A 56,263-nucleotide genomic window follows, 5' to 3' on the forward strand; every position below is an offset into this window, starting at 1 on the left:
GCGTCATTGTCGAAAATATAGGTCTCGAGCAGGACGCTGCGCTCGGCCCCGTCGATCGCCGCGCGCATGGCGGGATAGGCCTCGTCGCCGCTTTCCAGCACATCGATCGCGTTTCCCGGGTTGAGCGCGCGCCGCGCCACCCTGTCGCCCAGCGTCCTGAGGCCGGTGAAGCGCTGTCCATAGCGCTCGATGATCAACGCCTCCTCGGCCGCGACATCGCGCTCATGCTTGGCCGACACCAGGCCATCGGCAAGCGGGCGCTGCGCGCTGATCGTGGCGCGGCGGATGCGGTTGATGCCGGCGACGGCATAGATCAGCACGCCGAGGATCGGCGACAGCACCATGACACCGACCCAGCCGGTGGCGGCGCGAACGTCCTCCTTGGTCATGACGGCATGGGCAATGCCGATGGTCGCCATCACCACGGAGATGATTGCCAGTATTTGGGGCCAGTGAATCGCCAGGGTCTCGAACATTGCCAGGACTATCCAGCGAGCGCCCGCGGAAGGCAATGCAGCTGGCCATGTCCGCCTTCACCGATTGGACGCACGGCTATTTGAGCAGGCCAGTCAGCACGTTGAAAGCGGCGTCGATATCGGCGCGGACGGCGGTCTTGACCGCCTCGCCATCGCGATCACGCAGCGCCGCGAACATCTCCTTATGGTGCTCGTTGGCGGTCGAATAGTTTCCGGAATCGTGCAGCATGTTGAAATAGGGGCTGATCTGCAGCCACAGGTTCTCGATGATGTTGAGGATGTTCTCGGAGCCTGCGGCCCGGTAGATGGAGAAATGAAAGGCGTAGTTGGCGCGCAGGTAGGATTTGACATCTCCCGCCGCATTGGCCTGTTCGAGGACTTCCAGATGCCGGGCGAGCCGCGTGATCCCCTGCTCGTCCATGTGTTCGGCCGCCCACGCGGCGGCGATCGCCTCGATCTCGAAGCGGACATTCCTGAGGTCGACGAGGCGGGCGCGGCTGAGCGCCGGAATTCCGATGGAACGGCCTGAAACGACCATCAAGGCGTTGGCCGCGGTCAGCCGCCGCAATGCCTCCCTCACCGGCATCGGGCTGACGCCGAAGGCGTCGGCGAGGCTTTGCACCGTCACCATCTCGCCAGGCACGATGCTGCCGTCGAGGATCAATTCGGTGACATGGCGATAGACCCTGTCCTGCAGGGTCTCCCTAGACAGCGGCGTTATCTCGACACCAGGCTTCCTGAACGCCGCTCCGGCCATCTCCCGATCAACCTTCCCGCGCAAAAGGCTGCGCATGCTCCCGAAATGCAAGGTTCCGGTCGCGGCGTCAAGCGTCGCGCCATTCTATAGGATATTTCATCATTGATCTTTGATCAAATCATGATACGGTCACCAATATCGGATGACAGGGGCCGCGTCTCGTGCCCCTAGGAGGCATTCGGTCGTTCGTATCGGGAGGAATTCACATGAGAATCGGATTGAAGATCCGGCGGCTCGCGCTGCTGGCCGGCATGGCCGTTTGCGCCCTTGGCGTGTCGGCCGCCGAGGCCGCCGAAAAGCACAAGATATTTCTCAGCATGAGCTATATCGGCAATGACTGGCAGGCCGAGGCGGCGAACATGGTCAAGGCCATGGCCGCGCACAAGAGCCTGGCCGACAAGGTCGACCTGCAGGTCCAGGTCGCCGGGCCGAACGCCCAGCGCCAGATCCAGCAGATCAACGCCATGGTGCAGAGCGGCGCCGAGGCGATCGTCGTCTATCCGATCTCGCCGACCGCGCTCAACCAGGTCGTGAAAAATGCCTGCGACAAGGGTGTGAAGGTCTTTGCCTACGACGCCGAGATCACCGAACCCTGCGCCTACAATGTCCATATCGATCAGCTGGAGGCGGGCCGGGTGACCGCCGAATGGCTGGTCAAGAAGCTCAATGGCAAGGGTAACATCATCGCCATCACCGGTGTTCCAGGCACGTCCGTCGACGATCAGCGGACAAAGGCCGCCAAGGAAGTCTTCGCCAAATATCCCGACATCAAGATCGTCGGCGAGGCTGTCGGAATGTGGAGCCAGGCGGTCGCCCGCACCGAGCTTTCGAAGATCCTGGCCACCCGCAACTGGAACGACATAAACGGGCTGTGGATGCAGGTTGGCTGCTTCACCGCCAACTCCATGCAGTTGGAAGCCGGCAAGAAGGCCAGCGAACTCCTGCCATGCGCCGGTGAAGGCTCCAATGGCGGCCGCATCCAGATGCTGCCGGAGGGCACCGAGGTGGAAGGTGCTGCTCCACCCTACGCACCGGCAGGCGCGCAACGCATTTCCTATGCCTCGCCGCCCTATTCGGGTGCGCTGGCCCTGAAGCTCGCCGTCGAGGCGATCGAAGGCAAGGACGTGCCTAAGACGACGATTCTGCCGCTGCCGGTCGTCACCAATGAGACGATCAAGCTGTGCGACGAAGGCACATGGGCGGAAATGAAGGCAGGCTGCAACGCCTTCAAGCCGTCGCTGGTCTCAAATCCCGGCTGGTTTGCTTCGATCTTCTCCGACCAGACACCCGAGGTCGGCCTCAACGCCGCCCTTGTCGGTCAGCCGGAGAACTGAGCCTCCCAAGGCCAATGGTGACGATGCGCGGATTATCTCCCGTGCATCGTCGATCCGCGCCGGTGGATGGCGCCCAAAAGCCCGGCGATCGAGGACATGACAGAACAGTTCGAACTTCCCGCGATCGAGATCGACGGCATCGGCAAGGCCTTTGGGCCGACGGTCGCGCTGGACGGCGTATCGTTCGCCATCGCGCCCGGCAGCGTCCACGCATTGCTGGGTGAGAACGGAGCCGGCAAGTCGACGCTGGTGAAACTGTTGTCGGGCCTTGTGCGGCCGAGCGAAGGCCATGTCCGCGTCTTCGGCAAGGAGATCAGCTACGGCGCACCGCGCGCGGCACATGCGCTGGGCGTGCAGACGGCGTTCCAGGAGATGACCCTGGTGCGCGATCTCTCGGTCCTCGACAACATGCTGTTGCCATACGCTCCCATCGGCGTCTCCGGCCTGATACGTCGCAAAGCGGCACGCAATGCAGTGCGCCGTCATATCGACGAACTCGGCTTTTCCGTCGATCTCGATGCCGAGGTTGGCGAACTCGAGCTTGCCGTGCGCCAGAAGATCGAGATCGCGCGCGCCGTCTATCGCAAGCCGCGCATCCTGCTGCTCGACGAGCCGACCTCGACGCTCGCCGGCCGCGACGTCGACTGGCTGGGCGACATCATCGCCAGGCTGAAGGCGGCAGGCACCACCATCGTCTTCATCACCCATCGCATGCGCGAAGTCAGGGCCTTTTGCGACACGCTGACGATTCTGAGAAACGGCCGCCACATCGTCACCGCGCCGGTCGCCGAGGTCTCGGATGCAGACGTGATCGAAAAGATCATCGGCCGCAGCATCGAGCAGACTTTTCCGCCCAAGCCCGACGGCGCCCAGGCGTTTGGGCCTCCGGTTCTGGGCGTGCGTGACCTCAAGGTCGGGCGCAAGCTCGACGGCGCGAATTTCGATCTGCGCCGAGGCGAGATCCTCGGCATTGCCGGATTGCAGGGGATGGGTCAGCAAGATCTGTTCCTCGCCTGTTTCGGCATGGCCGAAATCACCCGCGGCGACATTCTCGTCGATGGCCGCAAAGTCTGGCTCGGCTCCCCGGCCGACGCGCTTCGGCCCAACATGGCGATCGGCCTGGTGCCGGAAGACCGCAAGTCCGAGGGCCTGTTCCTGAAACTGTCGGGCAGCCAGAACGCCACGCTGCCCGTCGTGTCGCGCTTCACGCGGTTTGGCCTCGTCGACACCAAGGCCGAGACGGGCTCCGTGGAAGAGGCATTCGCCGCCGTCGAAGTCGACCGCCGCGCGCTGTGGACGCGGGCCGGGGCGTTCTCGGGCGGCAACCAGCAAAAGATCGCCATCGCCAAATGGCTGGTGGCGCAAAGCCGCATCCTGCTTCTGTTCGATCCGACGCGCGGCATCGATGTCGGCACCAAGCATGAGCTTTATGTGATGATGCGAAATTACGTCGCCGCCGGCGGCTCGATCCTGTTGCACTCGACCGAGATTCCCGAGCTGGTCCATCAATGCGACCGGGTGCTGGTCCTCTATGACGGGCACATCGCCGCGGAACTGGAGGGTGACGCCATAACCGAGCCCGCCATCATGCGGCCGGCGCTCGGGCATGCCGGGGATGTCGCCGCATGATCAGCGTCTCATCCCCCGCATCAGTCGGCTTCGGCCTGCGCCGCGCGCTGGCGCGCAATCGCGGCGCGCTGATCGCCGCGTCCGTGCTGGCGATCCTGCTTTTCGTCGTCGACTGGATCAGCGCCGGGCCGCTGACCTATTTCGACGTGTCGTTCCTGTCGAGCGGCGGCGCGACCTCGGCGCTCGCGGCCATCGGCCAGACCATCGTGATCCTGTCGGGCGGCTTCGACCTGTCCGCCGGCGCGGTGATATCGCTGGTCAATGCCGTGCTGGCATCGAGCATGGATCCGATGGCGCCGGGCGCCAGCATCGTCCTGTGGACGGCGGTCGGCATCGGTGTCGGCATGGCGGTGGGCGCCTTCAATGGCTTCTTCATCGCCGTGCTGCGCATGCAGCCCATCGTGGTGACGCTGTCCACCATGTTCATCCTGCAAGGCGTGACGCTGCTGGTGATGGACAAGCCCGGCGGCTTCGTATCGCCCGATCTCGGCAGCTTCTATCTGGGCGACGCGATCGCCGGCTGGCTGCCAATGCCGCTGGTGGTGATCGGCGTCGTCCTGCTTGCCTGGTTCTGGCTGAAGGGAACCCGTTTCGGCACCGCGCTCTATGCCGTCGGCAGCGACGCCGATTCCGCGGCCGCGGTCGGCATCAATATCGTGCTGGTGCGCTTTGCCGTCTATGTGATCGCCGGCGGCTGCTACGGCCTTGCCGGTGTGTTCATCAGCGCTCAGACCGGCAGCGGCGATCCGCTGGTCGGCAATCCGCTGCTTTTGTCGATGTTCGCCGCGGTCGTCGTCGGCGGCACGCGCCTTGGCGGCGGGCAGGGCGGCCCGGTGGGCAGCGTCTTCGGCGCCTTCATACTGATGATGGTGGTGAACATCCTTTTGGTGCTCAACGTATCGGCCTATTATGCGACCATCGCCGAAGGCACCATTCTGGTGCTGGCTGCCTTGGCCGGTTCCCTTTCCCACACGTCGGTGCTTGCCGTGCAGCTTCGCGCGGCGCGCGCCCGGCTTGCCGCCTGGCGCGCCGGCATATTGCCCTCGCAGCTCGAGCGCGTGGACCGGCGGCTCAGGGTCAGCGGACCCTTGCATGGCAAGCGGGACGCGGCCCTGCCGCCTCCCGCCCTCTATCGCCGCAACGCCGAGGTCCTGCGCTATGCGCTGCCCGCCTATGTCTGCCTGCTTGTCATCGTCATCGTCACCCAGATCTGGCTCGGCCGTGCCATCCTCAACCCGGGCTACTGGAATTCCCTGCTGGTGCTGTCGTCCTTCCTCGCCGTGCTGGCGCTGGGGCAGGGAACCGTCATACTGACCGGCGGCCTCGATCTTTCCGTGCCGTGGACGATCGGCATTTCCGGCATCATCCTGGCCGGCATGGTCAACGGCTCGGACGCCGCCCTTGTCTATGCCTTGCCGGTCGTGCTGGTGATGGCCTGCGCCATCGGTTTCGCCAATGGCTCCGGCATCGTCTATCTCGGCATTTCGCCGATCGTCATGACGCTCGCCACAAACGGTATCCTGCAAGGCTTCGCGCTGCTCTATTCGCAGGGAACGCCGGCCGGCTTCTCGTCTCCGATGCTGCGCTGGTTCATGACGGCCAGGCTCGGTTTCGTGACGCCGGTCGTCCTGCTGATGGTCGTCTTCGTCGCCTTGGCGGTGCTCTTGCTTGGACGCACGCCGTTCGGGCGCCGGGTCTACGGCATCGGCAACGGCTTACGCGCGGCACGCCTGTCCGGCATCGGCGTCGAGCGCACGCTGATCCTGGTCTATATGCTGTCGGCGGTCTGCGCGGCCCTTGTCGGCGTCATGCTGACCGGCTTTTCCGGTCAGGCGAGCCTTGGCATGGGCGACGACTACCTCTTGCCGTCGATCGCCGTCGTCGTGGTCGGCGGCGCGCTGATCACCGGCGGGCGCGGCCACTATCTCGGCATGCTTGGCGGCGTGCTTTTGCTGACGGCGCTGCAAATGCTGCTGGCCGGCACCACGCTGCCCTATGCGACGCGGGCAATTCTCTACGGGCTGGTCGTTCTGGGCGCCGTCATGGCGCTGCGCGAACGGCAGCCTCATTGAAAGGACAGGACGATGAGCACCAAGGCACCTGAAACGGCGGACGAATTCCTGGCCGGCCTCAAAGGACAGCGCGTGCTGGTGACGGCGGGCGCCGGCGGCATCGGCTTCGCCATCGCCGGCACGCTGTCGCGGCTTGGCGCGCGCATCGTCGTCTGCGACGTTTCCGACGAGGCGCTGGCCGCTGCTCCGGGCAAGATCGACCTCGTCGCGGCGGTCAAGGCTGATGTCTCGCGCGAGGACGACGTCGACCGGCTGTTCGAGACGGTCGCCGAGAAGCTCGGTGGGCTCGATGCGCTGATCAACAACGCCGGCATTGCCGGACCGACCGGCGGCGTCGACGAGATCGAGCCAGACGACTGGCGGCGCTGCCTCGATATCTGCCTGACCGGCCAGTTCCTGTGCGCGAGGCGCGCCGTGCCGATGATCAAGGCGGCCGGAGGCGGCTCGATCGTCTCGATGTCGTCGGCCGCCGGCCGCCATGGTTACGCTTTCCGCACGCCGTACTCGGCCGCCAAGTTCGGCGTCATCGGCTTCACGCAGAGTCTAGCCAAGGAGCTCGGGCCGCACGGCATCAGGGTCAACGCCATCCTGCCCGGCATCATCGAGGGCCCCCGCATCGAAGGCGTCATCTCGGCGCGCGCCAAGCAGGTCGGCATCAGCCATGAGGAGATGACCGGGCGCTACCTGCAGAACATCTCGTTGCGCCGCATGACCAGCCCTTATGATGTCGCCTCGATGGTCGCCTTCCTGCTTTCGGACGCGGGGATAAACATCTCCGGCCAGTCGCTCGGCGTCGATGGCAATGTCGAGACACTTTGAGGAGGCGGGTTCATGGCAAGAGTTGCGATAATCGGCAGCGGCTTCATCGGGCGGGCCTGGGCGATCAGTTTCGCGCGCGCCGGCCATGATGTGGCGATGTGGGACCAGTCTTCATCGGCGACCGACGGCGCGCGCGACTACATCGCCGGCGTGCTCGGCGATCTCGCCGCCAACGACCTGCTGCGAGGGCAGTCCGCCGCTGCCGTGCTCGATCGCATCGCTGTTGTCGCCGAACTCGGGCAGGCGTTGGCCGGGGCGGTCCATGTCCAGGAGAACACGCCGGAAAATCTCGAGGTGAAGCGTGAGGTGTTTTCGCTGATCGACTCGGCCGCCGATCCGCAAGCGGTGATCGCCAGTTCCACCTCGGCGCTGTTGCCATCGAAATTCACCGACCATCTCAAGGGACGGCACCGCTGTCTTGTCGTGCATCCGATCAATCCGCCCTATCTCATTCCGGCTGCCGAAGTGGTGCCGGCGCCATGGACATCGGCCGAGACGCTCGAGACAACGCGCGCCTTCCTCATCGAGGCCGGCCATGCGCCGCTGGTGATGAAGCGCGAACTCGACGGCTTCATCATGAACCGCCTGCAAGGCGCGTTGCTGGAGGAAGCGTTCCGGCTGGTCGCCGACGGCTATGCCAGCGTCGAGGATGTCGACATCGGCATCCGCGACGGCCTGGCGCTGCGCTGGTCCTTCATGGGGCCGTTCGAGACCATCGATCTCAACGCGCCCGGTGGCGTGCGCGACTATGTCGATCGCTACCAGGGCATCTACTCAAACATCTTTCCGCAGATGCTGCGCCGGGTCGATTGGGCGGGCGAGGGGATGGCGACCGTCGAGGCCGAGCGCAACAAGCGCTTGCCCAGGGAAAATCTAGGCGAGCGGCAGGTGTGGCGCGACCGCCGGCTGATGGCGCTGGCGGCGCACAAGAAGAAATCGGATCAGGAGTTCGGACAATGAAAGAAACCAGCCGCAAGCCCGGCGCAACGGCGGCCAGGGGCAAGGTCATCATCACATGCGCGGTGACGGGAGCGATCCATACGCCGACAATGTCGCCCTATCTGCCGATAACGCCGGATCAGATTGCCTCGGAAGCGATCGCCGCGGCAGAGGCCGGCGCTGCGATCCTGCATTTGCACGCGCGCGATCCGGAAACCGGCAAGCCCGACCAGACGCCGGAGGCCTTCGCCCGCTTCCTGCCGCGCGTCAAGCAAGGCACCAATGCCGCCATCAACATCACCACCGGCGGCAGCCCCTACATGAAGGTCGAGGAGCGCGTGAAGCCGGCAGCCCAGTTCAAGCCCGAGGTCGCCTCGCTCAACATGGGCTCGATCAATTTCGGGCTCTACCATCTCGCCGACAAATACGAGACCTTCAAATTCGACTGGGAAAAGCCGCATCTGGAAGCGACGCGCGATCTCGTCTTCCGCAATTCGTTCAAGGACATCGAGTACATCCTGGCGACCTGCTACGACAACGGCACACGCTTCGAATTCGAATGCTACGACATCGCCCATCTCTACAATCTCGGCCATTTCGCCGATCGCGGGCTGGTTAAGCCGCCCTTCTTCGTCCAGTCGGTGTTCGGCCTGCTCGGCGGCATCGGCACGCATCCGGAGGATGTCGCGCATATGAAGCGCACCGCCGACCGCTTGTTCGGCGACCAGTTCCGCTGGTCGGTGCTTGGCGCCGGCGCCAGCCAGTTGCGCATCGCCGCGCAATCGGCGGCGCTCGGCGGCAACATCCGCGTCGGATTGGAGGACAGCCTGTGGGCCGGCAAGGGCAAGCTTGCCAAGTCGAATGCCGAACAGGTCGTGCTGGCGCGCAAGATCATCGAAGGGCTTGGCATGGAAGTGGCGACGCCCGACGAGGCGCGCGAAATCCTGTCCTTGAAGGGCGGCGACAAGGTTGCTTTCTGAGGCGGCCGACCAACCGCCGCTGCACACCAATATATGGGAGGATGGCATGAAGATCGAAGTCGTGGTGGACGTGAAGACGACGCTGGGCGAGGGGCCTTTGTGGGACGTCGAACAGGAGCGCCTCTACTGGATCGACAGCTTCGACGGTCGCGTGTTTCGGGCGACCGCCGACGGGCGCGAAATCCGCTCATGGGACGTGCCGATGAAGATCGGCTCGATCGCGCTGCGCAAGGATGGCAGCGGGGCGGTCGTCTCGCTGCAGCGCGGCTTCCATTTGCTCGATTTCGCCACCGGCGACGTCACGCTGATCCATGACCCGGAACCGGACAGGCCGATGAACCGTCTCAATGACGGCAAGGTCGACCGGCGCGGCCGCTTCTTCGCCGGCTCGATGGATACGATGGAGGAAGGCCCCTCCGGCGGGCTCTACCGGCTCGATCCGGATTTCTCCGTCACCAGGATCGATTCCGGCATCATCTGCTCCAACGGTCCGTGCTGGAGCCCCGACGACCGCACCTTCTATTTCGCCGACACCTGGACCGGCGAGATCTGGGCCTACGACTATGATATCGCCACCGGCGCGGCCACCAATCGCCGTACCTTCGTGCGCGTCGACACCAGCAAGGGTGGGGCCGCCGATGGCTCCACCGTCGATGCGGAGGGCTATCTGTGGAATGCGCTGGTTTATGACGGAAGGCTGGTGCGCTATGCGCCTGATGGCTCAGTCGACCGCATCATCGACATGCCGGTGAAAAAGATCACCAGCGTCATGTTCGGCGGGCCGAAGCTCGACACGCTCTACGTCACCTCGATGGCCAAGCCGCCGCTGCCGCGCTTCCCCGGCGACGGCGTGCTGCGCGGCAGCCTGTTTGCCATCACCGAGCTTGGAATCAAGGGTATCGCCGAACCGCGCTTTGGCGGCTGACCGATAAGCATGGGCTACGGCGCCGACCGTGGCCAACCGTCACGAGCCGCGGCGCGGCATTGCTCTCCCTGTTGGCGGCACGCGGTCGTTCGAAGGGTGAGCAGTCGGCTCGATCAAGCTTCGATAAAATTCCACCTGGCAAAGCCCACCTTGATCCAAGGGAAAGCATAGGGCCGATGTGGTCCGGCATCGCGCTGAGCTGCTTTGGTCCTCCCAGGCTTCCTGTTCTTTGGTACCACATCTATTGTATATCAGAAGGAATGAAATTACCGATGTAACACTTCGATTGAAGGCGAGGGGGGCGCCGAATGATGATTTTCAACTTCAAGGGGCCACCCGCGGGTGATGGCGATATCTCGGCCGAATGCCAGGATCAGTTGCTGCCTCTCGTCAATGAAATCGTCCAGGCCGCGGTGACGGCCGGCTGGAACGAGGACGATGTGCTCCTGGCCGTCGTGGAACTCGCCTGGGATCTGTACGAGCAACGTCGCGGTGAGCTGTAGCGGCGGGCGCCGATCGCCGGCTCCGCGGCCAGACCAAGCTTTAGATTAGCCAAAGCCGCGCCAAGCGCCTCATCGGTGCTTGACGACAATACAGAATCGGGCCACCGGCCATGTCAGGCCCGATTGCGACACTCGCGGATGGCGAAGACCTCACCACGAAGATAAAATGAAACGCTCGGCAGCTCCGTTTGCCGATCATTTTCTTTTCTTTTCTCGAATAAAAATTTTTCTTTGCGCGTGGGAGTTCTTCCCAAGCCAAGGTGTGTGCGCTACGTCTGTCTTCGGGTTGGCTAAGGGGATTTGAAGCAGCGGCGAGACGGCTGAGGCGGCACGAATGAAAAATGCGGACGAGGCTCGGGAAAGCGGCGTTTCCCGGAGTGTCGATCGAGCAGCCCGATACGTCTTGGACATCATTCCCGAAAGTGCTGGCCCCAGAAGGGCCACCGCGCAAGGAAGCGTGATCTATTCCGTCCGCGGGCCCGGCTCGCAGACATTCCTGGCCAAGGAACACTCCGTAGGGATCGTGCTTGCGCCCATACGCAAGTTGAGGGCTTCGCTCGGCAGCGACAAGCTCCAGGAATACGATGCGCCGGTCGGGTGTCTCGTCATCAATCCCGCGGGCGTGGACAGCAATCTCGCCTGGTCCGCGACCAGGGAAAATGCCGTGGTCTCCATCTCTCCCGAAGCGCTGTCGGCCCTGGCGGCTCATGAGTTCGACATCGGCGATCCGGAACTCAGGCCGCCGGCGTTCGGCACGGTCGACGTCTGGGCTCTCACGATCGCCCAGAAGATCACCGCCGAACTGACAGGCGAGCCATCTCCCAATGGGCTCTATCTGGACTCGCTGGTCACGCTGTTCGGCATTCATCTGCTGCGCACCTATACCGGCCGAAACAGGCAGCCGGCATCGCCCAAGGGCGGGCTCTCCACCGACGGCGCCCGGCGCGTGCGGGAATATCTCAATGAGAGTTTCATGCGAAAAATTCTCGTCGCCGAACTCGCGTCGGTGGCGGGCGTTTCCCCCAATCATTTCATCGCCGGATTCACCAGGACGTTTGGAATGCCGCCGCATCGGTACCTGATCAATTTGCGGCTGGACTTCGCGGAAAGACTGCTCGCGGACGGCAGGCTTTCGATCGCCGAAGTTGCCTACCTCGCCGGTTTTTCGGATCAGAGCCATCTGGCCGCGACAATGAAGAAATACAGGGGCAGAACGCCAACCGGAGCCGGCAATGCTTCTCTCAAGCGTTGAAGCCAGACCATGGCAAAGTGGCAACACCTGCCGGCCGGCGATCCAGGACCGGAATTTTCTACAAAGCTTTCGGTGTTTTGCAAAATACGTCCGTCACGACCTATGCCCCAAGCTTTGTCGGTGTCATCGGGAATGTCATGCAGTCCGCGTCGTCCGGACCGATTGATCAAATGAAAGTGGCTGGCGATGCAGGCCCGCATCGGTCAATCGCGAATTGTTTTTCGGGGGAACGGGGAGGGAGGCCTGGGGTTGGACTTCATCTGGGACGTATCAGGGGACCCCAAAATGCCGGGCGATGATGATTTCTCCAGGCCGGTTTCCGGAACCAACTCCGTACGACAGCCGGCGCTCAACGCGAAGGGCGGGCTTTCTCCGCGCGGCGCGCGCAAGGTGCAGGACTTCCTGCACCAGAATTTCACTCGCAAGCTGACGCTTGCAGAGATGGCCGCGGTCTGCGCGCTTTCGCCCTCTCATTTCGTGCGGGCGTTCGCCAGGACATTCGGAGTACCGCCGCATCAATATATTCTCGACCTGCGGCTGGACCTCGCCGAAAGGCTGCTTGCAGACAACCGCATGACGATCGCCGACATCGCTCATATCTGCGGATTTTCAAGCCAAAGCCATTTTACCACCGTCATGAAGAAATACAGGCAGGTGACGCCGCTGCAGGCGCGGATGGGCAAGCTAAACGCCAAGCTTAGGTGAGACTTCGCCCGTTGCATTGTTTGATTACTTTGTTTTGAAGCAGTGACTAAGGTAACGAGCCGTTAACCCCCAGCGATATCCTGCGATCTTTTCTCACGAGACAGCAATTTCGTGAAATACCGCAGGCAGGAATCATGTCTTCCTGTCGTCGACTGGAATTGTCAGACGATTCCATGCCGGCCAGCGGAGAGGGCACCATGACCGACAATCAGATTTCGAACCGGTCGCTTGTCGTGCGGCGTCGCGCGGCGCATTTTGCCGGGCAATGGATCGCGGATGCCGGTGTCAGTTCCCGCTCGGCCCGGCGCCGCTTGATGGCCGTGCTGCGCATGGCTCATTGCGTGCTCGGGATGAAGCGGGACCGGCTGGGGCTTGGGACACTTGGAGCCAGTGGGGCGCTTGGAGCGCTGGTTGCGATCACAGGAGTGATGGCCCCGCAAACGGCGTTCGCCCAGGTCGTGATAGGTAACGGGGTTCTGACCAACGTCGCGAACTGCACGACTCCCTCCGCAGGGGGGCAAAGCACTGCGATCGGATGCGGCAGCACCGCCCCCGGCTCGGCTTCAACCGCCATCGGGGCCGGGGCCCATGTGAGTGGCAATAACGGCGTGGCGTTAGGCACCGGTATCACCGCAACAGGCGATGCTTCGATCGCCATCGGCTACACGATGAATGCCACTGGGCTCAACGCCATAGGCATAGGTGTCTTCGCGAACGCCACTGGCGTCAATGCTCTTGCCGTGGGCGGGAACGCCCGCGCACTCGTGGACGGAGCATCAGCCTTTGGTGTCAACAGCACTGCAAACGGGGCGAACGCCGTCGCTATCGGCTCAACCGCCAGCTCCTCGGGTGGTGCCTCGGTGGCAATTGGATTGTCATCCAACGCCTCATCATCGAACGGCGCTGCCATAGCCATGGGTGTCGGTGCCAAGGCAAATGCCGGAACGGGCGGCGGTTCTCCCGTTGCCATTGGCACGAACGCCAATGCAAGCGGCACCGCTCCTGCCGGCTTCACGTTCGAGGCCGTCGCGCTCGGCACAGCCGCAGCCTCAACGGGGGCATGGTCGGCCGCCGTAGGCTCGAGCTCTTCCGCGACCGGGACAGGGGCCAGCGCATTCGGAACCTCCGCCACAGCCTCGGCGAACCAGTCCACAGCGATCGGAAACGGAGCAGCCGCCTCGGGTGTTGGAACCACGGCCATGGGTTACCTGGCCAAAGCCGTCGGGACGAATGCCGTTTCGATTGGCAACCAGGCCAGCGCCGGGGGGCTGAACTCGCAAGCGCTCGGCAACGTCGCCAATGCTTCGGGCAATTTCGCGCTGGCGCTGGGCAATCAGGCCGTGTCGAGCGGGGTGGGCTCCGTCGCGGCGGGTTCGGGAGCCCAGGCCACGGCCGTCTCGACCACGGCGCTTGGCAATAACGCCGCCGCGACCGCCGCGAACGCGAGCGCGCTGGGCTTGGGCGCCACTGCGAGCGGCGTGGACGGCACGGCGATCGGCAAGCAAGCCAATGCGAGCGCGCAGGACGCCATAGCCCTGGGCACCACCTCAGTTGCAAGTGGTACCGCCAGCACAGCGGTTGGCAACGTCGCCGTTGCCAGCGGCGCAAACGCCTCTTCGTTCGGGTCCGGAGCAACTGCGGCAGGAGACAATTCTCTCGCCGCCGGCGTCAGCGCCAACGCCGGCGGAAGCGCCAGCACCGCTCTGGGCATCGGGACCGTAGCCAGCGCCGACAATTCCACTGCTGTCGGACGTGAATCCCGCGCCACCGGACTCAACAGTACCGCGCTCGGCCGTGGCGCCCAAAGCAGCGCCCTGAACTCCATCTCTCTCGGCGCTGGGACGAGGGCGTCCGGAATAGGCGCCGTCTATGTCGGCTCAAGCACTTTTGCAACGAGCGCCAGTGGAGACAACGCCATCGGCATCGGCACGGACGCGACGGCATCTGACGCCGACGCCCTTGCAATGGGGCGCGACAGCCAGGCGACGGCAGCCAGCGCCATCGCGGTCGGTCTACAGTCCGCTGCGCTCTCCGCCGACTCCGTCGCCATCGGCACGGGCGCGACTGCCGACGGCGGTAAGGCCGTGGCCATCGGCGCTGGCAACACCGCCTATGGCGACGGCGCGGTCGCCATAGGCGATCCCAGCTATGCCAGCGGCACCGGCGCCTTTACCGGCGGCGCCAACAACATCGCCAACAGCGACGGCACTGCGACCGCCACTGCGGCCAATATGGCCAACGGTGCCGTCGCCATCGGCAACAACAACAAGGCGATCGGGCAAGGCTCCGTGGCGCTGGGCAACGGCTCGACGGCGGGCGCCGCCGGCCTTGCTGGCAATGTCGCTCTCGGCAACGGTGCGACGGCGTCGGCCAGTTCCGGCGACGTGGCGCTGGGCTCGGGCTCGGTGACCGCCGCAGCGGTCGCCACGCCGAGCACCGTGGTCAACGGCACCACCTACGCGTTCCAGGGCACCAATCCGACCTCGACGGTCAGCATCGGCGCGGTCGGTGCCGAGCGCACCCTCACCAATCTCGCAGCGGGGCGGATCAGCGCGCTCTCGACCGACGCGGTCAACGGCTCGCAGCTCTTTGCCACCAACCAGGCCGTCGACGCCATCGGCACGACCTTGAACAACATCAACACCGGCGGCGGCATCAAGTATTTCCATGCCAACTCGACCTTGCCGGATTCCCAGGCGCTTGGAACGGATTCCGTCGCCGTCGGCCCGAATGCCGTGGCCACCAATGCCGGGGACGTCGCGATCGGCCTCAATTCGGCATCGGAGGCCACTACCGCCGTAGGCGGCACGACGATCGGCGGCGTCAACTACACCTTCGCCGGCGGCACGCCGGCCGGCGCCTTCTCCGTGGGCTCGGCCGGCGCCGAGCGCCAGATCCAGAATGTCGCGGCCGGGCAGTTGAACGGCGGTTCCACCGACGCCGTCAATGGTTCGCAACTCTTCGCCACGAACCAGCAGGTGACACAGAACACCACTGACATCGCTGGCATCGGCAGCGGCGTGACCAATCTCGGCAACATCGTCAACAACATCGCCGGCGACACCTCGACCGCTTATACCGACGCCAATGGCGTGGGCATCCGCTATGCCCGCACCAACGAGGCCGGACTGGCGCAAACGGACTCCTTCGCGCAGGGCGTCGGCTCGACGGCCGTCGGCTACCAGGCGACCGCGACCGGCGTCAGCGGATTGGCCCTCGGACGCGATACCCAGGCCAGCATCGACGGCAGCGTGGCGCTCGGTTCCGGCTCGGTGTCCGATCGCGCGATCGCTCCCGCTTCCGGCCAGATCGCCGCCGGCCCATCGAACTTCATCCAGTACAACACGTCAGACAAGACGCTGCTCGGCGCTGTTTCGGTCGGTACCGCCACCGCCTACCGGCAGATCACCAATGTCGCCGACGGCACGGAGGACCAGGACGCCGTGACGGTGCGCCAGCTGGCCGGCGCGATCGCCGCGGTCTCCGCCACCTCGACGAAATATTTCCATGCCAATTCGACGGCCGGTGACTCGCTGGCGGTCGGTGCGGAATCGGTCGCGGTCGGCCCGACCACGGTCGTCAACGGCGACAATGGCGTCGGCATCGGCAATGGCGCGATCGTCGACCAGACGGCGCCTGGCGGCACGGCCATCGGCCAGAACGCCCATGTCATGCTGGCCGACGGCATCGCGCTCGGCACCGACTCGACCGCATCGGGCGTCCAGTCGGTGGCGCTCGGCGCCGGCGCCCAAAGCACTTTCGCCAACAGCGTCGCCCTTGGTGCCTCGTCGATCACATCGGTTGGCGCGCAGGCCGGCTACACCGGCTTTGGCCTGACCGCCCCGCAGACCTCCGTCGGTGAAGTGTCGGTCGGCGCCGCGGGCGCCGAACGCAAGCTAACCAATGTCGCGGCGGGTTCGGCCGATACAGACGGCGTCAATGTCTCGCAGCTGCGCGGCGTTTCGCAAAATGTTTCCAACCTGTTCGGCGGCGGCACCACGGTCAATCCCGACGGCTCGATCACCGGTCCGACCTACACCATCCAGGGCAACAATTATTCGACCGTCTATGATGGCTTCACCGCCGTCGACAACGCGCTGACCAACATCAGCAATGGCGGCGGCATCAAGTATTTCCACGCCAATTCGACGCTGGCCGACTCCACCGCCAGTGGTACCGACAGCGTTGCGATCGGACCGGCGAGCGTGGCCAGCGGCACAAACAGCCTCGCCGCCGGCAATGGCTCGACAGCCACAGGGCAAGGCGCCGTCGCGCTCGGTCAGGGTGCGAAGGCCAACAACGCCAGCGATGTGGCGCTCGGTTCGGGTTCGGTGTCGCAGACCGCCGTCGGCACTTCCAGCACCACCATCAACGGCAAGACCTACGCCTTCGCCGGCACGACCCCGGTCGGGACCGTCAGCGTCGGCGACGCCGGATCCGAGCGGACGATCACCAATGTCGCCGCCGGACGCGTTTCCTCCGACAGCACCGACGCGATCAACGGGTCGCAGCTCTACGCCACCAACACGGCGATCGAGGACCTGACCAAGACGATCGGCGGCATCGGCGGCACGGTCCAGAACACCGTGCAATACGACACCGTGAACAATCCGGACGGATCGACGACCAAGACCAACACCATAACGCTGCAGGGCGGCGACCCGAATGCGCCTGTCGTCATCTCCAATGTCGGTCCCGGCGTTACCGGCACCGACGCGGTCAACGTCAACCAGCTGAACCTGAACCTGGCCCAAAGCAAGACCTATACCGACCAGGTGGCGGTGACGACGTTGCAGCAGGCCAACAATTATACCGACCAGAAATTCAGCCAGCTCAATTCCGACATCAGCGGCATCAGGGACGAAGCACGGCAGGCGGCGGCAATCGGACTGGCGGCAGCCTCGCTGCGCTATGACGACCGTCCCGGCAAGCTCAGCGTGGCGGCGGGCGGTGGCTTCTGGCGGGATTCGAGCGCCTTTGCCTTTGGCGCGGGCTACACCAGCGAGGACGGCCGCATCCGCGGCAACGTGTCCGGTACGGCGGCGGGTGGAAATGTCGGTGTCGGCGCCGGCCTGAGCTTCACCTTGAACTGAGGCGGACGGCAGGACTGGAATGAACAGGCGAACCGGCCATGACAGGCTAGACGCGAATCCGGGGAAACCGATTGGCTTTCCCGGATTTGCCGTGGCGGCCATGACCTGCCTGGCGCTTGCCGGCGGGCTGGCGCCGGCTGCCGGGCAGGTGGCATCGCCCTACAGGATCAAGCCCTCCGACGTGGTGGTGCCTCCCGACGTGAAGCTCGGACAATACCAGCGCACCATTCGTCCTTTCGAGAACTGGACGCTGATCTGCGACGAGAACCTCAAGGCCCGCAAGAAGGTCTGCAATGTCTCGCAGGTGATCGAGGACGGGGCCGGCAAGATGGCGTTCAGCTGGTCGCTCGCCGCGACCCAGGACGGCAAGCCCTACATGATCCTGCGCACGGCGCCGAACGCCAGGAGCGATGGGCTGGTGTCGCTGAAGTTCGACGGGCGCGCCGCATCGATCGACGTGCATTTGAATGGCTGCAACGAAATGGTCTGCGTCGGCATGCTGCCGGTGGGCCCCCTGATGCGCCAGGAGATAGCGCGGAAGGCGACGCCGGCGATTTCCTACCCGACCGTCGATGGCCAGACCATTACCGTGACCGCAACGCTCAAGGGGCTGTCCGAGGCCCTTGCGCCAATCAAATAACCGAGGCAGCACCGTGAGCCAGCAAGACCCGTTCATCGCCCCGACGCGTGGCAATCCGACCATCGAGCCGGATCGCAAAAGGATCGTCGAGCCGGATCGGAAGAGGACCGTCGAGCCACCGCGGCGGTGGCCGCGCATCGTCGGATTGTCGCTGTTGGGGCTGGCCCTGATGGGCATCGGCTTTGCCGGCGCGAACTATGCCGCGATCGCCGGTCTGGTCGGCAGCCCGACGGCCGCAAAGGCCGAGGCCGCCGCCGCTCCCGCGCTGCCGGATTCGCCCTTCCTCCAGCACGTCAAGCAGGCCGGCGTGCAGGCCTGCTCGACCGTCTTTCCGGTGCTCGGGCAGCTTTTGACCACCGGCACGAAATACAGCGTCAAATCCCTGTGGAACGACCAGGCCGCGGACAAGCACGCGGTCCAGGCCTTTGTCGGCATGGACTATGCCACGGACCGTTACAGCGGGCCGGCCGCCGGCGTGGTCTTCGCGTCGCCCACCGCTTCGGGCTGCGAGGGCGCGATGGTGCGGGTGGCGCCATTCGCCAGTCCGTGCGCGGACATTCCGTCCGTTCTTCCGCAAGGCAGCAAGATCACCGACCATCTCGGGCAGGTCGAAGTGTACGAGCTTGGCGGCGGCACGGGTGAAGCGCTTCTGCTGCCGACGGGCAACACATGCGTGGTGATTTCCATCGCCTCGGCGGCCAAGTGAGGCGTGCAAGCGAATGGGCGAGGCGCCCGGGAAAGGATTGCGGACCATGAAATCGCGACGTTTGGCAGTCTTGTGCATGGCCTTGCTGTGGAGCGGGCAGGTGGTCTCGGCCGATCTGGTGGAGCCGTCCGAGCCGCCGCAGGAAGAGAAAGGCATCTGGGCGGCGATCGCCTACTCCCAGACCGACACCAAATACGGCTTCTTCTGGGGCGCCGACAAGCGGCAGGAAGCGAAGGACATCGCGCGGAAATATTGCGAGAATGCCGGCGGAAAGGCCTGCAATGTCGTCGCCGTGTTCCGCAATCACCGCCATTGGACGGACGACGACGAGACCGGATTTCCCTACAAGCATTGCGGCGCGCTCGCCGTGGCAGACAAGGTGGAGCACCGGTTCACTCCCTGGGGCGTGAACTCCGCCGAGACCCGCCGCGAAGCGGAAGACCTCGCCCTGCAAGCCTGCGAGGCAGGGGGGATCCAATGCAAGATCCGCGAATGGGTCTGTACGTGAGAATAACGGCGTCTCGAAGCCGACAGTTTGGGGCATTTGCCCGGCACCGAAGAGAAGGCCGCATTCATTGGTTCGTAGACATTTTTCGCTGAAGGCAGCCGTCATCTGCGCGGCTGCCTTCTCCGCTTCGGTTTCGGCTGGTTTCGCGCAACAGCAGCAGGCGGCGTCGCTGCCGAACGGCGCATCGTCGCTCCAGGAAACGTATCAGGACTGGCAACTGGCCTGCGGCATCCAGGACAATGCCCGGGTCTGCACGGTCACGCAGGACCAGACGCAGAAAAACGGCCAGAGACTTTTGGCGGTGGAGCTGCGCGTGGGACAGAAGGGCGGATTGATTGGAACCTTGCTTCTGCCCTTCGGCATCCTGTTCGAGCCCGGCGTGGCGGCACAGATCGACGACCAGCCGCCCGTCGGACCGTTGAAGTTCAGGACCTGCCTGCCGAACGGCTGCGTGGCGCTGTTTCCGATCGACCGGGCGCTGACGCAGAAGCTCAAGGCAGGCACCGAACTCAAGCTCGACGTCACCACCGCGGCCGAGACCGCGCTGAGTTTTCCGGTGTCGCTGAAAGGCCTTGGCGCCGCCCTTGACCGCATGGTCGCGCTCAGCGCGCGTTGAGGAGCAAGACGGCAGCGAGCCGGGCCTTGTCGCGAAGGCACGGCCCTCGGATCAAGACGGCAGGAGTTTCCGCCGAGCGAAGGTCTCGGCGATCGCGAGGACCGCGGCGTGTATCGGCCCCGCGGTGAGACTGGGCATGACCGAAGCGTCAACGACAAAAACATTGTCGAGCGCCTTGAGCCGCAGGTCCGCATCGACGACGGCGTCCGGATCCTTGCCCATCCTGCAAGTGCCACAGGGATGATGGTGGGTGATGACCGCCCGAGCGATGAAGTCGTCCATTTCAGCCACACCGTTCAGCGTGCCTGGCAGGAGTTCGCGCTCTCGCCAGCCGGCGAGTTCGCCTCGGTGCCCGATTGTCCGGGCCGCCTCGAGCGCCTGTCGAAACAGCGCACGGTCCCGGTTGCTTTGCAGGTATGCGGGGTCGATGATCAATCGATCGTCGAGTTCCGGCCCGCTGATGCGCACGCTGCCGCGGCTCGTCGGGTGGGTGATGCCGAACAGCAGCGAGTAGGCCGTGCCGGGGGCTGGCGCTTCGAAGCTTTCGGACACGATCGGCGCGACGCCGCAACCAACGACAATTTCGGGCTGACCGGTACCGGTAAACCCGTCGGCCCGCATATAGGCCATCGACTCCGAGTGCTGGAGGCGCGAGGGAGGAACAGGTTTGCGGGCCGCATAGAGATTTCCGGCACCAAGCAGGTGGTCCTGAAGGTTTCGACCGACCTGCGGCATATCGATCAGGCAGCCGACGCCCGCGGCATCGAGCATGTCGCGCGGACCAATGCCCGAGCGCATCAGCAAGGCCGGACTTTCCAGCGCGCCGGCGCAAAGCACGATTTGATCCGCAAGGATTTCGACCGGACCCTGCTGCCCCACGACTTCGAGGCCGCGGACCTGATTGCCCGCCAGTTTGAGCCGCCGCACGCGGGATCCCGTAAGGATGGTCAGGTTCTTGCGGCTTCGAACGGCCGGCGTGAGCCAGGCGTCGGCCACCGTGACCCGCCGGCCGTCGCGAATGTTCAAGGAGTTCGGGGTGACGCCGATCATCTGTCCGCTGTTGTGGCCCTCAAGGCGCGGCAGGCCGAGCGAAGCGCCGGCCTCGATGAATGCGCGCGCGACCGGACTGACCTCGTCCGTCGGCAAATGGACCGGCATCGGCCCGCCCTTGCCGTAAAGGCCGTTGCCGCCGAGCGGGTGATCCTCGATGGCCCGAAACGCGGGCAGCAATCCGTCCCAGCCCCACCTGTCATCGCCGGTCGCGTCGACCCATGCCTGGAAGTCCCGGGGGTGGCCGCGCATATAGCCCATCGCATGCAGGCAACTCGAGCCGCCCACCAATCGCCCGCGCGCCCAGTGATGCACCCGGCCCGCGGTGCCGGCTTGCGGCTCCGTGCGATAGTCCCAATCGTAGCCACGGCCCTGAAGCGCCGGCCAGGCAGCGGGGTTCCAGATGTCGGGGTCAACAGCCTCTTCGCCTGCCTCGATCAGGAGAACGCGACGGTCTTGGTCCTCACTCAGGCGCGCGGCCAGCAACGCGCCCGCCGAGCCGCCGCCGACGATGACCAAATCGGCATCCCGTTCGCGTTCGAAATTCGCCATGGTCATCATCACTCCATCTGGCGCTTGCGTATTTGGATGGTCGGCAAGTGGGGCGCCGTACGACGTGGGTCCGCGCGTCGACCTGTTCGCGGACAGTCGATCCGCGACATCAAAGGGCTTCGAGTTTCAGGCGGAGCAGCTGTCTTTCGAAAAACTCAAGTCGCGCTGTCCATGGACATCTTCGCTGCCGCTTTCGCCTTCAACAGGTGGTTCTTCGAGGCTTTGCGGGCGGCCTTCTCGTCGCCGGCGGCGATGGATTCGTATATCTCCTTCATCTCCGCCAGGCTGCTTTGTGCCCGGCCGTCCAATGACATGGATCGTCCCCGAAAGAAGCTTATCCTGGCCACCAGGCCGCGATGGACTTCCTCGAGGATCGGATTGCCGCAATTGGCGAGTATGATGGAATAGAAGTCCGCGGCCGTCATGACCTGCGCCAGGCTGTCATTGCTGGACGCCGCCTCTTCGAACGCGGAGAGGGATTTGTCGAGTTCACGCAACTGCTCAGGTGAAATTCGCGACGCGCACCGTCCCGCCGCCTCGACTTCCAACAGCTCTCGAACCTCGTAAATCGCGGTTGCCACCTCCCACGTAAGGGACGGTATCGAGGGCCCTCGGTTGGGTACGATCTCGATCAGCCGCTCGGCCTCGAGACTGCGCAAAGCCTCCCTCAGCGAAGGGCGGCTGATGCCGAGCTGTGTGCATAGCTGGCTTTCGATGAGGCGGCTTCCCGGCTGGAACAGCCCGGAGAAGATGGCGAGCCGTAACTTGTCGACGGTCTCCCGTTGCACTGTCCGTGGCGAAATTCGCAAATTCAAATCTGGAGGCATCTCTAACGTCTCTTGGGTTTGAGTCGCAATCGCCGCAGCAGCATACGTCACGCCGTGGAAAATAGCCAGATTGTCAAATCTGAAGATTGCAAGAATGTCAGACAATCCGCTTGACGCCCCTCCGGCTGTATGATCCTTTTGAACGAGACGGGCAGTGATGGTGAGGGTCATGGACATGGCGGCAGAGATAGCTTGCGACCAATTTGGCTCGCGACGCATCGACACCGGCCGTATCGCCTTGAATGTGCGCGAAAGCGGCAACGGCCCGTTGATGCTGTTCTTCCATGGCATTACCTCCAACTCCGCGGTCTTCACGCCGTTGATGGCCCGGCTCTCGGATCGCTTCACGACCGTGGCCGTCGACCAGAGGGGGCATGGCCTCAGCGACAAGCCGGAAGGCGGCTACGAGGCGAACGACTATGCCGACGACATTGCCAGCCTGATCCGCACGCTCGACCGGGGTCCCGCCATCCTCGTCGGACATTCGCTTGGCGCCAGAAATTCCGTCACGGCCGCCGTGAGACATCCAGACCTGGTGCGGTCGGTCGTTGCAATCGACTTCACGCCCTACATCGAGACCGAGGCATTGGACGCGCTGGAGGCCCGCGTGAACGCGGGAAGCCAGCTTTTCGAGAATCTCGAGGCTATCGAATCCTATCTGGCCGGGCGCTATACGAACATTCCCGCCGCTGCCATCAGAATCCGGGCCGAGAGCGGCTATCACCGGGTCGACGGCGGGTTGCGGCCATTGGCGTCGCCCGTGGCCATGGCTCAGACCGCCAAGGGCCTGCGATCGGACCTGGCGCCCGCCTATCGGGACGTGGCGAAGCCCGTTCTCATCGTTCGGGGCGAGGCGAGCAAATTGGTTTCGGCGGCGGCGCTGGCAAAGACCAGCCGGCTGCGGCCGGATCTGCCCGTGGTCGTCGTCCCCGGCGCCGACCACTACGTCAACGAGGTCTCTCCCGAGATCACGCTGAAAGCCATCACCAATTTCATCGACGCCTGACGGCGCAGCACGCCGTCTTCTCGTACGCAGCATCAGGATAGAAAATGGCCAATGTAAACAAAACCCAGGGCAAGGCGCGCCGCGCGGAGGTCGCCGGCGGCGGCTTTGCCGGCCTGACGGCCGCCATCGCGCTGAGGCAGAACGGTTGGGACGTCAGGCTGCATGAAAAGAGCTCGGAGCTACGGGCATTCGGCGCGGGCATCTATCTCTGGCACAACGGCCTTCGGGTCCTCGAAGGACTGGGCGCGCTGGATGATGTTCTCCAAGGCTCGCACACGCCTCCGACCTACGAAACCTGGATGCACAACAAGTCCGTTTCGAAGGAAACGTTCAACGGGCTTCCCTGGCGCATCATGACCCGCAGCCACCTGCATGATGCGCTGGTCAATCGCGCCCGCGCTCTGGGCGTCGAGATATCGGTCAACTCCGAGGCGGTCGCCGCCGATCCGGAAGGCCGCCTGACCCTTCAGACCGGAGAGGTTCTCGAAGCGGACCTGATCGTCGGCGCCGACGGCGTCGGCTCGAAGGTCCGGGATTCCATCGGCTTCAAGCAGGATCGGTGGGTCTCAAAGGACGGTCTCATCCGGCTGATTGTCTCTCGCAAGAAGAAGGAACTCGGTCACGGCGAGTGGGACAACACCATAGACATGTGGAATTTCTGGCCGCGCGTCCAGCGCATCCTCTACTCGCCCTGCAACGAGAACGAGCTCTATCTCGGCCTCATGGCCCCGGCCGCCGATCCTCGGGGTTCGCAGGTTCCGATCGACCTCGAGGTCTGGGTCGAGATGTTTCCCTTCCTGGAGCCGTGCCTGATCGAGGCGGCGAAGCTGAAAACCGCCAGGTACGACAAATACGAAACCACCAAGCTCGATAGCTGGACGAGAGGCAAGGTCGCCCTCGTGGGGGACGCCGCGCATGCCATGTGCCCGGCTCTTGCGCAGGGCGCCGGCTGCGCGATGGTCAATGCCTTCAGCCTGTCGCAAGATCTGGAGACGGGCTCTTCGGTCGAGGACGCGCTCGTCGCGTGGGAAAAGCGCATTCGCCCGATCACCGATCGCTGCCAGGCCCTGTCCGGCGACTATGCGGCGAACCGCTCGCTCTCGAAGGGAAACATGTTCACGCCGGCAGCATTGGAAGCAGCCCGCTACGACCCGCTGCGCGGCGTCTTTTCATGGCCGCAGTAGTTTTTTTGGCCAGCCGGTCAACGAATTAATCGGCGCGTGCGGAAGTTGCACGCTCCCTTCAGGAGATAAAGATGAATTATTCCAGTGAAGTCGAACGGGATTACGATGTCAGGGGCTGGTACGCCTCGGTCCAGGAAAGCCGGCATGATGGCGGCCAACCCGGCGACACGCTCGTCAAGGTCGCGACAGGCGTCGTCATACGCAACCCTTTCGCTGGAAAGTTCGTCGCCGAATTGTCCGAGCTGACCAATCCGAGTTCAGCCATTGGTCATGCGCTCGGCGAGCGTGCCGTGGCGCTGCTCGGCAACAGGCCGGTCGAAAGCTATGGCAAGGGCGGCATCGCGGGCACATCGGGCGAACAGGAACATGTCGTCGCCTGCATCACCACGGTGTTCGGAGATCCGCTGCGCCAGCAGGTCGGTGGTGGCAAGGCCTGGATTTCGTCGGTCAGCAAGGTCGCCGCCGCCGGTACATCCATCGATATCCCGCTCGCTCACAAGGACGAGCTCTACATCCGGTCCCACTATGACGCCGTCACCTTTTCCGTGCCGGACGGCCCGCGCCCCGACGAGCTTTTGATCTGCGTCGCCGTCGCTTCGGGTCCGCGCGTGCATCAGCGCGTCGGCGGCAAAACCGTCGCCGACCTCAAGGCCGGTGTCTAGTTCGATCGAAATTGGCGAAGGAAATTCCATGCCCCTGAATATCAAGGACCTCAAGATCACATCGGCGGATTTCGAGCCGCTCGGGAAACTGCGCGACGAGCATGCCGGCGACAAAGGCAACGTATTGCCCAGGCTTACGGTCAGCGGCGTGCCGGCGGGCACGAAGGAGCTCGCGGTCATCTGCCACGATCCCGACGCGCCCTTGCCCAACGGCTTCACGCACTGGGTCGTCTATGGCATCGATCCGTCGGCCACCGATCTTTCGGACGCGCAGGAAAAATTTCGCGTCGGCCCCAACGGCGCCGGCGGCATGCAGTATTACGGGCCTCAGCCGCCCGCCGGCCATGGCGAGCATCACTATTATTTCTGGGTCTATGCCCTCGACACCAAGGTCGAAGGGACGCCCACAAGGGAAGAGTTCCTGCAGACATATGCCGGCAACATCATCGAGCAAAACCGGATCGTCGGCCTCTACGAGAACAAGTGAAATCCGCGGCCTCGGCGACCGATAACAAGAACAAAATGGTCGCCAGCGCCGCGCAATGGGAGAATTGGAAATGAAAGACAACAGCCTCGCGCGCCAGACGGTCTTCGAAGAGCTGGTCACGGCGACGAAGATCCTTCTGAACGAAGGCATCATGGATACGTTCGGGCACATCAGTGCCCGCGACCCCGAGGATCCCGAAAGCTTCTTCCTGGCGCAGAAGCTTGCCCCGAGCCTGATAACCGTCGACGACATCCAGCGTTTCAACCTCGACGGCGAAACCTCGGACAACAGGCCGTCCTATCTTGAGCGCTACATCCACAGCGAGATCTACAAGGCGCGACCGGACGTTCAGTGTGTGCTCCACACCCATTCTCCGGCTGTCCTGCCGTACTGCTTCGTCGATACACCGCTTCGGCCGGTCACCCACATGGGCGCTTTCATCGGCGAGTCGGTCCCGGTCTACGAGATCCGCGACAAGCATGGCGACCAGACGGATCTCTTCGGCGGCAGCCACGACGTCTGCGCCGACATCGCCGATAGGCTCGGCAACCAGACCGTGGTCCTCATGGCGCGGCATGGCGTCGTCAATGTCGGCAACTCCGTGCGGGAAGTCGTCTTCCGCGCCTTCTATCTGGAGCAGGAAGCGGCAGCGCTCACGGCCGGCCTGCGGGTCGGCACCGTCAAATATCTGTCGCCGGGCGAGATAAGGACGGCGGGAAAACTCGTCGGTGCCCAGATCGATCGAGGATGGAATCACTGGTCGCAGCGTCTGCGAGAGGCCGGCCTGGCCTAGCGCCGTCCGCGGAATAGTTGGGCCATCCCGGTTCTGGCCGGGATGATCCAGTCCCGGTTTCAACAGTTCCCTGGCGCAGGAGCGCCGGACCAAGGCGATGAAACGCACCATGCCGCATGCTGAAAGTTACGACTATGTCATCGTTGGGGCCGGATCGGCCGGTTGCGTGCTCGCCAACCGGCTGAGCGCCGACCCCCGATGTTCGGTGCTGTTGCTCGAGGCCGGCGGCTGGGATCGCGACCCCATGATCCACATACCGCTTGGCTGGGGCAAGATCCTGACGGAACGCCGCCATGACTGGATGTATTTCTGCGAGCCGGAAGACAATGTCGGCGGACGCCGGGTCGAGTGCGCGCGCGGCAAGGTGATCGGCGGATCGTCGTCGACCAACGCCATGGCCTATGTGCGGGGAAATCGCGGTGACTACGACCGTTGGGCCGCCAGCGGGCTCAGCGACTGGTCTTATGACAAGGTGCTGCCCTATTTCCTCAAGCAGGAAAGCTGGGAAGGCGGCGAGAGCCGATATCGCGGTGGCAATGGTCCGGTCAGCACCCAGTTCTGCCGCTACAAGGACACGCTGATCGACGCCTTCGCACAGGCTAGCGTCCAGGCCGGCTATCCGCAGACCGACGACTATAATGGCGAGCGGCAGGAAGGGTTCGGCCGCCTCCAGATGACGATCTCGAAAGGCCGGCGCAGCTCGACCGCGTCCGCCTATCTGCGGCCGGCCCTGAAGCGGCCCAATTTGACGGTCCTGACCGGAGCGACGGCGACGAAGATCATCCTGGAGGGCACGCGCGCCACCGGGGTGGTCCTGAACCATGGCGGTGGCGAACGGACGGTCGTCGCCCGCAAGGAAGTTCTGCTCTCGGGCGGCGTCATCAACACGCCGCAACTCTTGATGCTGTCCGGCATCGGGGCGCCAGAGGAACTCGCGGCGCAGGGTATCCAGACGCGGGTGGATCTGCCGGCGGTCGGCAAGAACCTGCAGGATCACGTCTCGGTCATCCTCATGTATCGGCGCCGGGCTCCGGGCGGCCCTTTCCTGCGCAACATGCGTGCCGATCGGATCGGGTTCGATTTCGCCAAGACCTACTTCACGGGACGGGGTTTTTCGGGCGACGTGCCCGGCGGCGTCGTTGCTTTCCTGAAAAGCGGCCCGGAGCGGCCGTTGCCGGATGTGCAACTGCTGTTCACGGCGGCTCCGCTGGCAGCGTGGCCTTATTTCGAGCCGTTCAAGGCGCCGTTTCCGGACGGCTTCGCCACGCGGATCGTGGCGACGCAGCCTGAGAGCCGGGGGGCGGTGAAACTGGCCTCGTCCGATCCCCTCGCGGCACCGCTGATCCATCAGAATTTCCTCGCCTCGCCGAAGGACTGGCAGTCGCTTCGCGCCGGCTTCCGGGTGGCGAGGGATCTGGCGGCGCAGCCCTCCATGCAGCCCTTCATCGAGGCGGAGTTCTTTCCCGGTCCCAAATGCCAGAGCGACGAGGAGATCGACGAGCATATCCGCAAGACTTCCATCACCGTGCATCATCCGGCCGGAACCTGCCGGATGGGGGCCGATGCGGCCTCGGTCGTCGACCCGCAATTGCGGCTTCGCGGCGTCGACGGCCTCAGGGTGGTGGACGCGTCCGTCATGCCTGACCTGGTCTGCGGAAACATCAACGCGGCGGTGATCATGATCGCCGAGAAGGCAGCCGACCTCATCGCGGCGTCGAATACAGCAATGGAAAGCAGGGCAGCGTGATGATCCAACGTATCGCCATCATCGGTCTGGGTACGATGGGACCAGGCATGGCCGCAAGGCTCGCCAGGGGCGGCTTGCAGGTCGTCGCCTACGACGTCGCGCCGGCGGCGATCGAGCGCGCTGGAACCATGCTGGGCGTGGCGGAGACCGTTCTCGATTCCCTCGGCATCGCACCGCCTGCTGCCGGTGCCGGAACGGTTCGCTTCACGGATGACATCGCCGACGCGGTGTCGGGCGCCGACCTCGTCATTGAGAACGTGCCTGAAAACATTTCGATCAAGGCCGATGTCTATCGCGCGATCGACAGCCTGATCGCATCGGACACGATCGTCGCGTCCGACACGTCGGGCATCCCGATCACCAAGCTGCAGGCGCACATCTCGCATCCCGAGCGGATGGTGGGCATGCACTGGTCGAACCCACCGCACATCATCCCGATGATCGAGGTGATCGCCGGCGAGAAGACGTCGCCGGAGACCGTGATTGTCATCCGCGACCTGATCCGCTCGATCGGCCTGTTGCCGGTGGTGGTGAAGAAGGACGTTCCGGGCTTCGTCGAAAACCGCGTGCTCTATGCGCTGCTGCGCGAGGCGGTCGACCTCGTCGAGCGCGGTGTCATCGAGCCGGAAGACCTCGACACCTGCGTGTCCTGGGGCATCGGCTACAAGATCGCCGTGATCGGGCCGATGGCGCTGCTCGATATGGCGGGCCTCGACATCTACAAATCCGTCTCGTCCTTCCTCAACGCCGATCTCTCCAAGCGCGACGACGTTGCGCCGATGGTGCTGGAAAAGACCAACGCGTCGAAGCTCGGCATCAAGTCGGGGGAGGGCATGTTCTCCTACACGCCCGAGCAGATAAAGGCGCTGCAAGGTGAGCGGGCGCGCAAACTCGTCGCGGTGCGGCGCATCCTGGAGGGCCGGGAGTAGCCATGCGCATTGAACCCATTCGAGCGGCAGGTGGCCGGCCAGCCCATATCCGCCACGATGACGACCTGATCTCCGCCAAGGGCGTTTCGGTGGTCATGGCCAAGCAACTGGTGCTGCAGAATATCGATCTTGCGATACCGAAGGGGTCGTTCGTCTCCCTCATTGGTCCTTCCGGTTGCGGCAAGAGCACCTTGCTCAAGGTTCTGGCCGGGTTGGTCCATCCGACGAGCGGCGGCGTTTCCATCGCCGGACTTTCGCCGGTCGAGGCGGCGCGCAAGCGCATGATCGGCCTCGTGTTCCAGGACGCCAACCTGCTGCCGTGGAAGAATGCCGTCGACAACGCATCCATGCTGCTCGGCATCGCCGACAAATCGCTGTCGCGCGCGGAGTTGCGGGCGCGCGGACAGGAGATGCTCGAGCTGGTGGGCCTGGGCGACAGCGCTCACAAGCGTCCAAACGAATTGTCGGGCGGCATGCGCCAGCGCGTCGCCATCGCGCGGGCCCTGGCGCTCGACCCGGCGGTGCTGCTGATGGACGAGCCGTTCGGCGCGCTCGACGCCATTACCCGCGACCAGATGGGCCAGTCGCTGCTGGAAATCTGGCAGCGCACCGGCAAGACCATCGTTCTCGTCACGCATTCGATCGACGAGGCCATTCATTTGTCCCGCCACGTGCATGTGCTTGGGATCAAGCCCGGCCGGATCACCGAGAGCCTCGACATTGGCCTGCCCTATCCGCGCGACCTGTCGGTGACGGAAGATCCGGAATTCGTTCGGCTGGTGGTTCAACTGCGCACGATGCTGCGCGCCAGCCATCAACCGGGAGGCGCGTCATGAGCGATCAACCCATCACCAATCTCTCCGAGCCGCGGCTTGCCTCGAACTGGGCCGCCTCAACAAGCAGTTGGCTGCCGGCGGTCATTCTTCTGTTGGCGACCATCGTGGCGTGGGAAGCCGTGGTGCGGATCTTCGCCATCTCCGCCTTCATCATTCCCGCCCCGTCCGAGATCGCGAAATCGCTGGTCGCGCAATGGGGAACGCTGACGCAGGCGACACTGGTGACGGCGGGGGAGATCCTGTTCGGGTTCCTGGTCTCGGTCGTCGTCGGCGTCGCCATCGCGCTGGTCATCGTGCGCTTCGACTGGCTGGGCAGGGCGCTCTATCCGCTGGTGGTGCTGTTCCAGAACGTGCCCAAGGTGGCGCTGGCGCCGATCTTCATTCTCTGGTTCGGCTACGGGCTGGCTCCCAAGATCGGGCTGATCCTGGTCATCGCCTTCTTCCCGGTGACATTGTCGATGCTGGCCGGCATGCAGTCGGTCGATCGCTCGCTGTTGTCTTTGATGAATTCCGTCGGCGCCAGCCAAACGCAGATCCTGTTCAGGATCCGCGTTCCGCATTCGCTGCCGAACCTGATGGCGGGAACCAAGATCGCGGCCACGCTGAGCGTCATCGGCGCCATCGTCGGCGAGTTCGCCGGCGCCTCGGACGGGCTGGGCTACGTCATCCAGTTCGCCTCGACCCAGCTCGACACCGCGCTTGTCTTCGCGGCGCTGCTGCTCGTGTCCGTGCTCGGCATCGCCTTCTACTACGCGGCCGAAATCCTCGAACGCATCGTGGTGCCGTGGGCACCCAAATTCAGCCAGGCCTAGGCCTCTCGATCAACCAACGGCAATAAAAGGGAACAAGAAATGCTGAGACGCTCACTTATCAAGGTAGCCATGCTTGCGGCCTTCGCCGGCGCGCTTGGCTTCTCGAACGCCGCGTTGGCGGCCGACAAGGTCAATGTCCAGCTCGACTGGGTGGTGCGCGGCAACCACGCCATGTTCTTCGTCGGCAAGGAAAAAGGCTTCTTCGCCAAGAACGACATCGACGTCGCCGAAATTCGCAAGGGTTCCGGCTCGCCGGATGCCATGCGGCTGGTGGGCAACGAGAACGCGGATTTCGGCTTCGGCGATCTTCCGACGCTTGCCGTCGCCCGCTCGCAGAGCGTTCCCGTGGTGGCGCTGGCGGCGGTCAACCAGCACTCGCCGCTGGCGATCATGTCGCTCGCCAAGACGGTGAAGCTAACCAAGCCGGAAGATCTCAAGGGCCTCACCATCGGCATTCACCCGGCGGGCTCGACCTACATCTTCTTCAAGGCCTTCCTGGCGGCAAACGGCCTGACCGAAAAAGACATGACGCTGAACAGCGTCTCGCCGCCCTATGAGAGCTATCTGCTTCTGGGCCGGGTCCAGACGGTGGTCGGCTATGTCGACGCCGAGGTTCCCGAACTGGAGGCCAAGGCCGGCGGTCCGGGTTCGCTCAGCATCATGATGGGCGCCGACCATGGCTGGAAGGCCTATGGCTCCGGCCTGTTCACCTCGGAGAAGATGATCAAGGACAAGCCGGACGTCGTCGCCCGCTTCGTCAAGGCTTACAGGGAAGCCTTCGACTATGTCGTCGCCCATCCCGAAGAAGCCGCCGAGATCACGGCAAAGGCCGCGCCAGGCTATGCGGACAAGAAGGATGTGCTGCTGGCGCAGATCAACGCCGATATCGCCTCGACCTTCACCAGCCCCGACACCAAGGAATACGGCCTGGGCTGGATGACGAAGACGCAGTGGGAGGAGACCCTGAAGACGCTCACCGACCAGGGCGTGCTCAAGGCGGCGCTGTCGGCCGACGACGTCTTCACCGACAAGTTCCTGGCGAAGGAATAGGGCACGATGTCCCGGGCGGACCGATCAATGAGCGCCTACCGGCACGCCAGGCCGTCCTGCTCCACGCCGCAGGATACCTCGCGCTTGCCTTTGGCGGCGTCGGTCCGGTCGAGCGCGATCTGCACGCGAGTGGCATATGCGCGGCCCGCCAGGCCGCACCACAGCCGCTCGACAGGCAGGTTCTCGCGCTTGTCGTTGAGAATGGTGAAGGTGCCGGTTTTGGGGTCGAACCAGAGTTCGACACGGGCGCTCTTGCCCGGCTCGATCGTGGCGATCCCTTCCGAATACCAGTGGGCAAAGTCGGCGTTGCAGGACACGCTTTCCGTGCCCGCATTCGAAATCGTCAACGGCACCATGTCGAGCCCCTCGGTGCCCTTGCGGACAATCACCTGGTGCAACTCGACCGCGTTGGCAAGCGATGTGAACGCCAAAATCACGGGAAGGGCATAACGGATTTTCACTTTGCCTGAGCTCCATGGGGTAGTTTTCTCAGGCAGTCTATCTCGCTTCGGCGCAATAACAACAAGAATATTGATTGGAAAATCAAACAGAGAGGGTAACATGTTTAAGATTCTTAAGAGCAGTGTAAGTGCATTTGTATTGTGCGGCGTCTTGATGGGCGGCGCGTTTGCCGGCGAAGTCAAGTCGATTGCCATCCTGACGCCCGAGGAGGGCACGGATTATGGCTGGAACCAGCAGGGCATCGACGCCGCCAAGGCAGCCGGCAAGGCCGCCGGCGTCGAGGTGGTCGTGGCCCAGGGCCTCGGCTATGGCGATGTCCGTCCGACGCTGCGCGAGCTCGCGTCCGACGGCGCCAGCCTGCTGATCGCGCATGCCAGCGGCTACAACACCTCGGCGCCCGAGATCGCCAAGGAACTGAAGGTTCCGGTGGCGATCGTCGACACGCCGAACGGCCTGGAGAAGGGCCTCGTCGCCGACTACACGCTGAGCGGCCATGAGGGCGCTTATCTTGCCGGCCGTCTGGCCGCCAAGGTGTCGCGCTCGAAGTCGGTCGGCATCGTCGTGTCGGGCGAACCTCCGTCATGGAACTCGCAGTCGGCGGCGTTCGCGCAAGGCGTGAAGGCGGAAAATCCGGACGTGAAGATCACCTATGCGGTGATCGGGCCGGCGGCCTATAGCGATGCGGCCGGCGGCAAGCGCGTCACCGAAAGCGTCATCGCCTCGGGCGCCGACATCATCTTCGGCCAGGGCAACGGCTCCAGCTTCGGCATGCTGCAGGCGGTGGAGACGACCAAGGCCGCGGATGGCGGCAAGGTCTATTTCATCGACGTCATCGGTGACAAGTCGCCGATCGACAAGGGCTTCCTGCTGTCGTCGGTGGTGTGGAACATCGAACCGGTCTACGCGGCGATGATCGCCGACCTGAAGGCCGACACGTTTGGTACCAAGCACTATTCGATCGGCCTCAAGGACGATTCCGTGCAGCTGCTGAAGACCGCCGCCATCCCGGACAAGGTCTGGGGGGAAATCCAGGCGCTGCGCGAGGACATCATTTCCGGCAAGATCAAGGTCGAGCCGGTCTTCGATGCGGCCGCCGTCAGGGCGCTGATGACAAGCGTCGCCCAGTAACTTGATCAAAGTCGGCTGCCGGAGGGGCGATCGGTTCGCCCCTCCGGACCGTTCCCATTTTCTGGTACTGGGCTTTCATGAGCAGTTTATCTTCATCGCCCGTCGATATCAGCGACATCGTCGCGCTCGAAGGCGTGACCAAACGATTTCCCGGCATTGTCGCCAATGACAGCATCGGCCTGTCGATCCGCCCTGGCGAGGTGCATGTGCTGCTGGGCGAGAACGGGGCGGGAAAATCCACCTTGATCGGCATGCTGTCGGGCCTGCAGCAGCCGGACGAGGGGCGCATCCTTGTCGACGGCAAGCCGACGCCGATCACGTCGCCACGCCATGCGCTGGCGCTCGGCATCGGAACGGTGTTCCAGCACATGATGCTGGTGCCCACCCTGACTGTCGCCGAGAACCTGCTTCTTGGCGGACCCTGGTGGCAGCGCCCCAGGACCGAAGAGCTTGAGGCCCGCGTGGCCGAGATCACCCGCAGCCTCGGCATCACGGTGAAACTGCATGCCAGGGTTTCGGAGCTTTCACTGGGCGAGCAGCAGCAGGTCGAGATCCTGCGCGCCATGGTGCGCAACAGCCGGCTGCTGATCCTCGACGAATCCACCTCGATGCTGACGCCGAAGGGCATCGATGAGTTGGGCGCGCTGATGCGCCGCCTCGTCGAACAGGGTTTGGCGATCGTCTTCATCACCCACAAGCTTAGGGAAGCCGCTGCCTTCGGCGACCGCATCTCGGTTCTGAAGCTCGGCCGCAAGGTCGGTGAAATACCGCCCGAGCGATTTCGCGCGCTCGGCGAACAGGAGATCATTTCCGAGATCGTGGAGTTGATGTTCGGCAAGCAGAAGGACGATCCCGAAGCTGTCGAACGTTCGGCCCACGCCGTCGATGCGCAAGCCGCGCCTCTGCTTAAGGTCACGGATCTCACGGTTGCGCCGACCGACAACGCGCCCGGCCTGTCGTCGATCTCCTTCGACATCCGTCCGGGCGAGATCCTCGGCATCGCCGGCATTGACGGCAACGGCCAGAAACAGCTGGCGGAGGCCTTGGCCGGCCAGCGCGTCGCGACCGGTGGTTCGGTCCGGCTCGAGGGCGCCGCCATCGAGACCCTGAGTGTCGGCGAACGCCGCCAGCGCGGCCTTCGCTATTTGACCGACGACCGGCTGGGCGAGGGCACGGTCGGCACGTTCCCGGTCTCCATCAACTTCTTCCTCAAGCAGGTCGGCGCGGCGCCGTTCTGGCGCGGTGGCGTCGAGCAGCGCGCCGAGATCGACAAGCGCGCCGCCGAACTCGTGCGCGAATACGATGTGCGCACGCCAAGCCTGAAGACGCCGGTCGCGCGGCTTTCGGGGGGCAACATCCAGAAGGTCCTGCTGGCACGCGAACTGGCCGAAGGCGCCAAGGTGGTGATCTTCAACAAGCCGACCTACGGGCTCGATCTCGCCAATACGCTGGCGTCGCGCCAGCGCATCCGCGACACCGCCGCACGCGGCCTTGCCGTGCTCCTGATCTCCACCGACCTCGAGGAACTGCTCAGCATGTGCGACCGCATCGCGGTGATCGCCAATGGCGCGCTGGTCGGCACCGTCGACAATGCCGACGATGCCCGCACCAGGGTCGGCCGCCTGATGATCGGACTTGCCGCATGAGCATCGACACCGCACCCGCCGCCACCGCACTCGATGCCACGAGCGGGGCGGCCACGCGCCGTGACATACTGCATCGGCTGCTGATGACGATCGTCCCGATCCTTGCCGCTCTCGTCATCGCCGGCTGCATCCTGCTTGCCGTCGGCGTCGACCCGCTCGCCTATTATGGCTACGTGCTGGAAAAAGGCTTGTTCTCGCCGCTCGGCATCCAGCAGACGCTGACGCGCATGGCGCCGCTGCTGTTTCTCGCCGCCGGCCTGATCGTGGCCTTTCGCGCCGGCATGTGGAATCTGGGCGGCGACGGTCAGTTCCTGCTCGGCGCCGTCACGGCGGCCGCCAGCGCTCCGGCGCTGGTGGAGATATTGCCCGCCTGGCTGGCGCTCTTCTGTTCGTTCCTGATCGCCATGCTGGTGGCCATGATCTGGTCGCTGGTGCCGGCGCTGCTGCGCGCCTATCAGGGTGTCAACGAGATCATCACCACGCTGATGATGACGTTCCTCGGCACGTCGCTTGCCAATGTCCTGGTCAAGCTGGTGTTTCGCGATCCCGGCACCACCGTGCCGCAGACCCGCACGCTGCCGGTGGAAGACCGGCTGCCGCGTCTGTTTGAAACAACCATCACCAGCGGCCTGCTGCTCGGCCTGGCGGCGATCATCATCGTGCATCTGGTGATGACGCGCACGGCATTCGGGCTGAAATTGCGGATCGTCGGCGCCAATCCGCGCGCCGCGGTCCATGCGGGGCTGGGCGTGCCCGGTCTGACCATTGCCGTCTTTGCGATTTCGGCCGGGCTCGCGGGCCTTGCCGGTGCCGTCGACATCATCGGCGTGCAAGGCAATGTGCGGGCCGACTGGAACCCGGCCTATGGGCTGGCGGTCATTCCGGCCGTGTTCCTCGCCCGCATGAACGGCTTTGCCGCGATAGGTTTCGTCTTCCTGCTTTCCGTGCTGTCGATCGGCGGCGAGAGCGCGGCGCGGCGGCTTGGCGTGCCCAATCATTTTACCCTGGTGCTGGTCTCCATCGTGCTGATCGTGCTCGCACTGGCCGAGTATGTCGACCACCGCTATCACCAGTCGAGAAAGGCCTGACGCATGACCGGGCTGTTCAGCGAAGTCTTTCTCAGCGCGCTCTTGTTCGGCGCCGTCACGGCCGCCATTCCGCTGCTGCTTGCCGGGCTCGGCGAGCAGATGTCGGAGAAGGCCGGGGTGCTCAACATCGGCATCGAGGGCATGATGCTGGCCGGCGCCTATCTCGGCTTCGTCGGCGCCTTCTATTCGGGATCGCTGTGGCTGGGCTTCCTCACCGGCGCTGCCGGCGGCATGGCGGTGGCGCTGATCATGGCGCTGCTTTGCGTGAGGATAGGGTTGAACCAGATCGTCATCGGTATCGCGCTGACGCTCGGCCTCGAAGGCCTGACGGCGCTGCTCCACCATTTTCAATTCTCTCGCAGTTATCCCCGCCTGCCGGCGGCGGACGCAACCGTCATTCCGCTGCTGTCGGACATTCCGGTGATCGGCCCGGCCTTCTTCAAGCATCATCTGATCGTCTATCTGGCGGTCGCGCTGGTGTTCGCCATGGGCTACCTCTACCGGCGCACGCAGCTCGGCCTCAATCTGCAGGCCGCCGGCGACAAGCCGGCCGCGCTCGACGTGGCCGGCATCGACGTCATCAGGACGCGCACCATCGCCGTGCTTTCGACCGGCGCGCTGGCCGGGCTCGGCGGCGCCTATCTCGCCAATGTCGGGGCGGGCCTGTTCATCCCCTTCATCACCAATGGCGCCGGCTTCCTCGGCATCGTGCTGGCCATGCTGGCGCGCGGGCGTCCGGTCTGGGTGCTGTTCGGCGCGCTTTTGTTCGGCGTCTGCCTGTCACTGACGACGGCCATGCAGGTGGCGGGCATCAACATCCCGACCGACGTCATCCAGATGCTGCCGTTCCTGGCGGTGATGATAATGTTGGTGCTGTTCGGGCGGCGGGCCAGCCTGCCGGCTGCACTCGGCATTCCATACGAGCGCGGGGCGCGCTGAGAAAAACCAGATGCGCGGATGGGACCCGCGCCGAAACGGAGGCAACAATGTCGGATACCAAGGTCTACCTGCTCGACGGCGGCTCGCTCGTCCTCGACGGTTATCACGTGTTCTGGAATCGCGGTCCGGGCGGCGAAGTGCGTTTCCCCGTCTATTCGATCCTCGTCGAGCATGCGGAGGGCCGCTTCCTCATCGACACCGGCTATGACTACGACCACGTCATGAAGGTGCTGCCCTTCGAGAAGCCGATCCAGGAAAAGCACCAGACCATTCCAGGCGCGCTGGCGCTGCTCGGGCTGGAACCGAAGGACATCGACGTCGTCGTCAATTCGCACTTCCATTTCGACCATTGCGGCGGCAACAAATATTTCCCGCATGCCAAGAAGATCTGTCACCGCACGGAAGTGCCGCAGGCCTGCAATCCGCAGCCCTTCGAACATCTCGGCTATTCCGACCTGAGCTTCTCGGCCGAGGCAGCGGAGGCGCGCGGCGCCACCGCGCAGTTGCTGGAAGGCACGACGCGCGCCAACTCCACCTTCGAAGGCATCGACGGCGACATAGAGCTTGCCAAGGGCGTCAAGCTGATCTCGACGCCAGGCCACTCGATCGGCCATTACAGCCTCCTGGTCGAGTTTCCCAAGCGCAAGCCGATCATGTTCACCATCGACGCCGCTTACACCCAGAAGAGCCTTGAAACGCTCTGCCAGGCGGCCTTCCATATCGACCCGGTCGCGGGCGTCAATTCGATGCGCAAGGTGAAGAAGCTGGCGGAGGATCACGGCGCCGAGCTGATGTACTCGCACGACATGGACAACTTCAAGACCTACAAGACCGGCACGCAGTTCTACGGCTGACCGCCGTCAATCGGAGACCAAGACCATGCGCTATCTCGAACACGCCGATCCGGTCATCACGCTGACCGCGGGGCCGGTGAACGCTTATCCCGAAGTGCTGCGCGGCCTCTCGCGCACGGTCCTCTATGACTACGACCCGGCGTTCCAGCTCTTCTACGAGAGGGTGGTCGACAAGGCGCAGAAGGCGATGCGGCTTTCCAACAAACCCCTCATCCTGCATGGCGAACCGGTGCTGGGCCTCGAGGCTGCGGCGGCGTCATTGATCACGCCAGACGATGTCGTGCTCAATCTTGCTTCCGGCGTCTATGGCAAGGGTTTTGGTTACTGGGCGAAACGCTATTCGCCGCATCTGCTCGAAATCGAAGTGCCCTATAACGAGGCGATCGACCCGCAGGCGGTCGCCGACATGCTGAAGGCACATCCGGAAATCACCATCGTGTCGGTCTGCCATCACGACACGCCGTCGGGCACGATCAACCCGATCGACGCCATCGGCGCGCTGGTCTCGGCGCATGGCGGCTACCTGATCGTTGACGCGGTTTCGTCCTTCGGTGGGATGAAGACGCATCCCGAGGATTGCAAGGCCGACATCTACGTCACCGGCCCCGGCAAGTGCCTTGGCGCGCCGCCGGCGCTGACGCTGATGGGCGTCAGCGATCGCGCCTGGGCGAAGATGAAAGCCAACAAGGCAGCACCGCGCGCATCGGTGCTGAGCATCGTCGACTGGGAGAACGCCTGGTCGCGGGACAAGCCGTTCCCGTTCACGCCTTCGGTGGCCGAAGTGAACGGGTTGGATGTCGCGCTCGATCTCTATCTCAACGAGGGTCCGGAGGCTGTATGGGCGCGCCACGCGCTGACGGCAAAGGCCATGCGTGCCGGTGTCGTCGCCATGGGCCTGTCGATCTGGGCCGCCAGCGACGCAATCGCCTCGCCGAGCACCACGGCTGTCCGCACGCCCGACGGCGTCGACGAAAAGGCGCTGCGGGTTGCGGCGCGCGCCCGTTACGGCGTTGTCTTCTCGTCTGGCCGTGGTGAGACATTGGGGAAGCTTACGCGCATCGGCCATATGGGCCCGACGGCGCAGCCCATCTACGCGATCGCGGCGCTGACGGCGCTTGGCGGCGCCATGAACGCGGCAGGCGAGAAGCTTGCGGTCGGCAAGGGTATCGACGCGGCACTGGCCGTGATCGACGCCGACGCCTGAACAGACATCACAAGATTAGGCATTGAGGGAGAATTTCCATGACTGAACGGCTTGCGGGAAAGACGGCGCTGGTGACGGGCGCCGCACAAGGCATCGGCAAGGCGATCGCGGCCCGGCTGGCGGCCGACGGCGCGACCGTCATCGTCAGCGACATCAATGGCGAAGGCGCCAAGGCCGCCGCCGCCGCGATCGGCGGCAAGGCAAAGGATGTCGCGGCCGACATCTCTGATCCGGCCTCGGTCAAGGCGCTGTTCGGCGAGATCCAGGCGCTGACCGGCGGCGTCGACATCCTGGTCAACAATGCCAGCATCGTGCCGTTCGTCGCCTGGGACGATGTCGACCTCGACCATTGGCGCAAGATCATCGACGTCAACCTGACGGGGACCTTCATCGTCACCCGCGCGGCGACCGACCAGATGCGGGCGGCGGGCAAGGCAGGACGCGTGATCAGCATCGCCTCCAACACCTTCTTCGCCGGCACGCCGAACATGGCGGCCTATGTCGCGGCCAAGGGCGGCGTCATCGGTTTCACCCGGGCGCTGGCCACCGAGCTTGGCAAGTACAACATCACGGCCAATGCGGTGACGCCCGGCCTAATCGAGAGCGACGGCGTCAAGGCCAGCCCGCACAACGAGGCGTTCGGCTTCGTCGAGATGCTGCAGGCAATGAAGGGCAAGGGCCAGCCCGAGCATATCGCCGACGTCGTGTCGTTCCTGGCGAGCGAGGATGCCCGCTGGATCACCGGCCAGACGCTGAATGTCGATGCCGGGATGATCAGGCACTGAGGTGGTAGCAGGGAGATAGCGGACCCCTGAGTCTACCTGGATCGACTGGAGCGAGGGCGACGGGCTTTGCGTACTCGTTCGCGAGCTTAGGGGCTAGATCGGCCCAACGACCGTGTCGCAGCAAGCGTCCTGCGACCGGTCGGGATGCGTGGCGTTCATAAGACCCATTGCAGCGCGAGGCCGAGCACGGATAGCCCCATTGCTGTCGTCGCGAGCCAGCCGAGAAAGCGCAGCCAACCCTCGACGGGGAATTCGCCCATGATGTCGGAACGCCCGGTCATCAGCATCATCACGACCATCACGGGAACGGCGCATATCCCGTTGATGACCGCGCTCCAGTAAAGCGCCTTTATGGGATCGATCGGCGTGAGCATGATGCCCATTCCCAACGCCACGGCGGCGGCCAAGGTCGCGTAAAATGCCATCGCTTGCTTCGGCTTGCGCTCCAGTCCCACTGGCCAACGGCGCGCCTCGCCCACGGCGAAAGCGGCCAAGCCCGCGAGAACCGGCACCGCGAGAAGGCCGGTGCCGATAATCCCCATCGCAAAGATCGCAAAGGCGAATTTGCCCGCGACCGGCTCCAGCGCCTTGGCCGCATCGGTGGAGGAATTGATGTCGGTCACCCCTGCCTTGTGCAGCGTGGCGGCCGTCGTAAGGATGATCGCAATGGCGATCAGGTTCGAGAAAGCCATGCCGACCACCGTGTCGGCGCGAATGCGCCGGAAGGCGCCCGGCGCCTGCCACGGAGCCCACTTCAGCGGCTTGGCCTTCGGGTCGATCTTCTCCTCTTCGACCTCTTGCGACGCTTGCCAGAAAAACAGGTAGGGAGAAATCGTCGTGCCGAGTATGGCCAGCAGCGTGGTGAAGTACGCCCGGTTCCATTCCATGTGCGGAAGAACGACACCCTTGAGGGCCTCGCCCCATGGGATATCAGCCAGAAACGCGGCCACCACATAGGCAAAGAGGCTCAGCGTTGTCCATTTCAGGACCGTGACGTACCGGCTGTAGTCGAGAAAGACGATCGCCAGAACGCACGCCACGCCGAACGCGACAACATAGAGCCAGCTTGGGCCGCCCACCAGCAATCGCAGCGCATCGGCCATCGCGCTCAGGTCCGCTCCGATGTTGATCACGTTGGCGGCGAACAGAAGCGAGGCCACGAAATACATCAGGGGAGACGGGTAGTGTCGGCAGAGATTGCCGGAAATCCCTCGCCCTGTCGTCCGGCCTATTCGCGCCGCTATCTCCTGGATCGCGACCATGAGCGGAAACGTGAACACCATGGTCCAACCGACATTGAACCCCAACTGGGCGCCCGCCTGGCTGTATGTGCCGATGCCAGAAGGGTCGTCGTCAGAGGCGCCTGTGATGAACCCAGGTCCGATTGTGCGCAGGAATCGTTGGAATGGCCCTTTTGCCCGAATGCTGCTCTGTTTCTCAGAGATTTCGGCGCCTATGTCGCTCATGCAGCTGCTCCAGAAACGCGGCCCGTTCGACGTCCGCTTGAAGCAACTCCGGCAATCGCCGTTCGGTTCCTTTAGTCATTGCTGAAACGCCCGGCAGTAGCCCTTCAGCGCGTGAGAAATATCATGTCGCCAGCAAAGGAAGCACACTCCAAGCGACAATATACCAACGGCCGCTTGGCAGGAGCTTTTTGGCGGGGGCAACCGCGGTTTGCGTCCGCGCCCCGCCGCCGTCGCGGGCGTAGATCTTGGAGCCGCGCAGTTCGGCGCATCACCTAATCCGGCTTCAAACCCCATTTCCAGCAATATTCATCTGGAGTGAGTCCGTAGTAATGTATGCGAGATACTGTTTCAGCGATTTATACGATTTCCGCGCGGAATATCTTTAAACCTGCCGGCGCGATCCCTACGTCATTCCTTGTAATGTCTATCAAGGCAACACCGATGTGACATCGCTCACGGCCACGCCTGCCCTTACCGGGGGACTCGGGACGCGCGGTCACTTTCCCATACGATGAGCAGCCCAAACGTTCGACACGCCCTTAGTGTGTCGCGCGCGTCGGCACGCAATCTCCCCACCTCATAGATCAACACCAACCGGGTGACCGCCGGGTGAACGAACCCGTGCGCCCCATAGGAGAGAAGAGATGGAAGCCCTACAATATCTCGGCCCGATGGAATGGATGGCTATCGAGGTGGCCGTGCTCGTCATCGTGCTGGCGATCCTGTTCTGGTGGAGCGGCGTGGTCCGCTACATCCCGAACGACAGGCTCGGCATCTTGGAAAAACTATAGAGTTTTCGCGGCTCCGTCAGCAATGGCTTCATCGCGCTCAACCGTGAGGCAGGCTACCAGCCGGAAGTCGTGCGCGGCGGCCTGCATTTCTTCATGCCGTTCCAATATTCGATGCATCGCGCCAATCTTGTCACCATCCCGCAAGGCCAGATCGGCTATGTCTTTGCCCGTGATGGCAAGCCGCTGCCTCCGACGCAGACGCTTGCTTCCAACACCGAGGCCGATGATTTCCAGGATGTGCGCGGCTTTCTCGAAAAAGGCGGCCAGAAAGGACCGCAGCGCAAGATCTTGCGCGAAGGCACCTATGCCATCAATCTCGCACAATTCATCGTGCTCACCGCCCAGTCGATGCATTCCGTTAGCCTGAGCTCGTCGGAACAAAACCTTTTTGCCAATATGTCCAGCATGATCTCGGAGCGGGGCGGCTTTGAGCCGGTCGTCATCCATAATGCCGAGGACATGATCGGTATCGTCACCATCCACGACGGTCCGGCCCTACCGGATGGCGAGATCATCGCACCGACCGTCGCCAACGATCCGAACGACCCGAACTTCCACAACAATTTCCAGGATCCGGAGAAGTTTCTCAATGCCGGTGGCTACCGTGGCCGGCAGTTGCAGGTGCTGGCCGACGGCAGCTACTTCCTCAATCGCATTTTCGCGACCGTCGAATTGGTCGAGAAGACGATCATTGACGTTGGCACGGTGGGTGTCGTCGTCTCCTATAATGGCCGCCACGGCACGGATATTTCCGGGCAGGCATACCGTCATGGCGAGTTGGTCGAAATCGGCGCACGCGGTGTCTGGTCAACGCCGCTGCTGCCAGGCAAGTATGCGTTCAATACCTATGCCGGCAAAATCATCACCGTGCCGACCACCAACTTCGTGCTCAAATGGACGAAGGAACAGTTCGGCGAACACAGGCTGGACGAGAACCTGTCCGAGGTGTCGTTGATCACCAAGGATGCGTTCGAGCCCGTGCTGCCGCTGTCCGTCGTGGTGCATATAGACTATATGAAGGCGCCGCTCGTGGTGCAGCGCTTCGGTGACATCAAGCGGCTGGTCGAACAGACGCTCGATCCGATGGTCTCTGCCTACTTCAAGAATATCGCCCAGACAAAGACGCTGATCCAGCTTTTGCAGGAGCGTAGCGATATCCAGCGCAAATCGGGCGAGGAGATGCGCGAAAAATTCAATACCTACAGCCTCGAGCTGCAGGAAGTGTTGATTGGTACGCCACGTGCTGGCAACGGCCAGAACAGCATAGAGCAAATCCTGATCCAGCTGCGCGAGCGCCAGATTGCGGTCGAAAAGGTCGAGACTTACAAATTGCAGGAGAAGGCGGCCATCCAGGAACGCACGTTGCGTGAGAAGGAGGCGCTCGCCGAACAGCAAGCCAAGATCACGACTTCGGCACTTACCATCGAGATCAGTGAGAACGAGGGCAAGGCGCAACTCGCCCGCACCCGCCAGCAGGCGGAAACCATTCAGGTCACCGCCAAGGCGGAGGCCGAGAAGGTGCGCCTCGGCGGCCAGGGCGAGGCCGACATGATCAAGGCTATCGCGCTTGCCGATGCCGAACGCATCAAGGCGACCGGTTTTGCGGATGCCGAGAGGGTTCGCGCCGTCGGTCTGGCGGAGGCCGAAGCCACGCAGAAGAAGGTCGCGGCCTTCGGCGGCCCGGACTATCAGCTCAACTCGCAGGTACTCATGCGCTTCGCCGAGGCGATCGAAAATGGCAGGCTACCGCTCGTGCCGCAGATCCAGATCGGCGCCACCGGTGGCGAGAAGGGGGCCGCCAACGGCCTTGTCGAGATGATGCTTTCGATGCTGGTTGCCGATCGGGTTGGACCGCAAATCCTACCGGATGAGGTCCCGGCACCCGTTGAGGAGGATTGATCTGATATGGGCCGGTTGTGCCGGCCCATTTTGCGCTCTGCCGAAACATACCGGGAGGGGAGCGAGGGCTGTAATCTTGGGCCGCCCCCGACCGTGACTCTCCACCCAGCGACCCTGCCTGCCGAAAAGCGGGCTGCATCAGCCGGCCGCCGCAATACAAACATTATGTTCGATAGTGGGTGTGAAGTGGTAGCGGGAGAGGGACTTGAACCCCCGACCCCAGGATTATGATTCCCGTGCTCTAACCAACTGAGCTACCCCGCCAGGGCGGCGTCAGGCCCGAAATCCGCCTTAAATCGCAAGGCATTTCGAGGCGTTCGCCAAGGTCGGGCGGATATAAGGTTGGGAGGGCGAGGCTGTCAAGCTTCGATGCATTCTATATCGGCCCATATTCTCATTGGCGAAAAGCTTTGCCGCGCGAACAGCTGGATGCGGCCGCCGGGGTTGAGTTCGACCGGGCACGTCGCTATGTCTCGGCCACGAGTTTTTAGAGTTTGAAACAGATGAAGCCGCGCATTGCAGTCCTCGGTTGCGGATACTGGGGCTCCAACCACATCCGCACCCTCAAGGCGCTCGGCGCGTTGCACGCGGTTTCCGACACCAATCGTGCCCGCGCCGAAGGTTTCGCCAGCGAACAGGATTGCCTGGCGATCGAGCCGGACCAGCTGTTCGTCCGCGATGACATCGACGCCATCATCATGGCCTTGCCGCCGCAGTTCCATGCCGATCTCGCCGTGCGCGCCGTCGAGAACGGCAAGGACGTGCTGGTGGAAAAGCCGATCGCGCTGACGGTGGCCGATGCCGAGCGCTCGGTGCAGGCGGCCAAGGACAATAAGCGCGTGTTCATGGTCGGCCATGTTCTGCGCTTCCATCCCGCCTTCGAGACGCTGAAAGGGCTGATCGACAAGGGCGAACTCGGCGAGGTCCGCTACATCCATTCGCACCGGCTGGGGCTCGGCAAGTTCCATACCGAGAACGATGCGCTCTGGGACCTGGCGCCGCATGATCTGTCGATGATCCTGGCCATCACCGGCACGGAGCCGATCGAGGTGCGCGGCGAGGGGGCGGCACTCCTCGACAATCTCAGCGATTTCGCGCATCTGCACATGCGCTTTCCCAACGGGCTGCGCAGCCATCTTTTCACCTCGCGGCTCAACCCCTATCGCGAGCGGCGGCTGACCGTGGTCGGCACCAAGGCGATGGCGGTGTTCGACGACGTCGAGCCATGGGAGCGCAAGCTTGCCGTCTACCGCCACGCGGTGTGGCAGGACAGCGGCCAGTGGGCGTTCACGACCAACGAACCGTCCTATGTCGCGGTTGCCCAGGGCATGCCGCTGACGCGCGAGCTGGAGCATTTCATCCAGTGCATCGAGACGCGCGCCGAACCGCGCACCAGCGGCGAGGAAGCGATCAGGGTGCTGCGCATCCTGACGGCGGGCACCGTCACCCACACCAAATCCTGAGACCGTTTGGAAATTCTACTCCGGCTGCGCCTATTCGGCGGCAACCTGAGCCGGCTTCGCGGCGAGCCGACTCAACATCGCTTCGGCCTCGGCGCCGCGCTCGGAGCGCTCGATGAAGCCGCCGCCGAAGACACGGGCCTCGTTGCCGTCGTCGGAATAGAGCACGCAGGCCTGTCCGGGCGCGATGCCGGATTCGCCGTCGGCCAGTTCGACCGAGGTCACGCCTGCCTCGTGGCGCAGCACGGCCGGCCGTGGCGGCCTGGTCGAGCGCACCTTGGCGAACAGCTCCATGCCGCCGGCGGGCACATCGGCGAGCGCGCCGTTACCCAGCCAGTTCATGTTGCGCAGATAGATCTTGTGCGTCTCCAGCGCCTCGCGCGGGCCGACCACGACACGGGCGCGCTCGGCATCGAGATGGACGACATAGAGCGGCTCGCCGGAGGCAATGCCGATGCCACGGCGCTGGCCGATCGTGTAGCGCAGAATGCCCTCGTGGCGGCCAAGCACGCGGCCGTCGATATGGACGATGTCGCCCGGATTGGCGGCGGCCGGCTTCAGCTTGGCGATGATGTCGGAATATTTGCCCTGCGGCACGAAGCAGATATCCTGGCTGTCCTGCTTGGCGGCGACCGTCAGCCCCATCTCCTCGGCGATGGCGCGAACCTGTGGCTTCGACAGGCCGCCAAGCGGAAAGCGCAGATAGTCGATCTGCGCCTGCGTGGTGGCGAATAGGAAATAGCTCTGGTCGCGGTCGGCATCGACCGGCCGGTAAAGCGCCCGGTGGGCGCCATTGGCGCCGGAGCGGATATAGTGGCCTGTGGCCAGCGCGTCGGCGCCGAGATCCTTGGCCGTGGCCAGGAGATCGGCGAACTTGACCGTCTGGTTGCAGGACACGCACGGAATGGGCGTTTCGCCGGCGACATAGCTCTCGGCGAACGGGTCGATGACGGCCTTGCGGAAACGCTCTTCATAATCGAGCACATAATGGGGGATGCCCAGCGTCTCGGAGACGCGGCGGGCGTCGTCGATGTCCTGGCCGGCGCAGCACGATCCGGCCCGATGCGTCGCCGCGCCATGATCGTAGAGCTGCAAGGTGACGCCGACGACATCATAGCCCTCGCGCTTCAACAGCCCGGCGACCACGGATGAATCGACACCGCCCGACATGGCGACGACGATGCGGGTTTCTTCGGGACGTCTGGGAAGGTCGAGACTGTTCATGGTGCTTTCATTCCGCGGCACCTCAAATGCCAATGTCGAGAATATAGGTCAAGCTTTCCGACGGCGCCAGCTTGCACCGCGACCCGCCGCGTGTGGCGGACGCCGCGGACGAAACATTTCTCCGGGCTAAAACAGGGCTTCGAGCCCGATATTTCAAATGCCCGTGAAAAGACTAACGCGGCGTTCACGATCCTTACCTAGTCATTAGGGTCTGCTTAGGCAATTTTTAAAGCTGTGGCGGTAACGTGGCGGGGATTGGGTCTTTGAGTTTTTTGTAGAGAGTACGATGACCGATCTGGTTAGACCTAGAGTTAAGTATGTTATCGGGCCCGACGGCAGCCCTCTTACGATTGCCGATCTGCCGCCGACGAACACGCGTCGCTGGGTTATCCGGCGCAAGGCGGAGGTGGTTGCAGCCGTGCGCGGCGGACTTCTGAGCCTCGAAGAGGCATGCCAGCGCTACAAGCTGACCACGGAGGAATTCCTGTCCTGGCAGGCGTCGATCGACGAATACGGCCTTGCCGGGCTGCGCACCACGCGTATCCAGCAATACCGGCACTAGAGCCGGCCTGAACACGATCAAAGGGCGCGGCACTCCGCGCCCTTTCGTTTTGGACCTGCTGCTTCCCACGTTCAGACCGTTAGCGCCACCTTGCCGATCGGCCTGGTGGCAAGAAAGGCGTGGGCGGCACCGGCCTGGTCGAGCGGGAAGCTCTTGGCAAGTGAACGGCGAGCTTGCCTGCATCGATTGCGCGCTGCGCAAAGGCCGGCGGCGCAATGGCGAACTCGCCCGCGAGCTCGAAGGCGTCACGCCGAAGATGTTGACGCAGACGCTGCGCGTGCTGGAACGTGATGGCCTGGTGCGGCGAGAGGTCTATCCGGTCATCCCGCCGCGCGTCGAATATGAACTGACCGAGCTCGGCCAGAACCTGGCTGGACTGCTCACCCAGATCAGATCATGGGCCGAGCAGCATGCGCCCGATATCAAAGGATGCGCGGGCAAGGGCGATCGTTGGAAATGAAGGGAATAGTGCAGCCTAGGTCTTGCGTGCCAACAGCACACTTTGTGGCCGCCACCCTGCGCTGGTTCAATTTGTCGTCCGACGGTGGGCGTGCCGAACCGCGCCGATGTCGGCCGGTTCAGCCGATCATGGCGCTGCGGCCGCCGGTTTCGGCCTCGCGAATCTTGGTATCGCGCGATTCCAGCATTTCAGCCTTGGAAAGCTCCGCTTCAGCTTCGCCGAGTAATGATTCGGCGGCGCTTCGCTGCTGGGCGAGGTCGCCTTGCGAGTTCCTGAGATTGTCGCGGCGCAGGCGCGCCGCCTTGGCAAAGGTCGGATAGGCGAAATGGTTGATATCTGTGATGCCGGCTTTCTTTTCCTCGGCGGTGATCTGAAGCTCCAGTTCGACGGCCATGCGTTCGAACTCGGCGATCATCATGTCGAGCTGCAGCAGCTGCCGCCGCTTCTCATTCACCTGAAACTGCTTCAGTCGAACGAGGTTTTCACGTGACTTCATGATTCGGTACTCCCGGAAACGCACACCCGCACATATCGTCCAAACCACCTGGAAAGGCCCAAGCACTGCCCGTGTCCACCGGCTTTCCCCGCACTATGGGAAACAAAACCCTAAAGTTTTTTGCCGGCGGTAACCATTCGTTTACGGGCATTGTTAATCATACGGGTCAGGGCTTAAGGCCGGGTAAAAATTCCGGCCGCCGAAGCGAAGCCGCCTCGATGAGTCCCTGGAGTCGCTTAGTCCAGGTTGTTAATGTGTCGCATTAGGAATTTGGGTCTGTGATTCATTATTAGATTCAAGAGGGTGTAGAAAGAGGTTAAAAAATCTGGTACCGTATTGGACGGGAAATTAGGTTTTGTTAACCATTTGATGGCAGCCTCTGCACAAGGCAACCACTGCTCCGGGGCAGGACGGGTCGTGAAATGACCCGGCAGCAGAAAAGGGGAATGAAATGCGTGTTCTGCTGATAGAAGATGACAGTGCAACCGCACAAAGCATCGAACTGATGCTGAAATCGGAAAGTTTCAATGTCTATACGACAGACCTCGGCGAAGAGGGTGTCGATCTGGGCAAGCTCTACGACTATGACATCATCCTTCTCGATCTCAACCTGCCCGACATGTCCGGTTACGAGGTCTTGAGAACGCTTCGGCTCTCCAAGGTAAAGACGCCTATCCTCATCCTCTCCGGCATGGCCGGCATCGAGGACAAGGTGCGCGGCCTTGGCTTCGGCGCCGACGACTACATGACCAAGCCGTTCCACAAGGATGAGCTGGTGGCGCGCATTCATGCCATCGTGCGCCGCTCCAAGGGCCACGCCCAGTCCGTCATCACCACGGGCGATCTGGTGGTCAACCTCGACGCCAAGACCGTCGAGGTCGGTGGTCAGCGCGTGCACCTCACCGGCAAGGAATACCAGATGCTGGAGCTGCTCTCGCTGCGCAAGGGCACCACGCTCACCAAGGAAATGTTCCTCAATCACCTCTATGGCGGCATGGACGAGCCGGAACTGAAGATCATCGACGTCTTCATCTGCAAGCTGCGCAAGAAGCTCGACGCCGCGTCCGGTGGCCAGAATTACATCGAGACCGTCTGGGGCCGCGGCTATGTGCTGCGCGAACCGGAAGACATCCGCGTCAGCGCCTGAGCGACGAACAGCGTCCGATTTCTTTCAATAAAAAACCCGGCCGCGGCCGGGTTTTTGCGTTGGACAGGCACCATCCGGTTTCACGCAATCGCGGGCGGAACCGTTACGCACTTTTCCTGGAATTGCCCGCCAGCACCGAATCAGGCGCGATCTTCAAGGCGCGAAAGCGTTCGAGTAGCTGCGGGCGGTTGAAGGGCTTCAACAGGTAGCCCTGGGCACCGGCGCGCTTGGCCCGCATGATCGAGGCGATGTCGAGCTCGACCAGCGAGATCAGGATCTGCGGCCTGATCGGGCTTTCCATGGCGCGCACGCGACGGATGAGGTCGACCGCCTGCACATCCGGCAGGGCGCCGTCGACGACGATGATGTCGGGCATGTCGGCGGCGCACATCTCCAGCGCGTCAAGTCCGCTGGCCGCCTCGATGACCATCATGTCGGAACCGCCGAGGATGCGTTTTGCAACCTTCCGGATGACGCTTGAATCGTCGACGAACATGCAGCGTTTCATATCCGGGTCCTCTTTGCCCTTGGGCGATCCGGTCGTTCGGGGCATCTGCGGTGCAGCCTAGACCGATCTGGTAAAGAAGCCGAAAAGCCGTTAGGTAAAATTTTTGCAAAGATGCCGTTCGTCGGACTTTTCCTTCGCGATGCTTCGGGGTTGCCGCGCTGGCAAAGTTCATCGCGCCCCAATTGGGCGTCAATGAAATATTTCAGATTGAAATACTTTGTTCGGTCGTGTCGCCGGCGCCGATCTCAGGCCGCTGAAAGGACAATTTCCTCAGCTGTCGCGTGGATCGAAATCGTCATGTTGGCTTCGCGGGCCAGCAGCAGCGTGTAATAAGGCTGCACCGAATGCGCGTCGATCGGTTCCTCCGGCTTGTGACCAGAATGCAGTTCGAGGAATTTCGGCGGCACGCGCAGCATCGGCCCGCTTGACGAAAGCGAAAAGCGCGGCTCGGTTTCGAGATTCTCGAGGGTCGCGACCAGCTTGCCGCCGCGCGGAATGGCGGCATTGGCGACCAGGAGCAGGTTGAGCAGCAGCTTGACCTTGTTCTTCGGCAACAGCGCGCGAGGTCCGTTCCAGACCAATTCCGGCTTTTCATTCTTGAGGAAAGCAATGGCGACGGCCTCGGCATCTCCGGTGTCGATCATCATGCCGGCCGAGCCGGCGGCGCCGAAGGCGATCCGGGCGAACTGCAACCGGGCAGAGGCGTTCTTTGCACTCTGGCGGATCAGCCGCATGGCGTCTTCGTCGGCGCCACCCTCGTCGAGCAGTTCAAGTCCGTTGTTGATCGCGCCGACCGGCGAGATGATGTCGTGGCAGACGCGACTGCACAAAAGCGCCGCCAGATCCGGAGCGGAGAGGGTGAACAGATCGGCCATCGGTGAAAATCCCTGCAAAATCCACTAGTCGTGACCGGGCGAGTTGTTATCGCGCCTGCCCACACGAATCACGTTCCAACCCGAGGCCTTCTGAATACACAGCACTCGTACGTACAGCAACAAATCCGGAATTGTCGTCGGGGCAAATGGCGTGTTCGCGCAGGCTTCCGGCCCCGCGCGACCGCCAAACAGCCTTCGAACCGCCATCTTCATGTGGAAGTTTAATGGTTGAAAAAGAATTACGGCATAGTTTGCCCCTAACAGTCATCCTTAACGGCCGCCTAAAGAGCCGTACGGATGCGAGGCGTCGGCGAAAGTGCTTCATGACGGAGATTGGAAGCATGTTTTCCCGATTCTATGACCGGAGTTTTCTCCGTGTCCTCTCAATGGCGATCACGCTCATGGGCGTTCTCGTCTTCTCGCCATCGGCCCTGCGGGCCCAGGAGTACACCGCTCAGGAGATTGTCGATTCAGGCCACAAGTTCTTCGGCGCGACATCGGGTGGGTTGGCCACCGTCGTGGAGAAGATCTTCGCCTCCTACGGCCTGCCCAATGGTTATCTGCTCGGCGAGGAAGGATCCGGCGCGCTGATCGGCGGCCTGACCTATGGCGAAGGCACGCTCTACACCAAGAATGCCGGCGATCACAAAGTGTTCTGGCAAGGCCCGTCGCTGGGCTGGGATTTCGGCGGCGAGGGCTCGCGCGTGATGATGCTGGTCTACAATCTCGACGATGTCGGCAATCTCTACAACCGCTATGGCGGTGTCGCCGGTTCGGCCTATGTGGTTGCGGGCGTCGGCTTCAACGTGCTGAAGAACAACAATGTGCTGCTGGTTCCCATCCGTACCGGCGTCGGCGCACGGCTCGGCGTCAATCTCGGCTACCTGAAACTGACCGAGCGGGCGACGTGGAACCCGTTCTGATCTGTCCGACATGATCGAAGCGCGGCATTTTTGACCAGATGTCGAACCCACGACCCGAATGAGCCGCGGCAAGCCCTTGCCGCGGTGCCGGATTTCCGCCATGCCAAGATGGCACGGTCCAGCCTTCCAAGTTGTCGTCGATAACGGGTAGTCCTTTGGTTCAGTCGGTCCTGTTCTTTGCCCTCGGCTTTCTCTGTGCCGGCTTTCTGGCGCTGATGGTGGCTCCGGCCGTCTGGCGGCGTGCCGTCGCCCTGACCCGTCGGCGCATCGAAGCCTCCATTCCGCTGACGCAAGCCGAGATCCAGGCCGACAAGGACCGGATCCGGGCCGAGTACGCCATGACGACGCGGCGCCTCGAAATCAACGTCAAGGCATTGCGCGAGAAGGTGGCCGAACAACTCGTCGAGATCAATCGCGGCCGCGAGGCGCTGAAGGGGCTGGCGATCGAGCGCACGGAAAAGGACCACGCGCTGGCCGAACTCGGCGCCAAGAATGGCGCGCTGCGGCAGCGCGAAGAGGAACTGCATCAGCTTTCGGAGCGGCTCAAGGAAACCGAGCGAAAACTGGAAAGGCGGGCGCTCGATCTCGAAAAGCTGGAGCACATGTATGACGATGCCAGTTTCGCCTCCAGCAGCCGCCAGATCGAACTCGTGGCGCGCGAATCCGAATTGCAGAAGCTTGCCAGCGACATCGCGCTGCTGCGCGGCCAGCGCAAGGAAGCGGACCGGCGCAACCAGGAGATCGCGGCGGAAAGCAAGGCCGCGCGCGATGCCCTGAAAGCCGAGAAGAAAAGGGCCGCCGAACTCGACAAGAAGGTCGAGAGGCTGATGGCAACGCTCGCCGACCGAGAGGACAAGCTGGATCGGCGCGAAAAGGAGTTGGCGCGGTTGCGGGAAAAAGCGAAAGCCGAGGACGGCACACCGGCCCTGCGGCTGGTCGGCAAGCCCGATGAAGCGGGCCGCCATGACGAGGCCGGCATGCGCGACGACGTGGAGCGGGCGATTGCCAAGCTCGACGGCGACCGCGAACGGCTGGAGGCCAGGCTGACGGCGCTGGCGCGCGAGAACAAGCGCCTTAAGGCGGATCTCGGCGCCGTGGCATCTTCGGGTTTGACGAATGGCGGTGCCGCGCTGCGTGAGCAGATGAACGAGTTGGCGGCGGAGGTCGTCCACCTGACGGCCAAGCTCGAAGGCCCCGATTCACCAATCGCCAAGGCGCTGGCGGCACCGCAGGAGAACCGTTCGGCCGGCCACGACCGCAGCCTGGCCGACCGCGTGCGGGACCTGCAGAAGGCGGAAGCCAACTGACACGGCGCGGGCTGGCCGCCCTCTCGAGGCGTCCAGGCTCACACGCCCGTCATTGCGAGAAATGATGCAAGGCAATTGCCGAGGCGGCGGCGACGTTCAAGCTGTCGAAGCCTTTCGACATGGTGATCCGCACCGTTTGCAAACGGGCGAGCAGGCTTTCGGGCAGGCCTTCTCCCTCTGTGCCGAGATAGAGCGCCAGGCGCTCGCCACGCCGTACCTGACCTATGTCGATCCGGCCGCGCGGTGACAGGGCGAACTGGTCATAACTCCGCCGATCAAGGTCCGCGGTGAAGTTCGCCGTGTCATCGAAGGACGCGAAAGGGACCTTGAGCACAGCGCCGACCGAAACCCGGATCGCCTTGCGGTACAGCGGATCGCAGCATGTCGGGTCCATCAGAACCGCATCGGCGCCGAAGGCGGCGGCGTTGCGGAAGATCGAGCCCATATTGTCGTGGTTGGCGATGCCGACAAGCACGACAACCAGGGCTCGGGCGGGCAAGGCGTCCAGCAATGAACCGGTCGGCTGGAGTGCCTCCTTGCGGCCGATGGCCAGGATGCCGCGATGCATGTGGAATCCGGCGATGGCGTCCATCACCTCACCGGCGACGACGTAGACCGGCAGGTCCGCCTGTGCCTTGCGCAGTATGTCCTCGAGCCCGCCAAGCCGGTTTTCCAGGATCAGGACGGATTCGGCACCGAAGCGGCTCGACGACAAAAGCAGGTCGAGCACGACCTTGCCCTCGGCGACGAAGCGGCCTTGCCGGCCGGCCAGGTCGCGCTCGCGGATATCGAAATAGGCCGCGACACGGGGATCGCGGGGGTCGTCGATGCGAATTGGGTCCATGTCCCGCTCAACAATAAAGAGCGCGGCTCGCGTGCCGGCAAAGGCACATGAGCCACGCTCCGGAAACCGTCAGCGAGGTAAACGGCCGCGGCAGTGCCCGGTCAAGTCCCGGCGCGACGCAACCTCTGCGCCATCTGGGACAGATCTTCCTTGCCGCCGCCGAAAATGCCATCCAGCATGGCGAGCAGTTCGCGCACCGCATCGGATTTGCAGGAATAGTAGATCATCTGGCGGTCGCGGCGGGTGTCCACGAGGTCGAGCGCCCGCAACTTGGCCAAGTGCTGCGAGAGGGCGGATTGGCTGAGCATCACCTTTTCGGCGATGGCGCCGACCGACATTTCACCGTCGATCAGATAGCTCATGATCAACAGCCGTTTTTCGTTGCCCATCAGCATCAGAAATTCGGCGGCCGATTCGGCGTTGGCGATTAGCTTTGTCGAGACCATTGATGCCCCATGCTGTTTGCTCATCGAGGCGCCATGGGGGCAATGGTGCCTGAATCCATAAATTCACTTGCGAAGGTGCCGACGAGTCAACACCACAGCTAAGCCTAGAACATTTCCTTCAAATCTCAAGGGTGCTTTTGATCAAATGCAATTTAGTTTCGTCTTATGTCTATGATGCGGCCCTGCCGGCCGTGGCCATTTCGACCAGAACGGGACGCAATTCCCGCGCCTTTACCAAGGGTTGTGGGAAGAATACCCGGCAAACATTGTCCCCAGACACCAGATCCATGCCATCGGGGTCGAAACCAGCTATGGTCCAGCCATCGCCTGATGCCTTGGCGGAATGACGAGCATAGACGGCGATCGCGTCGAGATGGTCCGCATTCATGTGGTCGACGGCCGACTGTTCGCTTGCCGCGAGTTCTTCGATGATGGGCCCATCGGTGATGAGATCGGGCCGTTCGAGCAGATAGGCCTTGCCGAAGCCGCCGTTGAGGCTGGCGCGTCGCGGCTCCAGGCGAAAGAATGAGAAGTCGCCGAGCCCGGCATAGAGGCTCGCCTTGGGATTGCGGTTGAGATAACGGCGCTCGGCGCGGGCATGCGGCTGCGAGCCGCGCTCCAGCCGCGACGCCTGGCAGACCAGTGTCAGCCGAGGATGCGCCAGAGGATCGCCTTTGCCGGGCTCGCCGAGCAGCAGGGAACAGCGCGGATCGGCGAGCAGGGCAGGCGTGTGCGCCGACAGCATCGACACCAGGATAAGCGGCGCGCCGTCGATGTCGGTGGCGACGCCCACCCGGCTGGCAAGTGGCGATCCGGTCTCCGGCTCCAGCACTGCCAGGGCGCCGAAGCGCGCACAGCGCAAAAGCGTCTTGGCCAACCGGATCGCCTCGGCGTCGGTCTTCCTGATTACATCTTTCTTTCGACCGTCCAAGGTTATCGCCCTGCTACGTTGACTTTCCTGTTCCAGTGATCAACCAGCGATGCTGGGTCTGGCGAAGGCAGGTGCCCACCCATGTGATGCCTTACCTCGGCGCCATACGGATGGCGCCGTCGAGGCGGATGGTCTCGCCGTTCAGCATCTGGTTTTCGACGATGTGCAGGGCAAGTGCCGCATATTCGGATGGTTCGCCGAGGCGTGACGGGAAGGGCACTGCGGCGCCCAGCGAGTCCTGCACGTCCTGCGGCATGCCTGCCATCATCGGCGTCTTGAAGATGCCGGGCGCGATGGTGCAGACCCTGATGCCGGACCGGGCGAGATCGCGCGCCACGGGCAGCGTCATGCCGACGACGCCCCCCTTGGAGGCGGAATAGGCGGCCTGGCCGATCTGGCCGTCATAGGCGGCGACCGAGGCGGTGTTGACGATGACGCCGCGCTCGCCGCCCTGCAGCGGCTCGAGTTTGGCGGCGCGGTCGGCAACCAGGCGGATCATGTTGAACGTGCCGATCAGATTGACCTCGATCACCTTGCGGTACTGTTCGAGCGGATGGGGACCATCCTTGCCGATCGTCTTCACGCCGATGGCAATGCCGGCGCAATTGACAAGGATGCGCGGCCCGCCAAGCTTGGCGGCGACCTCGGCCAGTGCGGCGGCGCCGCTGTCGGCACTCGCGACGTCGCACTGGACGGCGATGCCGCCGATTTCCGCCGCGACCTTGGCAGCGCGCTCGATGCCGACGTCGAAGATGGCGACGCGCGCGCCCTTGGCGGCAAGCGCGCGCGCCGTTGCCTCGCCAAGTCCGGAGCCGCCGCCGGTCACGATCGCGATCTGGCCGTTGGGATTCATGGCGTCATCCTTTTCTTGAAACGGGCTTCTTATGAGAACCGGCTTTTGCGTGAGCCAGGATCAGGCCCGGATCGAC

At 63.5% G+C, this 56,263-nt stretch carries 52 protein-coding genes, 1 tRNA gene and 1 pseudogene (1 of these 54 only partly in view); 39 read left to right on the top strand and 15 right to left on the bottom strand.

Features of this window, described 5'->3' with window-relative positions:
* Nucleotides 1-476: the 5' portion of a phosphatidylserine/phosphatidylglycerophosphate/cardiolipin synthase family protein gene (locus FJ948_RS12140; RefSeq protein ID WP_140704603.1), read on the bottom strand. The gene continues 988 nt to the left of window position 1, outside the view; only the first 476 of its 1,464 coding nucleotides appear in the window; the start codon lies at nt 474-476; its stop codon lies beyond the left edge, outside the window.
* Nucleotides 477-552: 76 nt separating this feature from the next.
* Complete coding sequence (locus FJ948_RS12145; protein ID WP_140704605.1) at nt 553-1,233, bottom strand: GntR family transcriptional regulator; 681 nt, start codon at nt 1,231-1,233, stop codon at nt 553-555.
* Nucleotides 1,234-1,439: 206 nt separating this feature from the next.
* Between FJ948_RS12145 and FJ948_RS12150 the strand changes: the two genes are divergently transcribed.
* The 15 genes from FJ948_RS12150 (at nt 1,440) to FJ948_RS12220 (ending at nt 19,954) form a co-directional block, all read left to right on the top strand.
* On the top strand, nt 1,440-2,567 hold the full coding sequence (locus tag FJ948_RS12150; protein ID WP_140704607.1) for a sugar ABC transporter substrate-binding protein: 1,128 nt from the start codon (nt 1,440-1,442) through the stop codon (nt 2,565-2,567).
* 96 nt (nt 2,568-2,663) lie between these two features.
* Nucleotides 2,664-4,196, top strand: coding sequence for a sugar ABC transporter ATP-binding protein (locus FJ948_RS12155; RefSeq protein ID WP_140704609.1), 1,533 nt, complete (start codon nt 2,664-2,666; stop codon nt 4,194-4,196).
* Nucleotides 4,193-6,268, top strand: coding sequence for an ABC transporter permease (locus FJ948_RS12160; protein WP_140704610.1), 2,076 nt, complete (start codon nt 4,193-4,195; stop codon nt 6,266-6,268). The genes FJ948_RS12155 and FJ948_RS12160 overlap by 4 nt, the downstream gene beginning before the upstream one ends.
* A gap of 12 nt (nt 6,269-6,280) precedes the next feature.
* Entirely contained in the window at nt 6,281-7,087 is an 807-nt protein-coding gene (locus FJ948_RS12165) for an SDR family oxidoreductase (protein WP_140704612.1), read from the top strand.
* Nucleotides 7,088-7,099: 12 nt separating this feature from the next.
* A complete protein-coding gene (locus FJ948_RS12170; RefSeq protein ID WP_140704614.1) occupies nt 7,100-8,047 on the top strand; it encodes a 3-hydroxyacyl-CoA dehydrogenase in 948 nt (315 codons plus the stop codon).
* The gene (locus tag FJ948_RS12175; RefSeq protein ID WP_140704616.1) at nt 8,044-9,006 is read left to right on the top strand and encodes a 3-keto-5-aminohexanoate cleavage protein; all 963 of its coding nucleotides are present in this window, start codon (nt 8,044-8,046) and stop codon (nt 9,004-9,006) included. Before FJ948_RS12170 ends, FJ948_RS12175 begins: the two co-directional genes overlap by 4 nt.
* A 46-nt stretch (nt 9,007-9,052) precedes the next feature.
* Nucleotides 9,053-9,931 carry an SMP-30/gluconolactonase/LRE family protein gene (locus FJ948_RS12180; RefSeq protein WP_140704618.1) on the top strand — a complete coding sequence of 293 codons (879 nt, stop codon included), beginning with the start codon at nt 9,053-9,055 and terminating at the stop codon, nt 9,929-9,931.
* A gap of 308 nt (nt 9,932-10,239) precedes the next feature.
* Nucleotides 10,240-10,434 carry a hypothetical protein gene (locus FJ948_RS12185; protein ID WP_140704620.1) on the top strand — a complete coding sequence of 65 codons (195 nt, stop codon included), beginning with the start codon at nt 10,240-10,242 and terminating at the stop codon, nt 10,432-10,434.
* A gap of 334 nt (nt 10,435-10,768) precedes the next feature.
* Nucleotides 10,769-11,686, top strand: a complete 918-nt coding sequence (locus FJ948_RS12190; protein WP_140704622.1) for an AraC family transcriptional regulator — start codon at nt 10,769-10,771, stop codon at nt 11,684-11,686.
* A 186-nt stretch (nt 11,687-11,872) separates the two neighbouring features.
* Nucleotides 11,873-12,391 (top strand): AraC family transcriptional regulator, encoded by a 519-nt coding sequence (locus FJ948_RS12195; protein ID WP_140704624.1) that lies wholly within the window; start codon nt 11,873-11,875, stop codon nt 12,389-12,391.
* Between the two features lie 197 nt (nt 12,392-12,588).
* On the top strand, nt 12,589-17,484 hold the full coding sequence (locus FJ948_RS12200; RefSeq protein ID WP_140704626.1) for a YadA-like family protein: 4,896 nt from the start codon (nt 12,589-12,591) through the stop codon (nt 17,482-17,484).
* Nucleotides 17,485-17,584: 100 nt separating this feature from the next.
* On the top strand, nt 17,585-18,124 hold the full coding sequence (locus FJ948_RS12205; protein WP_140705036.1) for an invasion associated locus B family protein: 540 nt from the start codon (nt 17,585-17,587) through the stop codon (nt 18,122-18,124).
* Between the two features lie 13 nt (nt 18,125-18,137).
* Nucleotides 18,138-18,830, top strand: coding sequence for a hypothetical protein (locus FJ948_RS12210; RefSeq protein WP_181173644.1), 693 nt, complete (start codon nt 18,138-18,140; stop codon nt 18,828-18,830).
* Between the two features lie 46 nt (nt 18,831-18,876).
* Nucleotides 18,877-19,338 (top strand): DUF4189 domain-containing protein, encoded by a 462-nt coding sequence (locus tag FJ948_RS12215; RefSeq protein ID WP_140705040.1) that lies wholly within the window; start codon nt 18,877-18,879, stop codon nt 19,336-19,338.
* Nucleotides 19,339-19,405: 67 nt separating this feature from the next.
* Nucleotides 19,406-19,954, top strand: a complete 549-nt coding sequence (locus FJ948_RS12220; protein WP_140704628.1) for an invasion associated locus B family protein — start codon at nt 19,406-19,408, stop codon at nt 19,952-19,954.
* A gap of 51 nt (nt 19,955-20,005) precedes the next feature.
* On the opposite strand, the gene FJ948_RS12225 is transcribed toward FJ948_RS12220, so the two are convergent.
* Both FJ948_RS12225 and FJ948_RS12230 read right to left on the bottom strand, forming a co-directional pair.
* Nucleotides 20,006-21,562 carry a GMC family oxidoreductase gene (locus tag FJ948_RS12225; protein WP_140705042.1) on the bottom strand — a complete coding sequence of 519 codons (1,557 nt, stop codon included), beginning with the start codon at nt 21,560-21,562 and terminating at the stop codon, nt 20,006-20,008.
* 149 nt (nt 21,563-21,711) lie between these two features.
* Entirely contained in the window at nt 21,712-22,554 is an 843-nt protein-coding gene (locus tag FJ948_RS12230; RefSeq protein ID WP_246677506.1) for a GntR family transcriptional regulator, read from the bottom strand.
* Between FJ948_RS12230 and FJ948_RS12235 the strand changes: the two genes are divergently transcribed.
* From FJ948_RS12235 to FJ948_RS12280, 10 genes are all read left to right on the top strand, one after another.
* Complete coding sequence (locus tag FJ948_RS12235; protein ID WP_140704630.1) at nt 22,553-23,389, top strand: alpha/beta hydrolase; 837 nt, start codon at nt 22,553-22,555, stop codon at nt 23,387-23,389. The two genes, FJ948_RS12230 and FJ948_RS12235, sit on opposite strands and share 2 nt — an antisense overlap.
* Before the next feature lie 44 nt (nt 23,390-23,433).
* Nucleotides 23,434-24,573, top strand: coding sequence for an NAD(P)/FAD-dependent oxidoreductase (locus FJ948_RS12240; RefSeq protein WP_140704632.1), 1,140 nt, complete (start codon nt 23,434-23,436; stop codon nt 24,571-24,573).
* A gap of 71 nt (nt 24,574-24,644) precedes the next feature.
* A complete protein-coding gene (locus tag FJ948_RS12245; RefSeq protein WP_140704634.1) occupies nt 24,645-25,235 on the top strand; it encodes an amino acid synthesis family protein in 591 nt (196 codons plus the stop codon).
* Nucleotides 25,236-25,263: 28 nt separating this feature from the next.
* Nucleotides 25,264-25,722: a YbhB/YbcL family Raf kinase inhibitor-like protein gene (locus tag FJ948_RS12250; RefSeq protein WP_140704636.1), complete on the top strand. Its 459-nt coding sequence runs from the start codon at nt 25,264-25,266 to the stop codon at nt 25,720-25,722.
* Between the two features lie 70 nt (nt 25,723-25,792).
* Nucleotides 25,793-26,515, top strand: coding sequence for a class II aldolase/adducin family protein (locus FJ948_RS12255; protein ID WP_140704638.1), 723 nt, complete (start codon nt 25,793-25,795; stop codon nt 26,513-26,515).
* A gap of 109 nt (nt 26,516-26,624) precedes the next feature.
* Nucleotides 26,625-28,262, top strand: a complete 1,638-nt coding sequence (locus tag FJ948_RS12260; RefSeq protein WP_140705046.1) for a choline dehydrogenase — start codon at nt 26,625-26,627, stop codon at nt 28,260-28,262.
* Nucleotides 28,262-29,191 carry a 5-formyl-3-hydroxy-2-methylpyridine 4-carboxylate 5-dehydrogenase gene (gene fhmpcd1, locus FJ948_RS12265; RefSeq protein ID WP_140704640.1) on the top strand — a complete coding sequence of 310 codons (930 nt, stop codon included), beginning with the start codon at nt 28,262-28,264 and terminating at the stop codon, nt 29,189-29,191. The genes FJ948_RS12260 and fhmpcd1 overlap by 1 nt, the downstream gene beginning before the upstream one ends.
* A gap of 2 nt (nt 29,192-29,193) precedes the next feature.
* Nucleotides 29,194-30,027, top strand: coding sequence for an ABC transporter ATP-binding protein (locus tag FJ948_RS12270; RefSeq protein WP_140704642.1), 834 nt, complete (start codon nt 29,194-29,196; stop codon nt 30,025-30,027).
* Nucleotides 30,024-30,839 (top strand): ABC transporter permease, encoded by an 816-nt coding sequence (locus FJ948_RS12275; protein WP_140704644.1) that lies wholly within the window; start codon nt 30,024-30,026, stop codon nt 30,837-30,839. The genes FJ948_RS12270 and FJ948_RS12275 overlap by 4 nt, the downstream gene beginning before the upstream one ends.
* Nucleotides 30,840-30,878: 39 nt before the next feature.
* Nucleotides 30,879-31,889, top strand: coding sequence for an ABC transporter substrate-binding protein (locus FJ948_RS12280; protein ID WP_140704646.1), 1,011 nt, complete (start codon nt 30,879-30,881; stop codon nt 31,887-31,889).
* A 35-nt stretch (nt 31,890-31,924) separates the two neighbouring features.
* Here the strand turns inward: FJ948_RS12280 and FJ948_RS12285 are convergent, their stop codons facing one another.
* Complete coding sequence (locus tag FJ948_RS12285) at nt 31,925-32,350, bottom strand: hypothetical protein (RefSeq protein WP_140705048.1); 426 nt, start codon at nt 32,348-32,350, stop codon at nt 31,925-31,927.
* Between the two features lie 100 nt (nt 32,351-32,450).
* On the opposite strand from FJ948_RS12285, the gene FJ948_RS12290 reads away from it, so the two are divergent.
* The 7 genes from FJ948_RS12290 to FJ948_RS12320 all read left to right on the top strand — a co-directional run bounded on the left by FJ948_RS12290 (nt 32,451) and on the right by FJ948_RS12320 (nt 39,995).
* Nucleotides 32,451-33,479 (top strand): BMP family protein, encoded by a 1,029-nt coding sequence (locus FJ948_RS12290; RefSeq protein WP_140704648.1) that lies wholly within the window; start codon nt 32,451-32,453, stop codon nt 33,477-33,479.
* 77 nt (nt 33,480-33,556) lie between these two features.
* Entirely contained in the window at nt 33,557-35,125 is a 1,569-nt protein-coding gene (locus FJ948_RS12295) for an ABC transporter ATP-binding protein (RefSeq protein ID WP_140704650.1), read from the top strand.
* On the top strand, nt 35,122-36,213 hold the full coding sequence (locus FJ948_RS12300; RefSeq protein WP_140704652.1) for an ABC transporter permease: 1,092 nt from the start codon (nt 35,122-35,124) through the stop codon (nt 36,211-36,213). The genes FJ948_RS12295 and FJ948_RS12300 overlap by 4 nt, the downstream gene beginning before the upstream one ends.
* 3 nt (nt 36,214-36,216) lie before the next feature.
* Nucleotides 36,217-37,152, top strand: coding sequence for an ABC transporter permease (locus FJ948_RS12305; RefSeq protein WP_140704653.1), 936 nt, complete (start codon nt 36,217-36,219; stop codon nt 37,150-37,152).
* 47 nt (nt 37,153-37,199) lie between these two features.
* On the top strand, nt 37,200-38,006 hold the full coding sequence (locus tag FJ948_RS12310) for a 4-pyridoxolactonase (RefSeq protein WP_140704655.1): 807 nt from the start codon (nt 37,200-37,202) through the stop codon (nt 38,004-38,006).
* Between the two features lie 25 nt (nt 38,007-38,031).
* A complete protein-coding gene (locus tag FJ948_RS12315; RefSeq protein ID WP_140704657.1) occupies nt 38,032-39,210 on the top strand; it encodes an alanine--glyoxylate aminotransferase family protein in 1,179 nt (392 codons plus the stop codon).
* A gap of 38 nt (nt 39,211-39,248) precedes the next feature.
* Nucleotides 39,249-39,995 (top strand): SDR family NAD(P)-dependent oxidoreductase, encoded by a 747-nt coding sequence (locus tag FJ948_RS12320; protein WP_140704658.1) that lies wholly within the window; start codon nt 39,249-39,251, stop codon nt 39,993-39,995.
* 155 nt (nt 39,996-40,150) lie between these two features.
* Here FJ948_RS12320 and FJ948_RS12325 read toward each other — a convergent pair whose 3' ends face one another.
* On the bottom strand, nt 40,151-41,461 hold the full coding sequence (locus tag FJ948_RS12325) for a divalent metal cation transporter (protein ID WP_140704660.1): 1,311 nt from the start codon (nt 41,459-41,461) through the stop codon (nt 40,151-40,153).
* Between the two features lie 644 nt (nt 41,462-42,105).
* Between FJ948_RS12325 and FJ948_RS12330 the strand changes: the two are divergent.
* Nucleotides 42,106-44,151: pseudogene (locus tag FJ948_RS12330) on the top strand (flotillin family protein).
* A 187-nt stretch (nt 44,152-44,338) separates the two neighbouring features.
* Here FJ948_RS12330 and FJ948_RS12335 read toward each other — a convergent pair.
* Nucleotides 44,339-44,415: transfer RNA gene (locus tag FJ948_RS12335), tRNA-Met, on the bottom strand.
* A 239-nt stretch (nt 44,416-44,654) separates the two neighbouring features.
* Between FJ948_RS12335 and FJ948_RS12340 the strand changes: the two genes are divergently transcribed.
* Complete coding sequence (locus FJ948_RS12340) at nt 44,655-45,614, top strand: Gfo/Idh/MocA family oxidoreductase (protein WP_127869816.1); 960 nt, start codon at nt 44,655-44,657, stop codon at nt 45,612-45,614.
* A gap of 30 nt (nt 45,615-45,644) precedes the next feature.
* Here FJ948_RS12340 and mnmA read toward each other — a convergent pair whose 3' ends face one another.
* On the bottom strand, nt 45,645-46,835 hold the full coding sequence (mnmA, locus tag FJ948_RS12345) for a tRNA 2-thiouridine(34) synthase MnmA (RefSeq protein ID WP_140704662.1): 1,191 nt from the start codon (nt 46,833-46,835) through the stop codon (nt 45,645-45,647).
* A 286-nt stretch (nt 46,836-47,121) separates the two neighbouring features.
* On the opposite strand from mnmA, the gene FJ948_RS12350 reads away from it, so the two are divergent.
* A complete protein-coding gene (locus FJ948_RS12350) occupies nt 47,122-47,397 on the top strand; it encodes a DUF1153 domain-containing protein (RefSeq protein ID WP_006203587.1) in 276 nt (91 codons plus the stop codon).
* A gap of 160 nt (nt 47,398-47,557) precedes the next feature.
* The gene (locus tag FJ948_RS12360; protein ID WP_181173645.1) at nt 47,558-47,857 is read left to right on the top strand and encodes a helix-turn-helix domain-containing protein; all 300 of its coding nucleotides are present in this window, start codon (nt 47,558-47,560) and stop codon (nt 47,855-47,857) included.
* Between the two features lie 118 nt (nt 47,858-47,975).
* Here the strand turns inward: FJ948_RS12360 and FJ948_RS12365 are convergent, their stop codons facing one another.
* A complete protein-coding gene (locus tag FJ948_RS12365) occupies nt 47,976-48,353 on the bottom strand; it encodes a flagellar export protein FliJ (RefSeq protein ID WP_140705050.1) in 378 nt (125 codons plus the stop codon).
* Between the two features lie 451 nt (nt 48,354-48,804).
* On the opposite strand from FJ948_RS12365, the gene ctrA reads away from it, so the two are divergent.
* On the top strand, nt 48,805-49,500 hold the full coding sequence (gene ctrA / locus FJ948_RS12370) for a cell cycle two-component system response regulator CtrA (protein ID WP_006203583.1): 696 nt from the start codon (nt 48,805-48,807) through the stop codon (nt 49,498-49,500).
* Nucleotides 49,501-49,603: 103 nt separating this feature from the next.
* Here ctrA and FJ948_RS12375 read toward each other — a convergent pair whose 3' ends face one another.
* Entirely contained in the window at nt 49,604-50,008 is a 405-nt protein-coding gene (locus FJ948_RS12375) for a response regulator (RefSeq protein WP_140704664.1), read from the bottom strand.
* 245 nt (nt 50,009-50,253) lie between these two features.
* A complete protein-coding gene (locus tag FJ948_RS12380; RefSeq protein WP_140704666.1) occupies nt 50,254-50,883 on the bottom strand; it encodes a histidine phosphotransferase family protein in 630 nt (209 codons plus the stop codon).
* Between the two features lie 386 nt (nt 50,884-51,269).
* On the opposite strand from FJ948_RS12380, the gene FJ948_RS12385 reads away from it, so the two are divergent.
* Together FJ948_RS12385 and FJ948_RS12390 are read left to right on the top strand one after the other, a co-directional pair.
* On the top strand, nt 51,270-51,806 hold the full coding sequence (locus FJ948_RS12385) for an EipA family protein (protein ID WP_224538899.1): 537 nt from the start codon (nt 51,270-51,272) through the stop codon (nt 51,804-51,806).
* 155 nt (nt 51,807-51,961) lie between these two features.
* Nucleotides 51,962-53,113, top strand: coding sequence for a hypothetical protein (locus tag FJ948_RS12390; RefSeq protein WP_140704670.1), 1,152 nt, complete (start codon nt 51,962-51,964; stop codon nt 53,111-53,113).
* Between the two features lie 49 nt (nt 53,114-53,162).
* On the opposite strand, the gene FJ948_RS12395 is transcribed toward FJ948_RS12390, so the two are convergent.
* The 4 genes from FJ948_RS12395 to FJ948_RS12410 all read right to left on the bottom strand — a co-directional run bounded on the left by FJ948_RS12395 (nt 53,163) and on the right by FJ948_RS12410 (nt 56,187).
* Nucleotides 53,163-53,957 carry an RNA methyltransferase gene (locus FJ948_RS12395; RefSeq protein ID WP_140704672.1) on the bottom strand — a complete coding sequence of 265 codons (795 nt, stop codon included), beginning with the start codon at nt 53,955-53,957 and terminating at the stop codon, nt 53,163-53,165.
* Between the two features lie 101 nt (nt 53,958-54,058).
* A complete protein-coding gene (locus tag FJ948_RS12400; protein WP_140704674.1) occupies nt 54,059-54,403 on the bottom strand; it encodes a metalloregulator ArsR/SmtB family transcription factor in 345 nt (114 codons plus the stop codon).
* A gap of 169 nt (nt 54,404-54,572) precedes the next feature.
* Nucleotides 54,573-55,334, bottom strand: a complete 762-nt coding sequence (locus FJ948_RS12405; RefSeq protein ID WP_140704676.1) for a HugZ family protein — start codon at nt 55,332-55,334, stop codon at nt 54,573-54,575.
* Nucleotides 55,335-55,425: 91 nt separating this feature from the next.
* Nucleotides 55,426-56,187, bottom strand: coding sequence for a 3-hydroxyacyl-CoA dehydrogenase (locus FJ948_RS12410; protein ID WP_140704678.1), 762 nt, complete (start codon nt 56,185-56,187; stop codon nt 55,426-55,428).
* Between the last annotated feature and the right edge of the window lie 76 nt (nt 56,188-56,263).

The sequence above is a fragment of the Mesorhizobium sp. B2-3-12 genome, assembly GCF_006442205.1.
GTDB lineage: Bacteria > Pseudomonadota > Alphaproteobacteria > Rhizobiales > Rhizobiaceae > Mesorhizobium.

What these genes read in the sequence shown, in the direction of transcription:
- FJ948_RS12175 (WP_140704616.1), top strand. Translation starts at nt 8,044, where the DNA reads ATGAAAGAAACCAGCCGCAAGCCCGGCGCAACGGCGGCCAGGGGCAAG.
- FJ948_RS12320 (WP_140704658.1), top strand. Translation starts at nt 39,249, where the DNA reads ATGACTGAACGGCTTGCGGGAAAGACGGCGCTGGTGACGGGCGCCGCA.
- FJ948_RS12165 (WP_140704612.1), top strand. Translation starts at nt 6,281, where the DNA reads ATGAGCACCAAGGCACCTGAAACGGCGGACGAATTCCTGGCCGGCCTC.
- FJ948_RS12260 (WP_140705046.1), top strand. Translation starts at nt 26,625, where the DNA reads ATGCCGCATGCTGAAAGTTACGACTATGTCATCGTTGGGGCCGGATCG.
- FJ948_RS12315 (WP_140704657.1), top strand. Translation starts at nt 38,032, where the DNA reads ATGCGCTATCTCGAACACGCCGATCCGGTCATCACGCTGACCGCGGGG.
- FJ948_RS12225 (WP_140705042.1), bottom strand. Translation starts at nt 21,562, where the DNA reads ATGACCATGGCGAATTTCGAACGCGAACGGGATGCCGATTTGGTCATC.
- FJ948_RS12205 (WP_140705036.1), top strand. Translation starts at nt 17,585, where the DNA reads ATGACCTGCCTGGCGCTTGCCGGCGGGCTGGCGCCGGCTGCCGGGCAG.
- FJ948_RS12235 (WP_140704630.1), top strand. Translation starts at nt 22,553, where the DNA reads ATGGACATGGCGGCAGAGATAGCTTGCGACCAATTTGGCTCGCGACGC.
- FJ948_RS12305 (WP_140704653.1), top strand. Translation starts at nt 36,217, where the DNA reads ATGACCGGGCTGTTCAGCGAAGTCTTTCTCAGCGCGCTCTTGTTCGGC.
- FJ948_RS12400 (WP_140704674.1), bottom strand. Translation starts at nt 54,403, where the DNA reads ATGGTCTCGACAAAGCTAATCGCCAACGCCGAATCGGCCGCCGAATTT.
- FJ948_RS12410 (WP_140704678.1), bottom strand. Translation starts at nt 56,187, where the DNA reads ATGAATCCCAACGGCCAGATCGCGATCGTGACCGGCGGCGGCTCCGGA.
- FJ948_RS12190 (WP_140704622.1), top strand. Translation starts at nt 10,769, where the DNA reads ATGAAAAATGCGGACGAGGCTCGGGAAAGCGGCGTTTCCCGGAGTGTC.
- FJ948_RS12145 (WP_140704605.1), bottom strand. Translation starts at nt 1,233, where the DNA reads ATGGCCGGAGCGGCGTTCAGGAAGCCTGGTGTCGAGATAACGCCGCTG.
- FJ948_RS12295 (WP_140704650.1), top strand. Translation starts at nt 33,557, where the DNA reads ATGAGCAGTTTATCTTCATCGCCCGTCGATATCAGCGACATCGTCGCG.
- FJ948_RS12325 (WP_140704660.1), bottom strand. Translation starts at nt 41,461, where the DNA reads ATGAGCGACATAGGCGCCGAAATCTCTGAGAAACAGAGCAGCATTCGG.
- FJ948_RS12230 (WP_246677506.1), bottom strand. Translation starts at nt 22,554, where the DNA reads ATGACCCTCACCATCACTGCCCGTCTCGTTCAAAAGGATCATACAGCC.
- FJ948_RS12215 (WP_140705040.1), top strand. Translation starts at nt 18,877, where the DNA reads ATGAAATCGCGACGTTTGGCAGTCTTGTGCATGGCCTTGCTGTGGAGC.
- FJ948_RS12155 (WP_140704609.1), top strand. Translation starts at nt 2,664, where the DNA reads ATGACAGAACAGTTCGAACTTCCCGCGATCGAGATCGACGGCATCGGC.
- FJ948_RS12250 (WP_140704636.1), top strand. Translation starts at nt 25,264, where the DNA reads ATGCCCCTGAATATCAAGGACCTCAAGATCACATCGGCGGATTTCGAG.
- FJ948_RS12395 (WP_140704672.1), bottom strand. Translation starts at nt 53,957, where the DNA reads ATGGACCCAATTCGCATCGACGACCCCCGCGATCCCCGTGTCGCGGCC.
- FJ948_RS12240 (WP_140704632.1), top strand. Translation starts at nt 23,434, where the DNA reads ATGGCCAATGTAAACAAAACCCAGGGCAAGGCGCGCCGCGCGGAGGTC.
- FJ948_RS12350 (WP_006203587.1), top strand. Translation starts at nt 47,122, where the DNA reads ATGACCGATCTGGTTAGACCTAGAGTTAAGTATGTTATCGGGCCCGAC.
- FJ948_RS12245 (WP_140704634.1), top strand. Translation starts at nt 24,645, where the DNA reads ATGAATTATTCCAGTGAAGTCGAACGGGATTACGATGTCAGGGGCTGG.
- FJ948_RS12160 (WP_140704610.1), top strand. Translation starts at nt 4,193, where the DNA reads ATGATCAGCGTCTCATCCCCCGCATCAGTCGGCTTCGGCCTGCGCCGC.
- FJ948_RS12280 (WP_140704646.1), top strand. Translation starts at nt 30,879, where the DNA reads ATGCTGAGACGCTCACTTATCAAGGTAGCCATGCTTGCGGCCTTCGCC.
- FJ948_RS12150 (WP_140704607.1), top strand. Translation starts at nt 1,440, where the DNA reads ATGAGAATCGGATTGAAGATCCGGCGGCTCGCGCTGCTGGCCGGCATG.
- FJ948_RS12365 (WP_140705050.1), bottom strand. Translation starts at nt 48,353, where the DNA reads ATGAAGTCACGTGAAAACCTCGTTCGACTGAAGCAGTTTCAGGTGAAT.
- fhmpcd1 (WP_140704640.1), top strand. Translation starts at nt 28,262, where the DNA reads ATGATCCAACGTATCGCCATCATCGGTCTGGGTACGATGGGACCAGGC.
- FJ948_RS12375 (WP_140704664.1), bottom strand. Translation starts at nt 50,008, where the DNA reads ATGAAACGCTGCATGTTCGTCGACGATTCAAGCGTCATCCGGAAGGTT.
- FJ948_RS12310 (WP_140704655.1), top strand. Translation starts at nt 37,200, where the DNA reads ATGTCGGATACCAAGGTCTACCTGCTCGACGGCGGCTCGCTCGTCCTC.
- FJ948_RS12185 (WP_140704620.1), top strand. Translation starts at nt 10,240, where the DNA reads ATGATGATTTTCAACTTCAAGGGGCCACCCGCGGGTGATGGCGATATC.
- FJ948_RS12200 (WP_140704626.1), top strand. Translation starts at nt 12,589, where the DNA reads ATGACCGACAATCAGATTTCGAACCGGTCGCTTGTCGTGCGGCGTCGC.
- FJ948_RS12275 (WP_140704644.1), top strand. Translation starts at nt 30,024, where the DNA reads ATGAGCGATCAACCCATCACCAATCTCTCCGAGCCGCGGCTTGCCTCG.
- mnmA (WP_140704662.1), bottom strand. Translation starts at nt 46,835, where the DNA reads ATGAACAGTCTCGACCTTCCCAGACGTCCCGAAGAAACCCGCATCGTC.
- FJ948_RS12380 (WP_140704666.1), bottom strand. Translation starts at nt 50,883, where the DNA reads ATGGCCGATCTGTTCACCCTCTCCGCTCCGGATCTGGCGGCGCTTTTG.
- FJ948_RS12180 (WP_140704618.1), top strand. Translation starts at nt 9,053, where the DNA reads ATGAAGATCGAAGTCGTGGTGGACGTGAAGACGACGCTGGGCGAGGGG.
- FJ948_RS12290 (WP_140704648.1), top strand. Translation starts at nt 32,451, where the DNA reads ATGTTTAAGATTCTTAAGAGCAGTGTAAGTGCATTTGTATTGTGCGGC.
- FJ948_RS12170 (WP_140704614.1), top strand. Translation starts at nt 7,100, where the DNA reads ATGGCAAGAGTTGCGATAATCGGCAGCGGCTTCATCGGGCGGGCCTGG.
- FJ948_RS12385 (WP_224538899.1), top strand. Translation starts at nt 51,270, where the DNA reads ATGGCGATCACGCTCATGGGCGTTCTCGTCTTCTCGCCATCGGCCCTG.
- FJ948_RS12300 (WP_140704652.1), top strand. Translation starts at nt 35,122, where the DNA reads ATGAGCATCGACACCGCACCCGCCGCCACCGCACTCGATGCCACGAGC.
- FJ948_RS12340 (WP_127869816.1), top strand. Translation starts at nt 44,655, where the DNA reads ATGAAGCCGCGCATTGCAGTCCTCGGTTGCGGATACTGGGGCTCCAAC.
- FJ948_RS12195 (WP_140704624.1), top strand. Translation starts at nt 11,873, where the DNA reads ATGCAGGCCCGCATCGGTCAATCGCGAATTGTTTTTCGGGGGAACGGG.
- FJ948_RS12255 (WP_140704638.1), top strand. Translation starts at nt 25,793, where the DNA reads ATGAAAGACAACAGCCTCGCGCGCCAGACGGTCTTCGAAGAGCTGGTC.
- FJ948_RS12270 (WP_140704642.1), top strand. Translation starts at nt 29,194, where the DNA reads ATGCGCATTGAACCCATTCGAGCGGCAGGTGGCCGGCCAGCCCATATC.
- ctrA (WP_006203583.1), top strand. Translation starts at nt 48,805, where the DNA reads ATGCGTGTTCTGCTGATAGAAGATGACAGTGCAACCGCACAAAGCATC.